This window comes from Enterobacter sp. MGH85 (genome assembly GCF_001037655.1).
Lineage (GTDB): Bacteria > Pseudomonadota > Gammaproteobacteria > Enterobacterales > Enterobacteriaceae > Enterobacter > Enterobacter intestinihominis.
Map to the genome: position 1 here is coordinate 230,685 of NZ_KQ089925.1, position 56,049 is coordinate 286,733.

Consider the following 56,049-nt stretch of genomic DNA (forward strand, 5'->3'; position numbering starts at 1 on the left):
GCATCGACATATCGTGGAAGAAAATGGTCATCGCCAGAGCCGCAATCTGCCCTTCAGAGATGGTGTTATCACGAATGCCGTTGATAAAGAAGCGGATCTCTTCGTCGCTTAATGCATGACCATCACGTTTTTTACGAATAATTTCTTGTGCGAGAAACACGGTAACCTCCATGCGGAATCGGGTGAATGGCGGCGGGTATGTTGACCCGCCCTACGATCCTGTAGGCCGGGTTAGCGTAGGCCACCCGGCAATTCAAACTTAGTAGCTGCTTGCGCTCTTACCGTCACCGTGACCCAGCGCTTTCAGCAGGCTGGCCAGCAGGCTGGACGCGCCGAAGCGGTAGTGGCGGGAGTCCGCCCAGTCGGCGCCGAACAGCTCGTCGGCAATCGCCAGGAACTGCTGCGCGTCTTCTGCGGTACGCACGCCGCCTGCCGGTTTGAAGCCAACGGTTTTGGACACGCCCATATCACGGATAACTTCCATCATGATGCGCGCGCTTTCCGGAGTCGCGTTGACCGGCACTTTACCGGTAGAGGTTTTAATGAAATCCGCGCCCGCTTTGATAGAGATTTCAGACGCTTTACGAATCAGCGCCTCTTCTTTCAGCTCGCCGGTTTCGATGATCACTTTAAGCAGCACGTTTGCCGCCGCACATGCGTCTTTACAGGCTTTCACCAGGTCAAAACCGACCTGCTCGTTGCCGGCGATCAGCGCGCGGTACGGGAAAACCACGTCAACTTCGTCTGCGCCGTACGCAATCGCCGCGCGGGTTTCCGCCAGCGCGATCTCGATGTCGTCATTACCGTGCGGGAAGTTAGTCACGGTCGCAATGCGCACGTCCGGCGTGCCCTGTTCTTTCAGCGTTTTGCGGGCAATCGGGATAAAGCGCGGATAGATACAGACGGCGGCGGTATTACCCACTGGCGTTTTTGCCTGATGGCACAGGGCGATGACTTTTTCATTGGTGTCGTCATCATTCAGGGTGGTCAGGTCCATCAGTTTCAACGCGCGCAGGCTGCTTGCAGTTAAATCGGTCATAACATTCTCCAACGGCAGTGCCGTATAAATTTTACCTTGCGGGTCTGTGAGTATTCTAACATTCACCCGCATCCACACTTCGACATTCATCACAGTTAATAAAAACTGTGTGCAAATTTGCATTACTGTAATGAGATCTTCTTCAAACTTTCATGCGTCAACCGCCGACAAAAACAGCGATACCCCCTGTCGGATCAAAAGCCCCGGCAGGCTGGCTTCTTACAATTCGTTCACCATCCGCAGAACCCTCAAGGAAGTTGAACATGCCCGACGCCCTGCAACAACGATGCCTGCACATTGTGACCAGCCCGGTGTTAACCCCGGAACAAAAACGTCATTTTCTGGCGCTGGAAGCGGAGAACAATCTGCTCTATCCCGCTCTGCCAGAGGCGGCCCGCGCCGCGCTGGACGAGGGATACATCTGCGACATGTTCGAAGGTCATGCGCCTTACAAACCGCGCTACGTGCTGCCGGACTACGCTAAATTTCTGGCTAACGGCTCAGAATGGCTGGAGCTGGAAGGGGCGAAAGATCTGGATGATGCCCTCTCACTGCTCACTATCCTTTATCACCATGTTCCGTCCGTCACATCAATGCCAGTCTATCTGGGTCAGCTCGATGAGATACTCAACCCATATGTTAAAATTCTAACACAGGATGAAATCGATAGCCGAATAAAACGTTTCTGGCGTTACCTGGACAGAACCCTGCCCGATGCCTTTATGCATGCCAATATCGGCCCGGCGGATACGCCCGTCACGCGTGCCATTTTGCGAGCGGACGCAGAGCTGAAGCAGGTCGCGCCGAACCTGACCTTTATTTACGACCCGGACGTCACCCCTGACGATCTGCTGCTGAGCGTGGCGAAAAACATTTGCGGGTGCAGTAAGCCGCATATTTCCAATGGCCCGGTGAATGATAAAATTTTCACAAAAGGTCGTTATGGCGTGGTGAGCTGTTACAACTCCCTGCCGCTGGCGGGCGGCGGCAGCACGCTGGTGCGCCTTAACCTGAAAGCGATTGCGGAGCACAGCCGCTCACCGGAAGACTTTTTCACCCGTACCCTTCCCCACTACTGCCAGCAACAAATCGCGATCATTAATGCGCGCTGCGATTTTTTATATGAACAATCCGGCTTCTTTGAGAATAGCTTCCTGGTGAAAGAGGGGCTGATTGATGCCGATCGTTTTGTACCGATGTTTGGCATGTACGGTCTGGCCGAAGCGGTAAACGTGCTGTGCGAGAAAGCAGGCATTACGGGACGGTACGGTAAAAACGAGCAGGCCAATGCGCTGGGTTACCGCATCAGTGAACAGCTGGCGGCGTTCGTTGAAAACACGCCGGTGAAACACGGCTGGCAGCACCGCGCGATGCTGCACGCGCAGTCAGGGATCAGTTCTGATTCAGGCACCACGCCGGGGGCGCGTCTGCCGTACGGTGACGAGCCAGATCCCATCAGCCACCTGCTGGCCATAGCCCCGCATCATAAACACTATCATTCGGGGATCAGCGATATTCTCACCCTGGATGAGACGGTTAAACGCAATCCTCAGGCGGTGGTGCAGCTGTGCCTGGGAGCGTTCAACGCCGGTATGCGTGAGTTCACCGCGAATGTGGCCGGAAACGACCTGGTGCGCGTCACCGGGTATATGGTGCGGCTCTCCGACCTGGAGAAATATCGGGAGGCCGGCTCGCGCACCAACACCACCTGGCTCGGCGAGGAGGCCGCGCGCAATACCGTATTCTGGAACGTCAGCCACGCGTGATAAGCCATGAACAGCAGATGCGCTTTAGTTAGTCAGGTTATTCCCTTCTCCTGCGTGGACGGGCCGGGCAGCCGCCTGGCGCTGTTCCTCCAGGGCTGTAACCTGCGCTGCAAAACCTGCCACAACCCGTGGACCATCGGGCGCTGCAACGACTGCGGCGACTGTGTTCCCCACTGTCCTCATGATGCGCTGACGATTCAGGCCGGGCGCGTCTGGTGGCAGGAGAGTCACTGTCAGCAGTGCGATACCTGCCTGCACCTGTGTCAGCAGCAGGCGACGCCGATGGCGCAGCGATACAGCGTCGAGGAGATCCTCTCACGGATCCGCACGTCCGCGCCGTTTATTGAGGGCGTGACCGTCAGCGGGGGTGAGGCCACCACGCAGCTGCCGTTTGTGGTTGCGCTGTTCACCGCGATCAAAGCCGATCCGTCCCTGCGCCATCTGACGTGCCTGGTGGACAGCAACGGCCTGTTAAGCGAAACCGGCTGGCAAAAGCTGTTACCGGTGTTTGACGGCGCGATGGTGGATCTGAAAGCCTGGGGCAATGAACATCACCGTTTTCTGACCGGGCGCGAAAACACGCTGATCAAGCAGAGCATCCGCTGGCTGGCCGATCGTCATCGCCTGACGGAGCTGCGCCTGCTGGTGATCCCCGATCGGTGTGATTATCTGCAACATCTGTCATCGCTGACCGCTTTTATCCACGCGTTGGGGAACGTTCCGGTGCGGATCAACGCGTTTCATGCCCATGGGGTTTACGGGGAGGCGGCGCGATGGCGGAGCGCCGCGCCGGAGGACATCGAGCCGCTGGCGCAGGCCCTGGAAAGGCAGCAGATCACGGTGATCCGCCCGGCCCTTTATCTATAGCGTGATGCCGAAGACCGCGCGGGTATTTTCCAGCAGCGCGCTGGCAATCACATCTTCAGGCTCCTGACGCAGCTCGCACAGCACATCAAAAACGCGCGCCGCCTGCTCCGGACGGTTGGGCTGGCCCTGAAAACCATTCAGCGGCATGTCAGGGGCATCCGTTTCCAGCAGGAGCGAAGACAGGGGGAGCTGCGCCATCACATCCCGGGTTTTGCTGGCACGCGGATAGGTGATAGTGCCACCGACACCAATTTTATAGCCCAGCTCGATAAAACGCTGCGCCTGCTGAAGGCTTCCAGCGAAACCATGGACCACACCCCTGCGCGGCACGTCGATGCGCTTCAGGTGCATCGCCAGTTTGTCATGGGTGCGCCTGGAGTGGAGGATCACCGGCAGATCGTGGCGCTTTGCCAGCCGGAGCTGCGCATCCAGGATCGTCTGCTGGCGTTCAAACTGCGGATCTTCACGATAGAGATCGAGGCCGATCTCACCGATGGCAACCAGCTTCGTATCCGCGTTTTGCAGCGTGGCATCCAGCCTGTCGAGATGGTCATCAAGATGGTGCTCAATCACGATCGGATGCAGACCCAGCGCGGCATACAGCGCATCGTGACCCTGGGCAAGCGCCAGGACTTTCTCGAATCTCGCCGCTTCAATAGCGGGCACAATAATGGCTCTCACACCGGCCTCAGCCGCACGCGCAATACTTGATGTTTCCTCCCCGCTAAACGGCGGGAAATCAAAGTGGCAATGGGTATCGATAAAAGAGTGCGTCACGCCAGGTCCTCGTTATCGAGTATGCCGTCGTTGGCCTGCGGCGCGTCCACCAGCGGCATCGCCACCGCGTCATTGGCCACACTAGCGGGTGGCAATATGATGCTTTTATGCCGATGAAGAGGCGGTTGCTCGGCCAGCATTTTCCCGACGGTCGCCAGGAAGTATCGCCCGCATAGCCGCCCCGTTTTGTAATCCATACGCAACGCAGGCAGCCGACTGCCCAGCGCCATGCTCAGCAGCGGCTTCGGCGGATAAATTTCAAAGATGCGCAGCTTGCCCGGTGGTTTTTCAATAAAACGCTGCATCGCGCCGTAGGTGGTTTCATGCTGCTTCGCGATATTCACCAGCGGTTGCAGGCTGCTGTCGCCCAGCCAGCGTTCCATCCGCTTAAACCACTGTGGGGTGTAATACATCTGCGAAGGCACCGTGCGGATCACCACAATGGTTTTCGCCCCGCGCCGCGCGGCCTCCTGTACCGGCACCGCGTCGCTGATACCGCCGTCAAGATAGTTTATCCCCTCCAGCAGCGCGCCGGTACGGTAGAAACCCGGGATCGCGCTGGAAGCGCGAATGATATCCAGCCAGTTCTCTTTCTGCGGCGAAAAGTAACCCGGCGAATAGTCATCGCCACGGCTGGCGCACATCCAGAACGCTTTGCCGGTATCGAACAGTCGTGACGCGGTATCCATGGCCAGCGGCATCTGGCTGGAGGTGGCATCCAGTAACCAGTCGAGATCGATCAGGTTCCCGCCGCGCACGAAGCGTACCGGATTGAAGAATTCTTTGGAGGTGGTGTAGCGCATAATCACTTTGCGCGCATAGCCGGGCTGGTTGCAGACATAGGCGGAGAGGTTCTGCGCCCCGGCAGAGGTACCGAAGTAGAGATCGAACGGGTTGAATTGCGCGCGCATAAATTCGTCGAGCACGCCGGCGGTAAAAATACCGCGCTGCCCGCCCCCTTCACAGACCAGCGCAAGCTGGCCTGCATGAAACGGTTTTAACGTCAGCGGCGCAATATTGCCGAGCGTCACGGGAATTCGTTGCCCCACCTCTGCCTTCCTGTTTTCATTATTTTGATGAGACACAGTAACGCACATTCCCGATGGTTCTCAAACGAGAAAAAGCCAGTCACGAGGACTGGCTTGAGTTTGTTTAATAACTATTGCGTTTGCTACGGGCGACGTCGACCCGTAAACAGGCTGACCAGGAACAGAATAATACCGACGACGAAAACAATTTTCGCTGCCCATGCCGCGGTACCCGCCAGTCCACCAAAGCCCAATGCGGCGGCAATTAACGCGATAACCAGAAATATAATGCCCCAACGAAACATAAGCCTCTCCTTTACCATAGTTAATGTCGGCCGCTAAACGTGAGCGCTCAGGTCACTCACCGGCTTTTCCAGAGTCGTTTTTATTTCGCCCGCGGTTTTCAGCCAGACGGGCGAGTGGTACTGCTTTACTTCGTTTTCAGATCGTTTTTGACGCTTTTCACACCATCAATAGCTTTCGCAATTGACTCGGCACGATCGCTTTGTGCCTGGTTCTCAACCGTACCGGACAGCTGGACCACACCATCGGTGGTTTCAACTTTCACCATACGGGATGGCACGATGTCGTCAGCTAACAGTTTAGCTTTGATTTCGCTGGTAGTTGCTGCATCTCCGGCATAGCCCTTCACCGACGATTCTTTGCTGTCACGTACGTGCAGTTTGTCGCTTACAGAGCTTACGCCCTCAACGCCTTTCGCTACTTTAACGGCCTCTTCAGCCTGGGTCTGGCTTTCAACGAAACCGCTCAGAGTGACAACCTTGTTGTCGGTTTTAACAGAAATATCGGTGCTCTTAATGGATTCATGATCCACCAGTGCGGCTTTCACTTTTGCTGTGATAGAGCTGTCATCCATGAAATTACCGACTTTATTCATAGAGCTATCGATTTTTTCCCCTGCGGTATTAGCGGTATTTTGCGCTTTATCCATGGTGCTGGATTCCGCCAGAGCAGAACCGCTTACCAGGACACTACCCAACGTTACAGCCAGCAGAGTTTTAGAAATCTTCAGTCTTGTCATATTCATCGATTTATTCCTGTGTTTTGCCCGTTATTTGGGCGACATACTTCCCTAAATCTTGGTTTTATATATTGCGAATTAACACACGGGCGAAATGGAGAACCAGTGGACATGCATTGAACAGTTAATTCATCCACGCCCGGTGCTAAACACTGAGTTAAATATAGATCACAATCAGAGGGGTGCATTCAGAATTGGGGAAAAAACGAACGAATAGCGAAAAATTACGTTGAATTAAGAACATTCCGCAAGGGTTTAATAACACTGGAATTAAAGAAGAGCACGGCGGCTGCCGTGCTCTGAGAGGGAATTAATGCTCGCGCGTTTTGCGGAATTGAACGTCGGGATAACGTTCCTGCGTCAGGTTCAGGTTAACCATAGTCGGGGCGATATAGGTCAGATTATCGCCACCGTCCAGCGCCAGCTGAACTTCGTTCTTACGCTTAAACTCTTCGAATTTCTTCACGTCTGAACATTCAACCCAGCGCGCGGTCGCCACGTTCACCGATTCGTAAATCGCTTCCACGTTGTACTCGCTCTTAAGACGGGCAACTACCACGTCAAACTGGAGCACACCCACCGCGCCCACGATCAGATCGTTGTTGGCGATAGGGCGGAACACCTGTACAGCCCCCTCTTCCGAAAGCTGGACCAGGCCTTTCAGCAGCTGCTTCTGCTTAAGCGGATCGCGCAGGCGAATGCGACGGAACAGTTCCGGCGCGAAGTTCGGGATACCGGTGAACTTCATCATCTCGCCCTGCGTGAAGGTATCGCCGATCTGAATGGTACCGTGGTTGTGTAAACCAATGATGTCACCCGGATAGGCTTCTTCCACGTGGGAACGGTCGCCCGCCATGAAGGTCAGCGCGTCGGAAATCACTACGTCTTTACCAATACGCACCTGACGCAGCTTCATGCCCTTTTCGTACTTACCGGAAACCACGCGCATAAAGGCGACGCGGTCGCGGTGTTTCGGGTCCATGTTGGCCTGAATTTTAAAGACGAAGCCGGAGAACTTCTCTTCCTTCGCTTCTACTTCGCGGGTGTCGGTTTTACGCGGCATCGGCTGCGGGGCCCACTCAACCAGACCGTCGAGCATATGGTCAACGCCGAAGTTGCCGAGTGCGGTACCGAAGAAGACCGGGGTAATGTCACCGCTCAGGAACAGTTCTCTGTCGAACTCGTGAGAAGCGCCTTTGACCAGCTCAAGCTCATCGCGCAGTTGCGCGGCCAGCTCTTCACCGACAGCGGCGTCCAGCTCCGGGTTGTCCAGCCCTTTCACGATGCGGACTTCCTGAATAGTGTGGCCCTTACCGGTCTGATACAGGTAGGTTTCGTCTTTATAGAGGTGGTAAACCCCTTTGAACAGCTTGCCGCAGCCAATCGGCCAGGTGATTGGCGCGCAGGCGATTTTCAGCTCGTTTTCCACTTCATCCATCAGCTCCATCGGATCACGGATGTCACGGTCGAGTTTGTTCATAAAGGTAAGGATCGGCGTATCGCGCAGACGAGTGACTTCCATCAGCTTGCGGGTACGATCTTCAACACCTTTCGCGGCGTCGATCACCATCAGGCAGCAGTCCACCGCCGTCAGGGTACGGTAGGTATCTTCGGAGAAGTCTTCGTGCCCCGGGGTGTCCAGCAGGTTCACCAGGCAGTCATGATACGGGAACTGCATCACGGAGGTGGTAATCGAAATACCACGCTGCTTTTCCATCTCCATCCAGTCGGATTTAGCATGCTGGCTGGAGCCACGGCCTTTAACGGTACCCGCGGTCTGGATCGCCTGTCCGAACAGCAACACCTTCTCGGTGATGGTCGTTTTACCGGCATCCGGGTGCGAGATAATGGCAAAAGTGCGGCGTTTGGCCACCTCTTGCAGATAAGGAGACAACGTCATAATCAATTCTTCTTAGGTAAGCGCGGCAGCAGGCCGCGCATCATGGAATACGAAAAATGCGGCTATTTTACCCATCAACAGGGGGCAGGCAATCATTGTTTACACAGGAGCTGCTCCAGTTCGTTCAATGACGTAACGGTCCAGGTCGGCTCGATGCCTTCCGGCAGCGTGCGGCCATGCGCATTCAGCCAGACGGTCGACAGGCCCGATCTCATACCTCCCAGAATATCAGATTCTGCTGTATCCCCCACCATCAGCACGCGATCGCGGTCAGGATTGCCCGCTTGCGCCAGCGCATAATCGAAAATACGCGGATCCGGCTTCGGCACGCCTACCTCTTCGGAGATCACCAGCGCGTTGAAATGATCGCGCAAGCCAGTGCGTTCAAGGCGGATCTGCTGAAGCGCGGTAAAGCCGTTGGTGATGATCCCAAGCTTCACCTTCCCTTTCAGCGAATCCAGCAGAGAAACGGCGCCGGGCAACGGCGCGCAGATATCTGCCATTGCATTCAGGAAGGCCTCGTTCAGCACCCCAGGACTGATGTTTAACCGTTCAGCCCAGACGTCAAAACGCTGATGCTGAAGCTGTAACGCGGTGATGGCTCCGTTCTGGTAATCCACCCACAGCGGCTTGTTCACCGCCTGATAGTCCTGAAAATCTTCCGCGGTGAACGTCACGCTATAGTCGAGAAACATCCGCTGTAGGCCGCCGAACGAGTCAAACGTAAACAGCGTTTCGTCGGCATCAAAGAAAATCCAGTCCCATTTCATCGTTACAACCTTATTTTCGTTATCCAATCGGCAGAGCCATGATAATGGCGTCTTCACGTCCCTCTGCGGTGGGGTAGTAGTTACGGCGGATAGTCGCCTCGTTGAAGCCTAAGCTTTCATAGAGCGCGATGGCGGCGACATTGGACGCGCGCACCTCCAGCCACAGGGTGAAAACGTCACGGGTTTCCAGCTCACGAATGAGGTGCTCAAGCAGATCCCTGCCCAGCCCGCGGCGCTGGTAAGCGGGATCGACCGCGATATTAAACAGCGTCGCCTCGTCCAGAACGACCTGCGTGATGGCGAACGCGGCCATCGCACCGTCAACGTCCAGGCGGAGATTTAAATAGCGTTCGCCCTGATTGCTGGCAAACGTCTTTTCGCTCCACGGAAAGGCATGGGCGCGTGTTTCAATCGCGAACGCGGTGGCCAGGTCAGCCGTCGTGAGGGAAGAAATCGTGTTCATATTCGCAAATTTGTTGCCATAGCGCGCTACGCGCTTTTGGGTTGGCTTTCAGTTCGTCCAGCGCTGGCGAGCTGATCTGGCTTCCTTCAAGAGGTAGCTCATCCACCGCCCCGATTCGCCAGCTGTTACAGCGGCTGTCAGGGGGAAGCATCGCGACGCTTTCGGGCGCCAGCTGTAATACCTGATCGTTTGTCACCTTCAGGGTGCGAAGGACATCCTCAATCAGGGGTTCGTTCAGGGCAGGCGGCGCTTCTGCCACCATCACCAGGCGGACATGCGCAGGGATGGAGATGGCTATTTCGCCCCGCAACGCCGTCGGGCGACGCAAAGCCCACTGGGTGATGCCCAGCTGCTGCAACTGCCAGTCTCGTCGGGATGTCATAGCGAAAACTCCTGTCTCTCAGGCGCGCAAATATAGCAAATGTGTCGAAACTGCGCCATCTACCTACTATAATCCCCGCCTGAGTTTATTGAGGAACAATTCATGTCTGCATTTACCCCGGCAAGTGAAGTCTTGCTGCGTCACAGTGATGATTTCGAAGAAAGCCGTATTCTGTTTGCCGGAGATATGCAGGATGACCTGCCCGCACGTTTCGACTGTGCTGAAAGCCGTGCCCACACCCAATACTACCACCACTGGCAGGTGCTGAGCCGCCAGATGGGCGAGCGCGCACGCTTTAGCCTGGTGGCGGAGCAGAGCGATATTGCTGACTGCGATACGCTCATTTACTACTGGCCGAAGAACAAACCGGAAGCCCAGTTCCAGCTGATGAACCTGCTTTCTCTGCTGCCGATCGGCTGCGATATTTTTGTCGTCGGTGAGAACCGCAGCGGGGTGCGAAGCGCAGAGCAGATGCTCGAAGGCTACGCGCCGTTGACGAAAATCGACAGCGCCCGACGCTGCGGCCTGTATCATGGCCGTCTGGAAAAACAGACCACTTTTGATGCCAACACCTTCTGGGACGAGTACCAGCTTGACGGACTGACCATTAAAACCCTGCCGGGTGTGTTTAGCCGTGACGCGCTTGATACGGGCAGCAAGCTGCTGCTGTCCACCCTGACGCCGCACACCAAGGGCAAGGTGCTGGATGTCGGCTGTGGCGCGGGCGTGCTGTCAACGGTTCTCGCCAGCCACTCACCAAAAGTGCGTTTAACCCTGTGTGACGTGAGCGCCCCGGCGGTAGAAGCCAGCCGCGCCACGCTTGCTGCGAATGGCATTGAAGGCGAAGTGATTGCCAGCAACGTCTTCTCCGACGTGACCGGTCGCTTTGACATGATCATCTCTAACCCGCCGTTCCACGACGGGATGGAAACCAGCCTTGAAGCGGCGCAAACGCTGATCCGTGGCGCAACCCGTCACCTTAACAGCGGCGGTGAGCTACGTATTGTGGCGAATGCCTTCCTGGCGTATCCGAAAGTGCTGGATGAAACCTTCGGCTTCCACGAAGTGATCGCCCAGACAGGCCGCTTTAAGGTGTATCGCACCGTGATGACGCGCCAGGCGAAAAAGTAATTCCCCTGCCCGGCGATGGCTGACGCTGCCATCGCCCATTTTTGCAGCAATCAAAACAACGTGCGCAATTTTCTGTTGACGTAAAGCTGAAAACATCTAGAATGCGCCTCCGTGGTTACGATACTTTTACAGTGTCGATGGTATGCGAAGGTGGCGGAATTGGTAGACGCGCTAGCTTCAGGTGTTAGTGTCCTTACGGACGTGGGGGTTCAAGTCCCCCCCCTCGCACCATAAATCACGTTGATATTGCTCGCACTGGGCGAAGGTGGCGGAATTGGTAGACGCGCTAGCTTCAGGTGTTAGTGTCCTTAGGATGTGGGGGTTCGAGTCCCCCCCCTCGCACCAACGAGGCGATATCAAACCAGTAAGATGACTGTGCGAAGGTGGCGGAATTGGTAGACGCGCTAGCTTCAGGTGTTAGTGTCCTTAGGATGTGGGGGTTCGAGTCCCCCCCCTCGCACCAACGAGGCGATATCAAACCAGTAAGATGACTGTGCGAAGGTGGCGGAATTGGTAGACGCGCTAGCTTCAGGTGTTAGTGTCCTTACGGACGTGGGGGTTCAAGTCCCCCCCCTCGCACCAATTATCTTACATCCCTTCAGCAGTACCTCTTGTTTTTCCCTTTTATTTCAAACTCATCAGAATCACCAGCAGTCCACTGATTAGCGCAACGCATGATGGCAACAGCACGTAATGCCGTAACTGTTTGTGCCAGATCATCGCGGATGTCACCAGCAAGCCCGAAACAATCATTGCTTTCCAGACATCAATGGGAAGATCGGCAAACATCAGCCCACCGATAATGGAACCAGGCAGCAATATTCCCCACCCACTTCCCAGCGCTTTGCTCAACATGGTTTCACCTCTCGCACTGATAATGATAACCAGTATCATATGATAGTAATTATCACTTGTCAGCATGCGACGTAAGAAATTGCGCCAGCAATTGCTTTCCCATAATGACAGAGAATGTGTAAGGTGATAAATTGCCCACCTGTTAACTTCCGATAACGTTTTTCTGATAATAAAAATTCAATTTTGTAGCGACCAATAATACATAACAACACCTTGCTCATTGTTTTAATTGAGTTTTAATAAAAACGCACGCATATGACATCACAATCCTGGCTGTCCTTAGTCAACAAGAAATATCAGCTTTCTTTACGTTTATTTTTATTTCTGAACGCTGCATCAGCATTGTTCTCGGTAACAAACCCTCTCTATTCCGTTCGTGTGTTATCAGTCCCCCTGTTTGCCGTATTGACTGCCAGCACTGGCTTACTTATCTGGCACTGGAAAAATAGCACGCGAAAAATAAATATCCCTGCTGTTTCAGCTATTTTTGGGTTTTTATGGGCATGGCAGATCGTCTCAAAATTCCTGTTAATAACGCACGATCACGCAACCTATTTAATGATGGCGCTATTAACAGTGCTTTTTATAGGGTCTCTGGCTTTCGCCAGTAATATTAAAGCCTTTACGTTACATTCATTTCCCGCTTTTATATCCTGCCTGTGGCTTAGCCCGTCCGAAAACTGGCTGAGAATGGCCTATTTTTTCGCACTGCCGGTGGTCGCCATTGGTATCCATCATGTTCTTCAGCGGCGTAATGACCGTTTCGCCCAGGAGCTGCTTTCCGAACTGCTCGAAGAGCGTGAAACCCTGACCGATCTCAGCATGATGGACCCGCTCACCGGCCTATATAACCGTCGCGGGCTGCAAAGCCGGCTTGAGAACCTCCCCAGGCCTGACGCTGGCGAGCACTTTGTGCTGCTGATGGATATCGACCATTTCAAAGCCTACAACGATCATTACGGCCATATGATGGGCGATCAGGCCTTGATCAGGGTCTCGGCTGCGATCCGCGACGCCGTGCGCTCACGCGATGTTGTCGCCCGGTTTGGCGGGGAAGAATTTATGGTGCTGTTAAGTAACATCCCACTGGAGCAAGCGCGCCAGACAGCTGAACGCATACGTCAGAAGGTTTACGATCTCAAAATCCCCCACATGTTTAACGAAAGCGTCGCCACTAACGTGACCATCAGCATTGGCATAGCCATGTTCGAAGGTGAAGACGTTGATGGCGCACTGGCGAAAGCCGATAAAGCCCTCTATGAAGCCAAGCATATGGGACGCAACAGCATTCTGCTGAGCGACGAGCTTCATATCGCCTGAAACCGCCTTCACAGCGCCAGGATAAAACGCTTGCGCTCGGTTTTATCTATAGTTAGGATTGGCAATCATTATCATTTAGATTTGTAATCCACACTATGGCGACTCGTACCGCACACATCGTTGAGCCACTGCTCTGGCGAGCTCCACTCTCCGCCGGAGAAACGACGCTTGCGGATGCCATTCGGGAAAAAATCGCCGTAACACGCGCCCATCTGCTGGATTTCATCAAACTGGATGAAGCACCGCCGCATCATGCTCTGACGCTGACTCAGTGGCAACGACCTGCCGAGCTGCGGTCACTGCTGGCAACCTATTCCGACCATATTTATCGTAACCAACCGACGCTGGCGCGGGAAAATAAACCGCTGCTTTCCCTCTGGGCACAATGGTATATCGGGCTGATGGTGCCGCCTGTCATGCTGGCCCTGTTGACCCAGGAAACGATGCTCGATCTCTCGTCGGAACATTTCCACGTCGAATTCCATGAGACCGGACGCGCCGCCTGTTTCTGGATTGATGTACACGAAGATCCGAGCACGAGTCACCTGTCAGCGCAGGCGCGTATGGAACGGTTGATTACAAGAGCGCTGGTTCCGGTCATTGATGCGCTGGAAGCGACGGGGGAGATCAACGGCAAACTGATCTGGAGTAATACCGGGTATCTTATCCACTGGTATTTAACGGAGATGAAGCCGCTGCTCGGCGACGAGAAAGTGGATGCGCTGCGTCAGAGCTGTTTCTTTGCCAGACAGCTGTCGGATGGGCGGGATAACCCTCTTTACCGCACCGTGGTTCCGCGTGAGGGACTTCTGGTGCGTCGTACCTGCTGTCAGCGCTACCGTCTGCCGGATGTCCAGCAGTGCGGCGATTGCACGCTTAAGTAGTCTGGCCCTGCCTGAAACTCGCAGAGAGAGGGAACAAACACTAAAAACGGCAACCTGCGTTGCCGTTTTGCTTTTACCTAAGCGACCTGCTGATTTTCCTCTTCCCCATTACGCTGTGCTTCTTCCGCTTCCTGCTGAAGCAACTGTTTCTCGTACACCTTGAAGAACGGGAAATAGATAATGGCGGAAACGCAGGCCAAAACCAGCACCAGAATGGCTGCACGGAAATCCCAGCCCAGCGCCCAGGCGGCACCAACCGGAGCCGGTGCCGTCCACGGCACAACGGAAATCACGCGGCCAATCAGATCAAACTTCATCGCTGCCCATGCCAGTACGGCATTGACCATCGGCGCCAGCAGGAAAGGAATAAAGAACACCGGGTTCATCACAATCGGCGTACCAAAAATCACCGGTTCATTGATATTGAAAATGCTTGGCACCACGCTCAGACGTCCAATGGAGCGCAGGTGCGCGGAGCGGCTACGCAGGTAACAGAACACCAGCCCCATCGTCGCTCCAGACCCACCGATCACAATAAAGAACGTCCAGAAGGCTTCCATAAAGATGTGTGGTAAAGGCAGGCTCGCCGCCAGCGCGGTCTGGTTCGCCCCCAGGTTCGTCAGCCAGAACATTTGCAGCATACCCGAGACAATCGCTGCGCCGTGGATCCCGGCAAACCACAGCAGGTGGCCAATCAGCACCGCCAGCAGGATCGCTGGCAGCGAGTCCGCCGCAGAGACCAGCGGTTTGAATATCGACATGATGGCCTGTGGGATCAGCATACCGAACTGCGACTGGATCAACAGACTCAGCGGATAAAGCGTCAGCACCACCACCAGCACCGGGATCAGCAGGTCAAACGAGTTTTTGATCATCGGCGGAACCTGGTCTGGCAGACGGATCCCGATATTGTGTGCTTTCAGGAAACGCATCATCTCAACGCAGTAAATCGCCACCAGGATCGCGGTGAAAATCCCGGTCCCTCCAAGGCTATCAACCGGTAAGGCGCCTTTGGTTTTAGGCGCGGCGACCAGCAGGAACGCCATCAGCGACAGCATCGCGCACATGAACGGATCCAACTGATGGGTTTTAACGTAATGTTTGCCCAGGTTGTAGGCGATAGCCGCACAGATATAGAGGGACATCACCCCCATCGTCATATCAAACGGCGTCAGAATTTGACCTTCAAACTGCTTCGCCATATCCAGCCAGGCGCGGGCAAAGCCCCAGGTGGTATCTGGCGAAAAAGGTGGGTAAGCGAACACTAATAAAAACGACCCGACAATCATAAACGGCATTGCCGAGATGAACCCGTCACGAATCGCCATAACGTGACGCTGGGAAGAGATGCGCCCGGCAATAGGGCTGACATAATTTTCAACGAAGCGGAAAATTAGATTAAATGCAGCATGGTTGGCAGACATAGCAGATCTCCTGTCAGACGTTCGTTTCGGACGTTCTCACGTCACACGTTGTTCCATACATCAGCGTCACAACCTTGCCGGATCGTGTACCTGCGGTACTGCTCAAACGGAATGGTTTCATAATTAGCTCTTATTATTAGATACAGGGGAAGTTACACACTCAGTATTAATCTCTGCATCACGCTCTGCAACCGGTTACTGTAACCGGTTTCTGTGAATGTGAAGGCGATCCAGAAATCGCCCCTGACGGATATTTGTTACTTAAGGGATATTTACAGCGACTAAATTCTTATGACAGATTACGGAAGATATTTGTCAGGAGGAATCAATGAGTTTGCAGTCTGTACAGCAGTTTTTCGCCGAACACGCTCCGGATATAGAAATCATCGAGCTTAACCAAAGCACAGCGACTGTTGCCCTTGCTGCTGCCGCGCACAACGTTGAACCCGGCCAAATTGCCAAAACGCTGTCACTGAAAATTAAAAATGATGTGATTCTGGTGGTTGCAAAAGGCGATGCGCGTCTGGATAACAAAAAGCTCAAAGAGACATTCGGCGCAAAAGCCCGCATGCTCAGCTGCGATGAGGTAGTAACCCTGACGGGTCATCCTGTTGGCGGCGTCTGCCCTTTTGGACTGGAAAATCCGCTCTCTGTTTACTGTGACATCACTTTAAAACAGTACGCCGAAGTGTTACCCGCAGCGGGCGCCATCCACAGTGCGGTGCGTATATCGCCCGACAGAATGGCGGAACTGACCGCAGCAAAATGGGTTGATGTCTGTATTTGAACGTTGCGCCAGAAAAATTCTGGCGCATCACTTATCACTACGAGAAAGAAGGAACGGTGAGAGCGGAACGGCGTATTTCCCTGACCGGGAGATGCGCCAGGATATCTGCCGCATCCAGTAATCCCACATCAGAATTGACGCCCAATTTTACCATTGCGTTAAACTTATGCGCCCGGATGGTTTTGATATTGCGTTCAAGCTGTGCCGCAATTTCAGGGATCGAAAAACCCGATGACATATATCGCAGAATCGCCCTTTCAGTTGGGCTTAGCATACGATGCTGGCTCACACACCAGTGATTGTACACGTTGTCGTTCACGTGATGCGTTTCGCTGAGTAATGTCTCCAGCCCCTCCATTAACTGCTTCAGCGGAACCGATTTACTGATAATTCCATGTAAGCGAGAAGGCGAAAGATGGCTGACCAGTCTCGCCTCCATTTCATCAGAGGCCAGCACGATACGCTTGACGTCGCTGTGGGTGAAGGTGAGATCCCGCAAACAGGCCAGACAGTTTCGTCGCTCCTCACGCTCATCGGACAATGAATAAATTACGGCAAAGAATGAGATTTCCGAGAGCGCCGCTTTGAAGTTGTCAAATCTGGCAAACAGGTGCACCTGGTAATGGCTCAGGGCGGGCATCGCAAAAAGATGCTTCAGCCTGATGAATCCCCTAATGATTTTGGTAAAAATCATTAAGTTAAGGTGGATACACATCTTGTCATATGATCAAATGGTTTCGCGAAAAATCAATAATCAGACAACAAGATGTGCGAACTCGATATTTTACACGACTCTCTTTACCAATTCTGCCCCGAATTACACTTAAAACGACTCAACAGCTTAACGTTGGCTTGCCACGCATTACTTGACTGTAAAACTCTCACTCTTACCGAACTTGGCCGTAACCTGCCAACCAAAGCGAGAACAAAACATAACATCAAACGAATCGACCGATTGTTAGGTAATCGTCACCTCCACAAAGAGCGACTCGCTGTATACCGTTGGCATGCTAGCTTTATCTGTTCGGGCAATACGATGCCCATTGTACTTGTTGACTGGTCTGATATTCGTGAGCAAAAACGACTTATGGTATTGCGAGCTTCAGTCGCACTACACGGTCGTTCTGTTACTCTTTATGAGAAAGCGTTCCCGCTTTCAGAGCAATGTTCAAAGAAAGCTCATGACCAATTTCTAGCCGACCTTGCGAGCATTCTACCGAGTAACACCACACCGCTCATTGTCAGTGATGCTGGCTTTAAAGTGCCATGGTATAAATCCGTTGAGAAGCTGGGTTGGTACTGGTTAAGTCGAGTAAGAGGAAAAGTACAATATGCAGACCTAGGAGCGGAAAACTGGAAACCTATCAGCAACTTACATGATATGTCATCTAGTCACTCAAAGACTTTAGGCTATAAGAGGCTGACTAAAAGCAATCCAATCTCATGCCAAATTCTATTGTATAAATCTCGCTCTAAAGGCCGAAAAAATCAGCGCTCGACACGGACTCATTGTCACCACCCGTCACCTAAAATCTACTCAGCGTCGGCAAAGGAGCCATGGGTTCTAGCAACTAACTTACCTGTTGAAATTCGAACACCCAAACAACTTGTTAATATCTATTCGAAGCGAATGCAGATTGAAGAAACCTTCCGAGACTTGAAAAGTCCTGCCTACGGACTAGGCCTACGCCATAGCCGAACGAGCAGCTCAGAGCGTTTTGATATCATGCTGCTAATCGCCCTGATGCTTCAACTAACATGTTGGCTTGCGGGCGTTCATGCTCAGAAACAAGGTTGGGACAAGCACTTCCAGGCTAACACAGTCAGAAATCGAAACGTACTCTCAACAGTTCGCTTAGGCATGGAAGTTTTGCGGCATTCTGGCTACACAATAACAAGGGAAGACTTACTCGTGGCTGCAACCCTACTAGCTCAAAATTTATTCACACATGGTTACGCTTTGGGGAAATTATGAGGGGATCTCTCAGTGCTTCAGCCCCATAGCGCTCATTGAGCAGCTTTCGATGACGGCGATATGTTTTGTTGCAGTGGTCTTTTCCATTCCTCAAACTCTCCATAAGCCGACATTAAACTGAGTTCTCGCATTCCCTGGGTACTGCTTATCCACGCGTACATATCGGCATTACTGCGAAGTGATAAGCGACGCATTGCACTGTTTTTCTGTGCACTGATCGTTTTATTACTTTTATTAAGTAGCGTGGCTATTTGGTTGATTCCCCAACCTTTACCTAACAAACGCAACACTTTGCGTTCAGAGTGGGTAAGCGCAATCATTTGCTCACTCTCCTCTTCAATATCAGGATTTTCCGGTATCAATAACGTCTGGCTTATTCGCTCGGCACGTTCACTCCCCGCGCGAATAGCGTTAATTACGCCTTCAATGGGTTCCATATCCGAAAGCAGCGTGCTTTCCGGACGCATAAGAAGCTCTACTGCAAGTGGATAAAGGGGGCGCGAAACGAGGAATATCCAGTGAATATCCCGGTACTGATTCATTAACCCATAATATTGCTCAAGCGTGCCGCGTGGATTACGATACTCACCCGAAATATCGGCAATAACGACCCCAGCGCGACGCAATTGTAATAACGTCAACTCCTGCATCGAACGGCAGTACGTTATCTCAAAATCGGGAAAATGACGCGACATGACGCCACCTAACCCATTTTGCATAACCGGTACTCTGCTGATCACCACTCCGTGTTTACCATTCAATGGCAACATAGACCCTCCCTGTCATGAATTCTTTATTTAAGAACGAACTAACCCTGCAAGGTTAAACACGTTTGCATTCCGAAGTACAAACGGGTTAATACTCGCAAAATAGAACAAATATCACATGGGTTAAGAAACGCCCAATACAGGCCTAATATCGCATAAAGACCATTTAAATTTAATTCAAATTGCGTGAAAAGATCGAAAATATGAAATTAGAAATACTTAATATATTGTTTTTATAAATCCTAATTTCATATTCATTAAATAAATAACAATGCTGTCTTTCCTCCGCCCCCATCGCGCCACTGATCGCACAAATGTTGATCTGGCCCAGCGCAAAGGGCCCTGCACTTTGTGTTAAAAGTAAGCAATCTCTCTTCTCTTCAGGGCGTTTCATGCAGGCAGATCGGTCTACGCAACGTGCCACCACGCGGCTATGTATTCAGTGCGGGCTTTTTCTCTTACAGCACGGCGCAGAAAGCGCCCTCGTCGAAGAGCTCTCCACACGCCTTGGGCTGGCGCTGGGGATGGACAGCGTTGAGAGTTCCATCTCGTCAAATGCCATTGTGCTGACCACCATTAAAGACGGACAGTGCCTGACCTCCACCCGTAAAAATCATGACCGCGGCATTAACATGCACGTCGTGACGGAAGTGCAGCACATCGTGATCCTTGCTGAACACAAGCTGCTCGATCTCCGGGAGATAGAAAAACGTTTCAATCAAATCAAACCCCTCCGGTATCCGCGCTGGCTGGTTGTGCTGATGGTGGGACTGTCCTGCGCCTGCTTCTGCAAGCTCAACGCGGGCGGCTGGGACGGCGCTGTCGTGACCTTCTTTGCCAGCAGCATCGCAATGTATGTCCGCCAGCTGTTGACGCACAGACAGCTACATCCGCAAATTAACTTCTGCATCACGGCATTTGTGGCGACAACCGTATCCGGCCTGCTTTTGCGCCAGCCCTACTTCGCCAGCACGCCTACTGTTGCGATGGCCGCCAGCGTATTGCTGCTGGTGCCGGGTTTTCCCTTAATTAATGCCGTCGCTGATATGTTCAAAGGCCATATCAACACCGGTCTGGCGCGCTGGGCGATAGCCAGCCTGCTGACGCTGGCGACCTGTATCGGGGTGGTTATGGCCATGACACTCTGGGGGTTACGCGGATGGGCGTGATGGATTTTATGCTCGCACTGGCACAGGACATGCTCTTGTCTGCCCTTCCCGCCGTTGGTTTTGCGATGGTGTTTAACGTCCCACAGCGTGCATTACCCTGGTGTGCGCTGCTGGGTGCCATTGGCCACGGCTCTCGTATGATCATGATGACAGCGGGCTTTAATATTGAATGGTCGACGTTTATCGCCTCCATGCTGGTTGGCAGCATCGGTATTCAGTGGTCCCGCTGGTATCTGGCGCACCCGAAGGTATTCACCGTGGCGGCAGTGATTCCTATGTTCCCGGGCATTTCAGCCTATACGGCGATGATCTCCGCCGTCAAAATCAGCCATTTTGGCTACAGCGAACCCCAGATGATCCTGCTCCTGAGCAACTTCCTTAAAGCCTCGTCGATCGTGGGTGCGCTCTCCATCGGCCTGTCGATCCCCGGCTTATGGCTTTACCGCAAACGTCCACGCGTATAATAAAATCGCTTGCAATTGTATCGCGCACTATCTATATTCATTTCATGGACGCAAAAACGAACGACACCACCAACGCGCTTCTGCTGGATAACCAGCTCTGTTTTGCCCTCTATTCGGCAAATCTGGCGCTTAACAAGCTGTACCGGCAACTGCTGGCGCCGCTTAATCTGACCTACCCGCAATACCTGGTGATGCTGGTGCTGTGGGAACAGGATGATATTACGGTGTCAGACATTGGCGAGCGGCTGTTCCTGGATTCCGCCACGCTGACTCCCCTGCTGAAACGCCTGGAAAGCGCAGGATTGATCCTCCGCCAGCGTTCCCGTCAGGATGAGCGTCAGGTCGCCGTCACCCTGAGCGACGCGGGTCGGGCGCTGCAACAGCAGGCCGTGACGATACCCCACGCCGTGGGCTGTGCAGCGCAGTGTGATACCGACACCATGCTGGCGCTCAAGCAACAGCTCGAAAGTTTGCGCCAACAGCTGCATCGCGCGTAAGGCTGTACTTTACGCGTCTAATTTTAACTTAAAACATCGTGCGCTATTTAATAGCGCATATAAACGTAAAATGAGGAACCTGCCATGTCTTTAGAAAAAGTTGTCTACACTGCCAAAGCCAAAGCAACCGGAGGCCGTGATGGCCGCGCCACGTCTTCCGATGGCGTTCTGGATGTCAAACTGGGTGTGCCAAAAGAGATGGGCGGCATGGGGGGTGAAGTAACCAACCCTGAACAGCTGTTCGCTGCGGGCTACTCCGCCTGCTTCCTGGGCGCAATGAAGTTCGTTGCGGCACGCGATAAATTCGCTCTACCAAAAGACGCCTTTATTGAAGGCGAAGTAGGGATTGGCCCGCTGCCAACCGGTTTTGGTATCGAAGCGAAGCTGAACATCCACGTTGAAGGGATGGACGCAGCGGAAGCCAAAAAACTGGTGGATGCGGCGCACATCGTCTGTCCGTACTCTAACGCGACGCGCGGCAATATCGACGTGACGCTGAACATCATCGCGTAACCAGCCCCTGTGATTTTAGCCCCGGTAAGCGTAACGCCACCGGGGAAATCCTCTCCTTTCCTCCCCTCTCTCTGTGCTACCATAACCCTCAATCACGCCCGTAGTAATCAGTTGAGAAAGTGTTATGTCCTCCAGAATTCTGACCACCAGCATTGCTGGCATTGATGCCTTTATGCGCGATCCTCGCGGTGTGTTGACGCACGCCGAAGGCGGCACGCTCGCGGTATTTGCCGACAACGCCCCGGCGTTTTATGCGGTCACGCCGGAACGTCTGGCGCAGCTTCTGGAAATTGAAGCGAAGCTGTCGCGCCCGGCGAGCGATGTCATGCTGGATAATCAGTTTTTTGACGAACCCGCCAGCGCCCCGGTGGCCGTTCCAATGGGGAAATTTCCCATGTACGCCGGTTGGCAGCCGGACGCCGATTTTCAGCGGCAGGCGGCCTTATGGGGAATAGCCCTCTCGCAGCCCGCAACACCGGAAGAGCTGGCAGCCTTTACCGCATACTGGCAAGCTGAAGGAAAAGTCTTCCACCATGTTCAGTGGCAGCAAAAATTCGCGCGCAGTCTGCAAATCAACCGCGCCAGCAACAACGGCCAGCCAAAACGTGATATCAATGCTTTTTCAGAACCGGACAAAAAAATCCCTGATGGATTCCGAGGTGCGAAATGAAAAACGTCGGCGACCTGATGAAACGTTTGCAGAAGATGATGCCTGCCAACGTGAAGCCCGCCTTCACCACCGGTGAAGAGCTGCTGGCATGGCAAAAAGAGCAGGGTAAAATTCGCGCGGCAGCCCTCGCCCGCGAAAACCGCGCGATGAAAATGCAGCGCACCTTTAACCGCTCGGGCATTCGCCCTCTGCACCAGAACTGCTCCTTCGAGAATTATAAGGTCGAGTCTCAGGGGCAGATGAACGCCCTTAACCAGGCGCGCCAGTACGTGGATGAATTTGACGGCAACATCGCCAGCTTCATCTTTAGCGGAAAACCCGGCACCGGGAAAAATCACCTCGCCGCCGCTATCTGCAACGAGCTGCTGCTGCGCGGGAAGTCAGTGCTGATTATCACCGTGGCCGATATTATGTCCGCCATGAAAGACACCTTCAGTAATCGCGAAACCAGCGAAGAACAGTTGCTGAATGATTTAAGTAACGTGGATTTGCTGGTCATCGACGAGATCGGTGTCCAGACGGAGTCCCGCTACGAAAAAGTGATCATCAACCAGATTGTCGATCGCCGTTCGTCGTCAAAACGCCCAACCGGTATGTTGACGAACCACAATATCGACGAGATGACCCGACTTCTTGGCGAGCGGGTGATGGATCGCATGAAGCTGGGTAACAGCCTGTACGTCATCTTCGACTGGGACAGCTACCGCAGCCGCGTCACCGGCAAAGAGTATTAAGATATTTCCAGGGAGCGCCGGAAGAGCAGAGGTATATACTGAACCCACTTCTGGCCCAAAACGGACCTTGTTGAGTAAATCATTATGAAAAAACAATTTCTTATCAGCATCCTTACTGGCGCCCTGCTGGTGACTGGCGCAGCGCAGGCCGCATCATGGCAGGAGTCGCTCTCCAGCGCAGCAAGTGAGTTAACCAAAGAGAGCGGCACGTCCCAGGGCGGGCTGTCAGCCTCGTCCCTCACCGGCCTGCTGGGCAACAGCTCCCAAAGCCTGAGTGCCGGAACGATGAACAACGCCGCGGGTATTCTGGAATACTGCGCGAAGCAGAAACTGGCTTCCGTCACCGATACCGAAAACATCAAAAACCAGGTGTTGGGTAAACTGGGACTGGACACCCAGGAGCAGAAAGCGGACACCAACTATATGGACGGTATACAGGGCCTGCTGAACGCGCAAAATGGTCAGCAGCTGAACCTCAACACCCTTGGAAATTCATCTCTGGCGAAACAGGTGAAAACGAAAGCCTGCGATCTGGTGCTGAAACAAGGCGTTAATTTCCTCTCCTGATTGTCCCCCTTTTTTCTGCCACAACACGCCGCGTTTATTACATTAGTCTTATACCGCGGCGTGAAGTGCGTTTTTTTACCCCCTGACACCACCTCAGCCTCCGTATGCCACGATGCGACTGTATTCAAAAATCCGATTTTATAAACCAAATCCTAACAACAGCACACTTTCGTGACACTAAAATTGCAGCTAAGCGACATCGCAATTACATTGTATTACCCAAAAAATAAGCAATTAGCCGGCTAAGCGTCCGGCATGATGAGGATCTGCTGTTGTCAGAGTTAATGTCCCTTGTCCTTTTCCTGGCTTCCATCGGCGTTTATGCCTGGAAAGCCGGTCGTCACACCTGGTGGTTTGTGGCCACCCTGGTGGTGCTCGGTATTTTTATTGTTTTAAACATTACGTTATATGCCAGCGATTACTTTACCGGCGACGGTATTAACGACGCGGTGCTCTACACATTGACCAACAGTCTGACCGGCGCAGGTGTGGGTAAGTACATCCTTCCGGGTCTGGGGCTGGTGGTCGCCCTGGTGGGCATCTTCGCCGCGCTGGCCTGGGTTCTGCGCCGTCGCCGTCACCGTCCGCATCATCATGGCTACAGCCTGCTGGCGCTGTGCCTGGCGCTGGCCTCCGTGGATGCCAGCCCGGCATTCCATCAAATTACCGAGCTGGTAAAATCCCAGTCGCGCGATGGCGATCCGGACTTTGCGGCCTATTACAAAGAACCCTCGAAGAAAATCGACAACCCTAAACTCAACCTGGTCTATATCTACGGCGAAAGTCTGGAACGCACCTGGTTTGATAACGATGCTTTCCCGAACCTGACGCCAGAGCTCGGCGCGCTGAAAAACCAGGGCCTCGACTTCAGCCACACCATGCAACTGCCTGGCACGGATTACACCATCGCCGGGATGGTGGCATCCCAGTGCGGCATTCCCCTGTTCGCCCCGTTTGAAGGTAACGCCTCCGCCTCGATGTCGAGCTTCTTCCCGCAGAACATTTGCCTCGGCGATATCCTGAAAAACTCGGGCTATGAAAACTACTTTATGCAGGGCGCTAACCTGCGTTTTGCCGGGAAAGATGTGTTCCTGAGATCCCACGGTTTCGATCACTTATATGGTTCCGAAGAGCTGAAAACCACGGTCGCCGATCCGGCCTACCGCAACGACTGGGGCTTTTACGACGATACCGTTCTGGATGAAACCTGGAAGAAATTCGAGGAGCTTTCCCGCGCCGGTAAACGCTTCTCGCTGTTTGCGTTGACCGTCGACACGCATCATCCGGATGGTTTCGTCTCACGCACCTGTAAACGTCAGGGCTACGACATTGACGGTAAAAACAACAAGTCGTTCAGCGCTGTGACCTGTAGCCAGGAACATATCGCGGCGTTAATCGAGAAAATCAAAGCGTCACCGTATTTCAAAAATACGGTCATCGTCGTTTCATCTGACCATCTGGCGATGAAAAACAGCGCCTGGGATGAGCTGAATAAGCTGGATCGCAGCAACCTGTTCTTTGTGCTGCGCGGCGATAAACCGCAGCAGGAGATCATTGCCGCTAAACGTAACTCGATGGATAACGGCGCTACCGTGCTGGATATTCTGGGTGGCGATAACTTCATTGGCCTGGGCCGCAGTACGTTGTCGGGCCAGTCCCTGTCGGAAATCTTCCTCAACATGAAGGAAAAAATCCTCGCCTGGAAGCCGGATATCATTCGCCTGTGGAACTTCCCGAAAGAGATAAACGACTTCACCATCGATCAGGATAAAAAAATGATCGCGTTCTCCGGCAGCCATTTCCGCCTGCCTCTGCTGCTGCGCGTGTCGGATAACCGCGTCGAGCCGCTGCCGGAAAGCGAATACTCCGCGCCACTGCGCTTCCAGCTGGCGGAATTCGCCCCGCGCGATAATTTCGTCTGGGTCGATAAATGCTACAAAATGGGCCAGCTCTGGTCACAAGAGCTGTCACTGTCCACCGACTGGTGCGTCTCACAGGGGCAACTCGGCGGCGAGCAGACCGTGCAACACGTTGATAAACCGCAGTGGCAGGGGAAAACCGCGTTTAAAGATACGGTCATTGATACCGCACGCTATCAGCGCAACGTTGACCTGCTGAAAATCGTCGACAACGACATCCGTTATAAAGCTGACAGCTTTATCTTTAACGTTGCCGGCGCGCCTGAAGAGGTGAAGCAGTTCAGCGGTATTTCACGTCCCGAATCCTGGGGGCGCTGGTCTAACGCGCAGTTAGGTGATGAGGTGAAAATTGAGTATACCCATCCGCTGCCGGAGAAATTCGATCTGGTGATCACCGCCAGGGCATTTGGTCCCAACGCAAACCGTCCTGTGCCGGTGCGCGTCGGCGATAAAGAACAGATGCTGACGCTGAGCAATGATGTCACCACCAGCACGCTGCATTTCGATAACCCCACACGCAGCAATACGCTGGTCATTGTGCCGCCCGAGCCGCAGTCCACTAACGAAGGGAATATTCTCGGTCACGCTCCGCGCAAGCTGGGGATCGGCATGGTGGAGATTAAAATTGTGAGCAGCGCTGGCTGATGACGGCGTTCACCCTCCGCCCGACGCGCATCGACGACGTCGCTGCCCTGCCCGCCATTGAACGCGCGGCGGGGCAGCGATTTCGCGACGTTCCTGAGCTGGCCTGGCTGGCAGACAGCGAGGTTATTTCCGTTGAAGATCACCTCGGTTACGCCGGACGCGGATTAAGCTGGCTGGCGCTGGCTGACGACAGGCCCGTGGGCTTTATTCTCGCCGAAGCCCAGCCATCTTCGCTGTTTATTGTGGAACTTTCGGTTCATCTGGACTGGCAGGGACGAGGTCTCGGACGCCGGTTGATTAACCGTGTCGCAGAGCATGCCCGCACGCTGGGGCTAACCTCGCTGACGTTAACGACGTTTCGTGATGTCCCGTGGAACGCGCCCTACTACAGGCGATTAGGGTTTGAAATGATGACGACGCTGACGCCGGAAATGCGCCAGAAACGTGAAGAAGAGACGGCGCACGGTTTAGCGTATGGTTCCCGCTGCGCCATGCGCCTGCCTCTGTAAAATCGCCCGGTGGCGCTGCGCTTACCGGGCCTACAAAACCCAATTCCGCAGCCGCCACCCGGCAAAACCCACAATCCGTAGGCCGGGTAAGGCGCAGCCGCCACCCGGCAAAACACACATCCCGTAGGCCGGGTAAGGCGCAGCCGCCACCCGGCAAAACGCACATCCCGTAGGCCGGGTAAGGCGTAGCCGCCACCCGGCAAAACCCACAATCCGTAGGCCGGGTAAGGCGTAGCCGCCACCCGGCGAAACGCACAACGTCAGAACGTTTCCCAGTTATCGCCCGCATCTGCGGTCGCCGGTTTACGCGCCACTACCGGTGCGGCAACGCTTTTCGCGGAGGCGAACTCGCGCGCCTTCATCTGTTCCTGCTGAATACGGAACACCGCAACGGCCTGCGTCAGACGGCTCGCCTGCTCTTCCAGTGCCGCCGCCGCCGCCGCAGACTCTTCCACCAGCGAGGCGTTCTGCTGGGTCACGCGATCCATCTCAGCCACCGCCAGCCCCACCTGGTCGATACCGCGGCTCTGCTCATCAGACGCAGACGCGATTTCGCCCATGATGTCCGTCACGCGCGTTACCGCATTCACGATCTCACCCATGGTTTCACCGGCGCTTTCTACCAGCGTTGAACCCAACTCCACGCGCCCCACGGAGTCTTCAATCAGGCTCTTGATCTCGCGAGCCGCCTGGGCGCTGCGCTGCGCCAGGTTTCGTACTTCACCTGCAACCACCGCAAAGCCGCGGCCCTGCTCGCCCGCACGTGCCGCTTCTACCGCCGCGTTCAGCGCCAGAATATTAGTCTGGAAAGCAATCCCGTCGATCACGCTGATAATATCGGCGATTTTCTGCGAACTGCCGGCGATGTCGCGCATGGTCTGCACCACGTTATCCACCACTTTCCCGCCTTTCTGCGCGGTTTCAGACGCGCTCAGGGCCAGGTTGCTCGCCTGACGGGCATTCTCGGCGTTCTGCTTCACGGTGGCGGTCAGCTGTTCCATACTGGCGGCGGTCTCTTCCAGAGAGGCAGCCTGCTGCTCGGTACGGGATGAGAGATCGTTATTGCCCATCGAGATTTCGCTCGCACCGCTGTAAATGGCGTTTGCGCCGTTACGCACGTCACCCACGGTACGCACCAGCTCGCCCTGCATATGGCGCAGGGAGTCAGCCAGTTCACCCATCTCGTTGGAGCCTTCCACGTCGATGCGCTTCACCAGGTCGCCGCTGGCGATATGACGAATGCTGTCAATCAGACGGTTCAGCGGCGAAATCAGTGCCTGACGAATACCCAGCCAGACGGCAACAATCACCACCAGCACCGCAGCCAGCACGCTAATCAGCACCCAGATAGCCTGGCGGTAAGAGCTGTTGCTGTCTTCAACCGCGGTCTGATAGAGCGCGTCGTTTTGTTGCAGATAGCTGACGTACTGCTTCTCAAAGCCATCCTGATAGCTCTGGGTCGGCTGGTCGAAGAACTCGTTGATCTTGCCCGCCCCCAGCAGCTGGATCAGCTCGGCCAGCGCGCCGTGGTAGATATCGTAATTACGTTTGATTTCCAGTGCCGCAGCGTCGCTCTGACGCGGGTCACGCGGAAGTGCTTCGTAATCCGCCCAGTTTTTTTCCGCCTGTTTCAGAGACGCAGAGGCAATCTGCATCAGCTCGGCGACGGTTGAGCCGCTGCCGATATTGTTCTGATCCATCATATAGCGGATACCCGCACGGTTCAGGGTGTTACGGGTTTGCAGCAGCGCCACCCAGCTACCGTTCAGGGTGGATTGTTGCTGGCGAATGGTTTGCAGAATGGTGAAATTCTCTTTGTCATGCTTCAGGGCATTGAAGAAAAGACCACCGGATGTGAGTTGTAAAAGGCCAAATATCGCTAAAACCAGCAGTAAGCTGGTGACAATCTTGATACGATTTAACATGTTTTCTCTTTCCTCAGACAGATACAGAATTTTCGGCCTGGAAAGGGAAAACTTTACGAAAATCATCCTGGATTTTAGGGTTTTTACTCTTCGTCCCGCGCGGCAATATGTCGGTTTCCGAGTTCAATAAACTCTTCCAGCAGCGCCGTGAGCTGCTTCATCTTCTCCGGGGTATATTCCGCCTCAATCTGCTGGTACGCCTCTTCCACCTGAGCCTGAGCACGCTGGTACAGCGCGTTGCCTTCTTTCGTCAGCGATACGTACAGCTTGCGCTGGTCATTCACCGGCTTTAAGCGCAGCACCAGACCGTCGCGCTCCATCCGCGTCAGAATGCCGGTCAGGCTTGGGCGCAAAATGCAGGTGCGGAACGCCAGATCGTGAAAATCCATGGAGGGATGCTCGGCCAGCACGCGGACGATACGCCACTGCTGTTCGGTCAGATTATGCCGTTTCACTATCGGGCGGAAGTAGCCCATCGCCGCTTCACGCGCCTGCAACAGCGCGATGGTTAATGAGTCATGCATCACCTTCCCCTTACATCATTAACAAGTAAACAATTTAAAACAGATGCTTTTATAGACAACACGTTGTAACCCAAAAAGTCTAACAGAAACAACGTCATTTTTTTAATGCATTGATTTAAATGATAATTAACCCATTGGTGTAAATTTATTGTTATTCATATCACAAATTATTCACTTCTGATTGCGAAACGAGCAGCAAAAGCATAAAACCAGATCATTAACATATTAATGAAATCAAAACCGGACAGCCGGTTTGAGGAGTATGGGAATGAAAGGTACTGTTTTTGCCGTAGCGCTAAACCACCAGAGCCAGCGTGCGGCCTGGGCTGAGGCGTTTGAAAAAGCCCCCTATAACGCGCCGCCAAAAACGGCGGTGTGGTTTATCAAGCCACATAACACTGTTATTCGCGCAGGCGAGCCGATTCCCTTCCCGCAGGGAGAAACCGTGTTAAGCGGCGCAACGGTGGCGCTGGTGGTGGGCAAAACCGCCAGCAAAGTACGCGTTGAAGAGGCGGCGGCGTACATCGCCGGCTACGCGCTGGCCAACGAAATCAGCCTGCCGGAAGAGAGCTTCTACCGCCCGGCTATTAAAGCCAAATGCCGGGATGGATTTTGCCCGCTCGGCGAACCTGTCGCCGTTGATAACGTGGACAACCTGACCATCATCACCGAGATCAACGGTCGCGAAGCGGACCACTGGAACACGGCCGATCTGCACCGCAACGCCGCCGAACTGCTGAGCGCCCTGAGCGTATTTGCCACCCTGAACCCCGGCGATGCGATATTGCTCGGTACCCCGCAAAGCCGCGTCGAAATTCGCCCGGGCGATCGGGTACGCATTCTGGCAGAGGGATTTCCGCCGCTGGAAAACCCGGTGGTGGAGGAACGCGACGTTGCCATCGCTTCGCGCACGCCGCCGCACGCCACGCTGTTCGCCCTCGGCCTGAACTACGCCGATCACGCCAGCGAGCTGGACTTCAAGCCCCCCACCGAGCCGCTGGTGTTTATCAAAGCGCCGAACACCTTTAATGGCGACAACCAGACCTCGGTGCGCCCAAACAACATTGAATACATGCATTACGAAGCCGAGCTGGTGGTGGTCATCGGTAAAACCGCGCGTAAGGTCAGCGAAGCCGAGGCGATGGACTATGTTGCGGGCTACACGGTGTGCAACGACTACGCCATCCGCGATTATCTCGAAAACTACTATCGCCCGAACCTGCGGGTGAAAAGCCGCGACGGGCTGACCCCCATCAGCCTGAACGTAGTGCCAAAAGAAGCCATCCCTGACCCGCACAACCTTCGTCTTCGCACCTACGTCAACGGTGAACTGCGTCAGGAAGGCACCACCGCCGATCTCATTTTCAGCATCCCATTCCTGATTGCGTATCTGAGCGATTTCATGACCCTGCAACCGGGCGACATGATTGCCACCGGCACGCCGAAGGGGCTGTCCGACGTGGTACCGGGCGATGAGGTGGTAGTGGAAGTGGAAGGCGTAGGCCGTCTGGTAAACCGAATTGTCAGTGAGGAGACTGCAAAATGAAAAAGATTAACCACTGGATCAACGGGAAAAACGTCGCCGGAAGTGAGTACTTCCAAACCACTAACCCGGCCTCCGGCGAGGTGCTGGCAGAAGTGGCCTCCGGCGGCGAAGCCGAAATCCATCAGGCCGTTGCCGCCGCCAAAGAGGCGTTCCCGAAATGGGCCAACCTGCCGATGAAGGAGCGTGCGCGCCTGATGCGTCGCCTGGGGGATCTGATTGACCAGAACGTGCCGGACATTGCCGCGATGGAGACCGCCGACACCGGCCTGCCGATCCACCAGACCAAAAACGTGCTCATTCCACGCGCCTCGCACAACTTTGAGTTCTTCGCCGAGGTGTGCCAGCAGATGAACGGCAAAACCTACCCGGTCGATGACAAGATGCTCAACTACACCCTCGTGCAACCGGTAGGCGTTTGTGCGCTGGTGTCGCCGTGGAACGTGCCGTTTATGACCGCCACCTGGAAGGTCGCGCCGTGCCTGGCGCTGGGTAACACCGCGGTGCTGAAGATGTCCGAGCTCTCCCCGCTGACCGCCGACCGTCTGGGCGAGCTGGCGCTGGAGGCGGGCATTCCGGCGGGCGTGCTGAACGTGGTGCAGGGCTATGGCGCCACGGCGGGCGACGCGCTGGTGCGTCATCATGACGTGCGCGCCGTCTCCTTCACCGGCGGCACCGCCACCGGGCGTAACATCATGAAAAACGCCGGGCTGAAGAAGTATTCCATGGAGCTGGGCGGCAAATCTCCGGTGCTGATATTTGAAGACGCGGACATTGAGCGCGCGCTGGACGCCGCCCTGTTCACCATCTTCTCCATCAACGGCGAACGCTGCACCGCCGGCTCGCGCATCTTCATCCAGCAGAGCATCTACCCGGAGTTCGTCAAACGCTTTGCCGAGCGCGCCAGCCGCCTGCGCGTGGGCGACCCGACCGATCCGAACACCCAGATTGGCGCGCTGATCAGCAAGCAGCACTGGGAGAAGGTCTCCGGCTACATCCGCCTCGGCATTGAAGAGGGGGCAACCCTGCTGGCGGGCGGCCCGGACAAACCGACCGATCTTCCTGCGCACCTGAAAGGCGGCAATTTCCTGCGCCCGACCGTGCTGGCGGATGTCGATAACCGCATGCGCGTGGCGCAGGAGGAGATCTTCGGGCCGGTGGCCTGCCTGCTGCCGTTTAAGGACGAAGCGGAAGGCCTGCGCCTGGCAAACGACGTGGAGTATGGCCTGGCGTCGTACATCTGGACGCAGGACGTCAGCAAAGTGCTGCGTCTGGCGCGCAACATCGAAGCGGGCATGGTGTTCGTTAACACCCAGAACGTGCGCGACCTGCGCCAGCCGTTTGGCGGCGTGAAGGCCTCCGGCACCGGGCGTGAGGGCGGCGAGTACAGCTTCGAGGTCTTCGCGGAGATGAAAAACGTCTGTATCTCCATGGGCGACCATCCGATTCCAAAGTGGGGGATCTGATCATGGGAAAATTAGCCTTAGCAGCAAAAATCACCCACGTGCCGTCAATGTATCTCTCTGAACTGCCGGGCAAAAACCACGGCTGCCGCCAGTCAGCCATCGACGGGCATAAAGAGATCAGCAAGCGCTGCCGCGAGCTGGGCGTCGATACCATTATCGTCTTCGACACCCACTGGCTGGTGAACAGCGCGTATCACATCAACTGTGCGGACCATTTTTCAGGCGTCTACACCAGCAACGAGCTGCCGCATTTTATTCGCGACATGACCTACGACTACGACGGCAACCCGGAACTCGGCCAGCTGATCGCCGACGAAGCGGTGAAGCTTGGCGTGCGCGCCAAGGCGCACAACATCCCGAGCCTCAAGCTGGAGTACGGCACGCTGGTGCCGATGCGCTACATGAACGCGGATAAGCACTTCAAAGTGGTCTCCATCTCGGCGTTCTGCACGGTTCACGACTTCGCCGACAGCCGCAGGCTGGGCGAGGCCATCGTCAGCGCCATCGAAAAATACGACGGCACCGTGGCGGTGCTCGCCAGCGGCTCGCTGTCGCACCGCTTTATCGACGACCAGCGCGCGGAGGAAGGGATGAACAGCTATACCCGCGAGTTTGACCGCCAGATGGATGAGCGGGTAGTGAAGCTGTGGCGCGAGGGGCAGTTCAAAGAGTTTTGCAGCATGCTGCCGGAGTACGCCGACTACTGCTACGGCGAGGGCAACATGCACGACACGGTGATGCTGCTGGGGATGCTCGGCTGGGACAACTACGACAGTAAGGTGGAGTTTCTCACCGAGCTGTTCGCCAGCTCCGGCACCGGCCAGGTCAACGCCGTTTTCCCGCTGCCCGCGTAAGGAGCCACCATGCCGCACTTTATTGCTGAATGTACCGACAACATCCGCGAGCAGGCCGACCTGCCGGGGCTGTTTGCCAAAGTGAACGAGGCGCTCGCCGCCACGGGTATTTTCCCGCTCGGCGGTATCCGCAGCCGCGCCCACTGGCTGGACACCTGGCAGATGGCCGACGGCAAGCACGATTACGCCTTTGTGCATATGACGCTCAAAATCGGCGCCGGGCGCAGTCTGGAGAGCCGGGAAGAGGTCGGTGAAATGCTGTTTGCGCTGATCAAAACGCATTTTGCAGAGCTGATGGCCGCCCGCTATCTGGCGCTGTCTTTCGAGCTCGACGAGCTGCACCCGACGCTCAATTACAAGCAGAACAACGTGCACGCGTTGTTTAAGTAGCCGTCTGCTCGCCCGGTGGCGCTTCGCTTACCGGGCCTACAACGGCTCGAACGTAGGCCGGGATCGCTACGCGCCACCCGGCAACAACAGGATATCGCCATGCTCGACAAACACACCCATACCCTGATCGCCCACCGCCTGCATCAGGCGGAACAATCCCGGGAGCAGATCCGCGCGATCTCGCTTGAGTATCCGGAGATCACCATTGAAGACGCCTACGCCGTCCAGCGCGAATGGGTGAGCCTGAAAATTGCCGAAGGCCGCGTGCTGAAAGGCCACAAGATCGGCCTCACCTCCAAAGCGATGCAGGCCAGCTCGCAGATCAGCGAGCCAGACTACGGCGCGCTGCTGGACGATATGTTCTTCCACGACGGCAGCGACATTCCCGTGGATCGCTTTATCGTCCCGCGCATCGAAGTGGAGCTGGCCTTCGTGCTGGCAAAACCGCTGCGCGGCCCGAACTGCACGATCTTCGACGTTTACAACGCCACGGATTACGTCATCCCTGCCCTGGAGCTGATCGACGCCCGCTGCCACAACGTTGACCCGGAAACCCAGCGCCCGCGCAAGGTATTCGACACTATCTCCGATAACGCCGCCAACGCGGGCGTGATCCTCGGCGGCCGCCCGATTAAACCCGACGAGCTGGATCTGCGCTGGATCTCCGCCCTGCTCTACCGCAACGGCGTGATCGAAGAGACCGGCGTGGCCGCAGGCGTCCTTAATCATCCGGCGAACGGCGTGGCGTGGCTGGCGAACAAACTCGCGCCATACGACGTGCAGCTTGAGCCAGGCCAGATCATCCTCGGCGGCTCGTTTACCCGCCCGGTGCCCGCCAGCAGAGGCGACACCTTCCACGTCGACTACGGCAACATGGGCTCCATCAGCTGCCGCTTTGTGTAAGGAGATGATCATGCAAAACGCATTCAAAGCGGCGCTGAAAGCGGGCCGACCGCAAATCGGGTTATGGCTGGGGCTAACCAGCAGCTACAGCGCTGAGCTATTGGCCGGGGCCGGTTTTGACTGGCTGCTGATCGACGGGGAGCACGCGCCAAACAGCGTGCAGACCGTTCTCACTCAGCTACAGGCCATCGCCCCTTATCCCAGCCAGCCGGTGGTGCGCCCGTCGTGGAACGATCCGGTGCAGATCAAGCAGCTGCTGGACGTGGGGGTGCAAACCCTGCTGGTGCCGATGGTGCAAAACGCCGACGAAGCGCGGCTGGCGGTCAGCGCCACCCGCTATCCGCCTGCCGGCATTCGCGGCGTCGGCAGCGCCCTGGCGCGCGCCTCGCGCTGGAACCGTATCCCGGACTATCTGCATCAGGCTAACGACGCCATGTGCGTGCTGGTGCAAATCGAAACCCTAAGAGCGTTAAAAAACCTGCCGCAGATCCTGGACGTGGACGGCGTCGACGGCGTGTTTATCGGCCCGGCGGATCTGAGTGCCGACATGGGCTTTGCCGGTAATCCGCAGCACCCGGAGGTGCAGGCCGCCATTGAGCAGGCGATCGCGCAGATACGCGCCGCCGGTAAAGCGCCCGGCATCCTGATGGCGAACGAGCAACTGGCGAAACGTTACCTTGCACTCGGCGCGCTGTTTGTCGCCGTCGGCGTCGACACCACCCTGCTCGCCCGCGGCGCGGAAGCGCTGGCGGCACGCTTTATCGAACAACCGGTTACGTCAGTTAATAACAATAAATCCGTCTACTAAACGTAAGATCTGGAGCGCAGCATGACGACCTCTACCCTGCAAGATAAGAAAGCTATAGAACATCGCGTTATCAACAAGCTGTTCCGTCGTTTGATCGTGTTTCTCTTTATCCTGTTTGTCTTTTCGTTTCTCGATCGCATCAACATCGGCTTTGCCGGGCTGACGATGGGTAAAGATCTGGGCCTCACGTCGACCATGTTTGGCCTGGCCGCGACCCTGTTTTACGTCACCTACGTGCTGTGCGGGATCCCCAGCAACATCATGCTGGCGAAAATCGGCGCGCGGCGCTGGATCGCCGGGATCATGGTGGTGTGGGGCATCGCCTCTACCTGCACCATGTTCGCCACCAGCCCGGAAACGCTCTACGTCCTGCGCATGCTGGTGGGCATTGCCGAAGCCGGTTTCCTGCCGGGGATCCTGGTCTATCTCACCTGGTGGTTCCCGGCGTATCACCGCGCCCGCGCCAACGCGTTGTTTATGATCGCCATGCCGGTGACCATGATGCTCGGCTCGATCCTCTCCGGGTACATTCTGGCGATGGACGGGCTGTGGAACCTGAAGGGCTGGCAGTGGCTGTTCCTGTTGGAGGGGCTGCCGTCGGTGGTGCTCGGCGTGGTGACCTGGTTCTACCTTAACGACACCCCGGATCAGGCCACCTGGCTGGATGATGATGAAAAGCAGGCACTCAAAACGATGATCGCCCGCGAGCAGGAACTGGCCATTGCGCACGTCGCCACGCCGCGATCGACGCTGCGCGAGGTGCTGACGCCCGCCGTACTGCTCTACACGCTGGCCTACTTCTGCCTGACGAATACGCTGAGCGCGATCAACATCTGGACGCCGCAGATCCTGCAAAGCTTCAACACCGGCAGCAGCAATATCGTGATTGGCCTGCTGGCGGCGATCCCGCAGTTTTGCACCATCCTCGGGATGATCTGGTGGAGCCGCCGCTCCGACAGGCTGAAAGAGCGAAAAAAGCACACCATCCTGCCGTATCTGTTTGCGGCGGCGGGATGGATGCTGGCCTCGGCGACCGATCACAGCCTGATCCAGCTGCTTGGCATCATCATGGCCTCAACCGGATCGTTTACCGCCATGGCGATATTCTGGACCACGCCGGACCAGGTGATTAGCCTGCAATCCCGCGCGGTGGCGCTGGCGGTGATCAACGCCATCGGCAACGTCGGGTCTGCCGTCAGCCCATTGCTGATTGGTATTCTGCGCGACGCGACCGGCAGCTTCAGCTCGGGGCTGTGGTTCGTGGCGGGTCTGCTGGTAGTGGGCGCGCTGGTGCTGACGCGCATTCCGATGACGCAGCGGGTTCAAAAGAGGAACGATCATGTGCCAGAGCCCTATCGCCAACATTGATATCAGCAAGGAGTACGACGAAAGTCTGGGCACCGACGATGTGCACTACCAGTCGTTCGCCCGCATGGCGGCCTTTTTTGGCCGCGACATGCAGGCGCACCGCCACGACCAGTATTTTCAGATGCATTTTCTCGACACCGGGCAGATTGAGCTGCAGCTCGACGACCACCGCTACTCGGTGCAGGCGCCGCTGTTCGTTCTGACGCCGCCGTCGGTGCCGCACGCGTTTATCACTGAATCCGACAGCGACGGCCACGTGCTGACGGTGCGCGAGGATCTTATCTGGCCGTTGTTAGAAGTGCTCTACCCCGGCACGCGGGAGGCGTTCGGCCTGCCGGGGATCTGCCTGTCGCTTGCCGACAGGCCTGACGAGCTGGCGGCGCTGAAGCATTACTGGCAGCTCATTGCCCGGGAATCCACGGAACAGCTGCCGGGCCGTGAGCATACGCTGGTCCTGCTGGCGCAGGCCGTATTTACCCTGCTGCTGCGCAACGCGAAGCTCGACGACCACGCTTCAGGCGGTATGCGCGGCGAGCTGAAGCTGTTTCAGCGCTTTAACCAGCTGACAGATGCGCATTACCACGAGCACTGGACGGTGCCGGAATACGCCAGCGAACTGCATCTTACCGAATCCCGCCTGACCGATATCTGCCGCCGCTTTGCCAACCGCTCGCCGAAACGGCTGATCTTCGACCGCCAGCTGCGGGAAGCCAGGCGCTTGCTGCTGTTTTCCGACAGCACAGTGAGCGAAATTGCCTGGCAACTGGGGTTTAAAGATCCGGCCTATTTCGCCCGTTTTTTCAACCGACTGACGGGGTGCTCACCCAGCGCATACCGGGCGCAGAAAGTACCGGTTTCCTGAACGCATCACGGTTCGTAGGGCGGGTACGCGCAGCGCCACCCGCCGAAAAGCCGCACAGATCACAAAACAACATCCCACCCGAAAAGTACCTGCCGTTGTCCCAATCGTCCCTTCACGTTCCGCCCCTCTCACGCTTCAATTAAACAACAAAAACAAAACATAAATTTAACAACCATCTTCCGATACGAGGTCCCTATGAAGCCTGAAGATTTCCGCGCTAATGCCAAACGTCCGTTAACCGGTGAAGAGTATTTAAAAAGCCTGCAAGATGGCCGTGAGATTTATATCTACGGCGAGCGCGTTAAGGACGTTACTACCCACCCGGCATTTCGCAATGCGGCGGCGTCCATCGCCCAGATGTACGATGCCCTGCACAAGCCAGACATGCAGGATACACTCTGCTGGGGCACCGACACCGGCAGCGGCGGCTACACCCATAAATTCTTCCGCGTGGCGAAAAGCGCCGACGATCTGCGCCAGCAGCGCGACGCCATCGCCGAGTGGTCGCGCCTGAGCTACGGCTGGATGGGCCGCACGCCAGACTACAAAGCCGCGTTCGGCTGCGCGCTGGGGGCTAACCCTGCCTTCTACGGTCAGTTCGAGCAGAACGCCCGCAACTGGTACACCCGTATTCAGGAAACCGGCCTGTACTTTAACCACGCCATCGTCAACCCGCCTATCGACCGCCATAAACCGGCGGACGAGGTGAAAGACGTTTACATCAAGCTGGAGAAAGAGACCGACGCCGGGATCATCGTCAGCGGCGCGAAAGTGGTGGCCACCAACTCTGCGCTGACCCACTACAACATGATTGGTTTTGGCTCTGCGCAGGTGATGGGCGAAAACCCGGACTTCGCGCTAATGTTCGTCGCGCCGATGGATGCCGAAGGGGTGAAGCTGATCTCCCGCGCCTCTTACGAGATGGTGGCAGGGGCGACAGGCTCTCCGTACGACTACCCGCTCTCCAGCCGCTTTGACGAGAACGACGCCATTCTGGTGATGGATCATGTGCTGATCCCGTGGGAAAACGTGCTGATCTACCGCGATTTCGACCGCTGTCGTCGCTGGACGATGGAAGGTGGCTTCGCCCGCATGTACCCGCTTCAGGCCTGCGTGCGTCTGGCAGTGAAGCTCGACTTCATCACCGCTCTGCTGAAGAAATCGCTGGAGTGCACTGGCACCCTCGAGTTCCGCGGCGTGCAGGCGGATCTCGGCGAAGTGGTGGCGTGGCGCAACATGTTCTGGGCGCTGAGCGACTCCATGTGCTCCGAAGCCACGCCGTGGATAAACGGCGCGTACCTGCCTGACCACGCGGCGTTACAGACCTACCGCGTGATGGCGCCGATGGCCTACGCGAAAATCAAGAACATCATCGAACGCAACGTGACCTCCGGGCTGATCTACCTGCCGTCCAGCGCGCGGGACCTGAACAACCCGCAGATCGACCAGTATCTGGCGAAGTACGTACGCGGCTCCAACGGGATGGATCACGTCGAACGCATCAAGATTCTGAAACTGATGTGGGATGCCATCGGCAGCGAGTTTGGCGGACGTCACGAGCTGTACGAAATCAACTACTCCGGTAGTCAGGATGAGATCCGCCTGCAATGCCTGCGTCAGGCGCAAAGCTCCGGCAACATGGACAAGATGATGGCGATGGTTGACCGCTGCATGTCCGAGTACGACCAGCACGGCTGGACTGTACCGCACCTGCACAACAACACTGATATCAACATGCTGGATAAGCTGCTGAAATAACGCAGCGGGAGGTTTCAATGCAATCTGAAGAACGCCTGCGTTTTCGCGACGCGATGGCCAGCCTGTCGGCGGCGGTGAATGTGGTCACCACCGAGGGCGATGCGGGCCGCTGCGGCATTACCGCCACCGCCGTCTGTTCGGTCACGGATACCCCGCCCTCGGTCATGGTCTGCATCAACGCCAACAGCGCCATGAACCCGGTCTTCCAGGGCAACGGCAAACTGTGCGTCAACGTGCTGAACCACGAGCAGGAGATCATGGCCCGCCACTTTGCCGGGATGACCGGCATGGCCATGGAGGAGCGCTTTGCTCTCTCCTGCTGGCAGAAAGGACCGCTGGCGCAGCCGGTGCTGAAAGGCGCCCTGGCAAGCCTGGAAGGCGAGATAACCCAGGTGCAAACCATCGGTACCCATCTGGTCTACCTGGTGGAGATTAAGAACATCATCCTCAGCAGCGAGGGGCACGGCCTGATCTACTTCAAACGCCGTTTCCACCCGGTGATGATGGAGATGGAAGCCGCGGTTTGATCCCGTTGCACAAAAAAACGCTAAGGTTTCCGCAAAGGTGCGCCGTTAACTATCCATAAGATAAATTTTCCGGGGCGGCTGACGACGTCGTCAGCCGCCCCCTTAACGCTGGAAAGTCTTATGGCCTCTTCACCCCGAAGCCGCTCGGCTGAACGTCTGGTTGACATCATTATTGCTCTGCACCGCAACGGAAGCGTTAATCGCCGCGATCTGATGCAAAAATTTGGCATTACCGAACGTACGGTGTACCGCGATCTACAGGCCCTTTCCCCGATTATCGAACACGACGGCAAAGGACGCTATCAGCTGCTGCCCGCATATCAGCCCTGCCGCTGCACGCAATGCCCTGATGCGAACGACGAAACCCCGCAGGGCTAGATTATTCTCAGTGATCTCAATCACATATTTTCTCCCGCCGGGGGTGAGCCTTAACCACTCACCCTCGCTTTTGACCGCTCACGCATCGCTTTCAACCACTCACCCATTTACCGTGCTTTACACGCGCGAGGATCTGGCACGATCGCTCCAGCATTAATCAATACCTCCTCACAACGAACCCTGACCCTTTTTTCTTTACATAAAAAACCAGGTCTTACTATGGATACTAAAAAACTACTTAAGCACGTGCCCTGGGCCATCCTCGGGATCATCGGCGCTTTCTGTCTGGCGGTTGTCGCATTACGCCGGGGCGAGCACGTCAGCGCCCTGTGGATCGTGGTCGCGTCGGTTTCCGTCTATCTTGTGGCTTATCGCTACTACAGCTTGTACATCGCGCAGAAGGTCATGAAGCTCGACCCGACGCGCGCCACCCCGGCGGTCATTAACAATGACGGCCTGAACTATGTGCCAACCAACCGTTACGTGCTGTTTGGTCACCACTTCGCCGCCATTGCAGGCGCGGGTCCGCTGGTCGGTCCGGTGCTGGCTGCACAGATGGGCTACCTGCCGGGTACGCTCTGGCTGCTGGCGGGCGTGGTGCTGGCGGGAGCGGTGCAGGACTTTATGGTGCTGTTTATCTCCTCGCGCCGTAATGGTTCGTCGCTGGGCGAGATGATCAAAGAGGAGATGGGCCGCGTGCCGGGCACGATCGCCCTCTTCGGCTGCTTCCTGATCATGATCATCATCCTGGCAGTGCTGGCCCTGATCGTGGTGAAAGCGCTGGCCGAAAGTCCGTGGGGCGTCTTCACCGTCTGCTCTACCGTGCCGATTGCGCTGTTCATGGGCATCTACATGCGCTTCCTGCGCCCTGGCCGCGTTGGCGAGGTGTCGGTCATCGGTATCGTGCTGCTGGTCGCCTCCATCTACTTCGGCGGCGTGATTGCCCACGACCCGTACTGGGGCCCGGCGCTGACCTTTAAAGACACCACCATCACCTTCGCGCTGATCGGTTACGCGTTCATCTCAGCGCTGCTGCCGGTGTGGCTGATTCTGGCTCCGCGTGACTACCTGGCGACCTTCCTGAAAATCGGCGTGATCGTCGGGCTGGCAATCGGGATTGTGATCATCAACCCGGAGCTGAAAATGCCGGCGGTGACGCAGTACATTGACGGTACCGGTCCGCTGTGGAAAGGTGCCCTGTTCCCGTTCCTGTTTATCACCATTGCCTGTGGTGCCGTGTCTGGCTTCCACGCACTGATCGCCTCCGGCACCACGCCGAAGCTGATGGCCAACGAAACCGACGCGCGCTTCATCGGTTACGGCGCGATGCTGATGGAATCCTTCGTGGCGATCATGGCGCTGGTTGCGGCGTCGATTATCGAGCCTGGGCTGTACTTCGCGATGAACACCCCACCAGCGGGTCTCGGCATCACCATGCCAAACCTGCATGAGATGGGCGGCGAAAATACCGCGCTGATTATGGCGCAGCTGAAAGACGCCAGCGCACACGCGGCGGCGACCGTCAGCTCCTGGGGCTTCGTGATTTCGCCTGAGCAGATTATGCAGACCGCGAAAGACATCGGCGAACCATCCGTGCTGAACCGCGCAGGTGGCGCACCGACGCTGGCGGTGGGTATCGCACACGTGTTCCACAAAGTGCTGCCGTGGGCGGACATGGGCTTCTGGTACCACTTCGGTATCCTGTTTGAAGCGCTGTTCATCCTCACCGCGCTGGATGCCGGTACGCGTGCAGGCCGCTTCATGTTGCAGGATCTGCTGGGTAACTTCGTGCCGTTCCTGAAGAAAACCGACTCTCTGGTAGCAGGTGTTCTGGGTACTGCGGGCTGCGTAGGTCTGTGGGGTTATCTGCTGTATCAGGGCGTTGTAGACCCGCTGGGCGGCGTGAAGAGCCTGTGGCCGCTGTTCGGCATCTCTAACCAGATGCTGGCGGCTGTGGCCCTGGTGCTGGGCACCGTTGTCCTGGTGAAGATGAAACGCACCAAATACATCTGGGTAACCGTGGTGCCTGCGCTGTGGCTGCTGCTCTGCACTACCTGGGCGCTGGGTCTGAAACTGTTCAGCACCAACCCGCAGCTGGAAGGCTTCTTCTTCATGGCTAACCAGTACAAAGAGAAGATTGCCGCAGGCGGCGCGGATCTGACCGCGCAGCAGATTGCCAACATGAACCATATCGTGGTGAACAACTACACCAACGCGGGTCTGAGCATTCTGTTCCTGGTGGTGGTGTACAGCATTATCTTCTACGGCATTAAAACCTGGATGAAAGTGCGTAATGCCGATGGCCGTACGGACAAAGAAACCCCGTACGTGCCGGTGCCGAAAGGCGGCGTGAAGACGTCTTCACACCATTAATAAAATGGCGGGTGGCGCTGCGCTGACCCGCCCTACAACGTTACTGTAGGCCCGGTAAGCGTAGCGCCACCGGGCTTTTTCTTATCAGGACACGTTATGTTTGGTAACTTAGGCGAAGCAAAAAAATACCTCGGTCAGGCGGCGAAAATGCTGATTGGCATTCCGGACTATGACAACTACGTTGAGCATATGAAGACCAACCATCCGGATAAGCCGTACATGACCTACACTGAATTCTTCCGCGAGCGTCAGGAAGCGCGCTACGGCGGAAGTGGAGAAGGCGGCGTCCGCTGCTGCTAAAGGAGAAACCATGACCCCGATTGCCGTTACCCTGCTGACCGGTTTTCTCGGCGCCGGTAAAACCACCCTGCTGCGCCACATCCTGAATGAACAGCACGGCTTCAAAATCGCCGTCATTGAAAACGAATTTGGCGAAGTCTCCGTTGACGATCAGCTGATTGGCGACCGCGCCACGCAGATCAAAACCCTGACCAACGGCTGCATCTGCTGCACCCGCTCCAGTGAATTAGAAGACGCCCTGCTGGACCTGCTCGACAGCCGCGATCGCGGTGACATCGTCTTCGACCGTCTGGTGATCGAGTGCACCGGCATGGCCGACCCCGGCCCGATTATTCAGACCTTTTTCTCCCACGATATTCTGTGCCAGCGCTACCTGCTGGACGGCGTCGTCGCGCTGGTGGATGCGGTACACGCCGACGAGCAGATGAACCAGTTCACCATCGCCCAGTCTCAGATTGGCTACGCCGACCGCATTCTGCTGACCAAAACCGACGTGGCGGGTGAAAGCGAAAAACTGCGTGAGCGCCTGACGCGCATCAACTCGCGCGCACCCATTTATACCGTGACGCACGGCGATATCGACCTGTCTCAGCTGTTCAACACCAACGGCTTTATGCTGGAGGAGAACGTCACCGCGAAACCGCGCTTCCACTTTATGGCAGACAAGCAAAACGACGTAGCGTCGATTGTGGTGGAGCTGGACTACCCGGTGGACATCAGCGAGGTCTCGCGCGTGATGGGGAACCTGCTGCTGTCGTTTGCCGACAATCTGCTGCGCTATAAAGGAATGCTGTGGATCGACGGCGAGCCGAACCGCCTGCTGTTCCAGGGCGTGCAGCGCCTGTACAGCGCCGACTGGGATCGTCCGTGGGGCGATGAACCGCCGCACAGCGTGATGGTGTTTATTGGAATACAGCTGCCGGAAGAGGAAATTCGGGCAGCGTTTACGGGACTGAAAAAGTAAATCGTCGCTCCCCTTTAAACAGTAAAGGGGGCGTATTTCATTAGGGCAAAATGCGGGTTTCGCCCTTTCTGTTTGCAATATTGTCTGTTAATGTTCTTATCATGAATGAAATCATGCTTTGATTAATATTGGTTACAATATTAATTAATTGGATTCATATAATTTTCATGAATTGGTAGGCGTAATATGGCAATCATTATTCCCACGGTTAGCAGCTGTAGCGAGAAAATTACGGCAGGAGAAAAAAGACTGGCAAGGCTTCTGGAGGGTGGGCTCAGCGAACAATGTACCTGCTGGTATGATACCCGAATGGGAGACAAAGACGATCATCCTGATTTTGTGATTCTGGCCCCCGATAAAGGGCTGCTGTTTATAGAAGTGAAAGACTGGTATATCACAAAAATAAAATCGGCTAATAAAACCCATATTAATTATGAAACCAAAAACGGCATAGAGCCGTTGAAGAACCCACTCGAACAAGTTCGGCAATATACCTTTCATATCATCAATAGCCTGAAAAAAGATCCCCTGCTTCGCCAGAAACAGGGAGAGCATGAGGGCGGTTTTATTATGCCGTATGGATACGGTGTTTATTTGAGCAACATCACTCGGGCACAGCTGGAAAAGAGTTTTACACCTGAGGAGTTGAATGAAATATTGCCCGCCAGCCAGGTGATATGCAAAGACGAACTCAACGAGTTTATGACTCGAGAACAAATCTCTGGCCGGCTCGAATCCCTTCTCAAACATCACTTTGTTCATAACACAACACCACAGCAGCTCGACCGCATCCGGTGGCATCTTTATCCCGATGTCCGCATTAACCCATCCGTTACGCGGGTTGACCTGGATAATTTTACTTTCCACACCCCTGATGTGGTATGCATGATGGACAGGAACCAGGAACAACTCGCCAGAAGTATGGGGGCGGGACACAGGGTAATTCATGGCGTGGCAGGTTCGGGCAAAACGCTCATTTTGCACCACCGATGTATTGAGCTTGCCAACAACATTGAAAACACCAAACCGATACTGGTGATTTGCTACAACATTACGCTGGCTAAAAAACTCAAAGCGCAGCTCGAACAGCATAGCCTCAGACTTCCCGTCGAAGTTATCCATTTCCACGCCTGGTGTTATCAGCAATTAAACGCGCATCGGCGTCTTCCCCCCAGGAGCAAAAACTTTATTGAGCTGATGGAAAATGCGCTGACGGTGGCATTTGAAGAGGGAGCAATCAAACCGGAGCAGTACAGCGCCGTTTTGATAGATGAAGGACACGATTTTAAACCGGAATGGCTAAGAATCCTCGCCAAAATGCCGGACAATAAAGATAGCTCCCTGCTGTTTCTGTACGATGACGCTCAGTCAATTTATCAGAAAAAGAAAGCTCTCGATTTTACCCTGTCCAGCGTCGATATAAAGGCTCAGGGCCGTACAACTATTTTGGATACCAATTATCGCAACACCCGGCAAATACTCCATTTTGCCAGCAGCGTAGCATTTAATTATCTCAATAATCACATAGAAGCTTCTCTCAAATACCAGCAGCCTGCCGCAGGTGGCCTGTCCGGGAAGTATCCCGCGCTGGCCAGCTTTGATAATCAGGACGAGGAGATTACGCGCGTCCTCGATTGGGTCACAGAGCAGCGACAGGAAGGTGTTGCGTGGTCAGAAATCGCCATACTGTGCCCCTCAACCTACAGCATTTCAGGCATGCTCGCGCCAAGGCTTGAAGCCCGCAAGATCCCATACCAGATGATTGTCTCCAGCGATGATAAAAAGCACTGGTCCCCGCAGAATGATTACCTCTGCGTCATGCCGCTGCCCAGCAGCAAGGGGCTTGAGTTTAATTCGGTCGCCATTATGGATGCGGCAAAGGAAAGGGACAGTGAAGATCTGAGTGACGATATCAAGCGCCTTTACGTCGGCATTACCCGCGCACGACAGAATCTTCTGGTGACAATGCACGGAACCGGAAGCCTGCGAGATCATCTGGTCGAGACCTGGGAAAAGAGCGTTAAGTCGATCTAACTATTCCGCGTTGAAAAGTATCTGCACCGAACAATCCCCTCTCCCCTGTGGGGAGAGGGCCAGGGTGAGGGGTAAAGTCCAATATTATTTCAACGCCTCCGGCAGCGTCACAATCCACAGCTCGCTGTCGGAATCCGGCTTCTTCAGTGGCTTGACGCTGAGGGTAGTTTCAACCGCTTTGTCATCCAGCGTCAGCTTGCCTTCCGCGTTCACCCGATAATCCTTGAGCTTCTTGCCCTCGGCCGGGTTGTGCATCGCCACCTTCACGCCAAAGTCATTATCGTTCGCCACCGCCAGCGTTTTGTCGTCAATCAGCGCCAGCCCTTCGGCCTTTTCCTGCTGCCAGCCCAGCGCACGCAGATCGACCACCTGCGTTTTTTCCGCAAGTGAAATGCCGCGCTGCGCCAGCGTTTTCTCATCGTCAAATTCCGGGTATTCGCCCGGCTTGTCGAAGGCGGCCAGATCGCTCGCCTTGCTCAGATCCACCCTGTAGATGAGGTTACGCATTACGTCGTTTTTATCTTCGCCCTGTTCAATCAGCAGGATAGTGTGGTTATCCAGCGCCACGATATCGCCGATTTTGGCGTCGCTGTTTTTGCTGTAGGCCGCGCTGTCGACAGGGTAGCCGTACATCGCGGTTTTTCCGGTCGCCGGATCGAAGCTGACCAGTCGCGTAAACAGCGCCTGCTTTTTGCTCTTCCCGTCGATATCCAACGTACTCTGGACAGCGGCGATAATACGTCCGTCCGGCATGCGGGTCAGGCCTTCAAATCCCCGGTTTGCCTGGCGCCATTTGATAACATTTGGCAGACCGCCGGCGATGGATTTCTCCCCTTCCGCCGCCTGTGGGCCGTGGATCGCGAGGATTTTCCCTTTACTGTCAATATTAATCAGGAACGGACCATACTCATCGCACAGCCAGTAGCCGCCCTTCCCGTCCGGCGTGATGCCTTCCGTATCCAGCCCGCGGTTATCGCCTTTCAGCACTTTTAAGGTGTCGCTTAGCGCGATTTCATTGGTGGAGCCAATCACGCCACTTTGCAGCGGCAGACCGTTGATTTCGCCTTTATCGTCATGCAAAGGACGCGCGTCCACGGCCTCCGCTTTACCGTTTTGCACGCGGATCGTCATTAGCAGCGGGGCGAAATCCGGGGTAACAAAGATTTTAGCGTCATTTTTCCCCATTTTTGGCGAATCCGCGTTAGGACCGCGATCGGTCACGGTCGTAAACGTCAAGGCATCGCCCTGCTTGCCCGTAAACAGCAGGCCAGAGCCAATCCCCACAGGCAGCCCGTTCGGAAACGCGCTGGCAAACGCACCGCTGTATTTGACATGCGCGCCTTCGGGAAAACTGACGACGTAACGCTCCGCGGTTGGCTGTGCCGCCAGGCCAGAGAAAGAGAGCGCACAACCAATTAGCACAGGAATGATTTTTCTTTTCATAGTGTTAGCACCCAGTAAGTGAAGCCAACAACGTAATGAAGAAACGTGTCAGAAAAATGACATGGTGAAAGCGGTTCGGCACGACGGGGCGTATAGCCACCTCCAGAAATGTAAACCTGTGTCTTTATCTGTGAAAACTGAAACACTTTTGAAAATTATTAGAAACTCAATTAATTCATCCTGAACTAATTTTTCCGACCCGTTCAGCGTACGTTTAATGAGAATCCTGAACCCTTTCTAAACGCGAATGCATTATGTATTGACTCCTTGCCGGGTCAACATTCGAACAACATTTAAAATTCAAAAACCAAACAAAAACAGCATAAAAACGTGACAAGCATCGCATTTGCAGAGATAAACAGCTCTTGTTAAGGTGCCCTCAGATTAATTTGATGACGAGGAAAAACTCATGAAAAAGCTCAACGTTCTCCTTCTTTCCGCTCTGACTGCCGTATCGGGCTCCGCACTGGCCATGGGCGGCAGCATTGAGCAGGGTAAAAACTTTACCAACCTGAATGTGGAAATGGGGAAATCAACCTCCGGTCTGTACACCGAAGGTAGCTGGCTGAAAAACACCGATGACGGCACCACAACCGGTGGCGTAGGAGCAGGCTACAACTTTGAAGTCGGCCCGGTGATGCTGAACGCAGGCGCTAAGGCCCTCTACGTTGGCCCGAAAAAAGGCGATAACGGCGTGGCGTTCCCGGTCGGCGGCGGTGTGAACGTTGCCCTGACCGACAGCATCAGGGTATTCGGTGAAGGCTACGTTGCGCCAGACGGCCTGAACAACAGCGTGAAAAACTACGTTGAAGCGAATGGTGGCGTAAGCTGGACGCCAGTGAAGCCGGTGACGCTGAAGGTGGGTTATCGTCACGTGAGCGTTGATGGTAAAGACGGTCGTCCTAACCACACGCTGATTGACGGCGCATATGTTGGCGGTGGCGTGTCCTTCTAAGCCTGTTTGCCCGTTTCGCCCGGCGGCGCTACGCTTGCACGGGCCTACAATGAAGGGTGCAATTTATGAATATTATTGCACCTTGTAGGCCGGGTAAGCGCAGCGCCACACAGCAAAAAAGGCGATGAGACTGTTAATAAAAAAACCTGCCGGATGGCAGGTTTTTTTATGTCCGACATTACTTGCGAACGACCACCAGCTTCTGGTTCACAAACTCTTTGATCCCCAGGTCCGACAGCTCGCGTCCGTAACCCGAACGTTTTACGCCGCCGAACGGCAGTTCTGCCGCCGTATCGGTGAGCCAGTTGATGTACACCATCCCGGTTTCAATACGCGATGCCATCTTCTTCGCGCGCTCAATATCCTGGCTGAACACCGCTCCGCCCAGGCCGTAGTGGGAGTCGTTCGCCAGCGCGACCGCCTCGTCGTCGTTTTTCACCACGTAAATCTGCGCTACCGGGCCAAAGAACTCTTCGAAGTACGCCGGGTTGTCGCGTGAGATGTTGGTCAGGATGGTCGGCTCAAAGAAGCTCCCGTCTCGCTGCACAGGTTTGCCGCCATAGTGCAGCGTAGCGCCGTTTTTCACCGCCTCGTTAACCTGTTTGGTCAACGTGTCGAGCGCGTCTTTAGAGGACAGCGGCCCCAGCGTGGTGCTTTCGTCCAGCGGATCGCCAATCTTCACCTGCTTAAATGCCTCGGTGAATTTGCTCAGGAAGGCATCGGCAATCTTTTCATGCAGGATAAAGCGCTTCGCCGCGGTACAGACCTGCCCGGCGTTGTTGAGCCGTGCGTTAACGCCGATCTTCACCGCTTTATCAAGGTCCGCATCGTCGAGCACCACGAATACGTCGTTACCGCCAAGCTCCAGCGTGGATTTCTTAATGTGCTTCGCCGCCTGGGCCGCTACCACGCTGCCCGCTTTTTCTGAACCGGTTAGCGCCGCGCCCTGTACGCGATCGTCAGCGATGATGTTCGCCACCTGATCGGACGAGATAAACAGGTTGGTCCACGCCCCTTCCGGCGCGCCCGCCTCACGCACCAGATGGGCGAAGGTTTCCGCACAATGTGGCACAATGCTGGCGTGTTTAGCGATGACAGGGTTACCCGCCGCCAGGTTTGGCGCCAGAACGCGCATCAGCTGATAGTATGGGAAGTTCCATGGTTCGACGGCCATCAGCACGCCGATGGGGTGATGTTCAACCCATGCTTCCCCGAGTTCAGAGTCATACTTCACCGGGGCCAGGAACTGCTTCGCGTTGTCCGCATAGTAGCGGGCGATTTGCGCGCACAGTTTCACCTCGCCGCGGCTCTGTTCGATGAGCTTACCCATCTCCTGGCTGGCGATTTTCGCCAGCTCCTCCACGCGTTCGTCGATCAGGTCCGCCAGCTTATGCAGTACCGGCAGGCGCTGGCTTATGTCGCCTTTCGCCCAGTCGGAGTGATAGAGCGCATCGGCTGCCTTCAGCGCCGCTTCAACATCTGCGTCAGTGTGGGAGGGATATTCTTTGATGAGCTGGTTAGTGGCAGGATTTACTGTCTGATAAGCCATATCGAATCTCCATGTTTTACCGCTTAGGGTATTAAGGGTAGTCAACATGACTGGCTATGGACGTAAAGTTGGGTATATCCGGAAGGTTCTGAGTAAAGCGATGCCATACCGTGGCTGGCGTGGTATAAAAAACTTTCAGAAGGAGTTGCTATGACCGATACCCGCCACATCCGTCAGACCTTTCACCGCGCCTCGGGCCTTGAACTACGCAGCACGTGGCAAAGCATGCAGGCGTACAAACGCCATTGCCACCCTCAGCTCTCCGTCGGCGCAATTGTGGAAGGCCAGACATGCTGCGTGTGTAATGGCAGAGAATACATCCTCCAGCCCGGGGACCTGATTGTGATCCCGGCTTATGTCCCACACAGCTGCAACCCTGTTGCCGGGCAGCCGCGTAGTTATCATATGCTTTATATCGATACGGACCTTCCCCTTGCGGTTCAGGTGATTCGCAACGCTACGCTGTTTATGTATTACCGGGAAGTTGTTGAGAGGATGTCCCCTGCGTCCGTGGACAGGCTGCTTACTGCCCTTCCCCATTGCATGGATGAGGCAGAAAAACCTGGATCAACCAGCCAGCAGGTTCAGCAGGCATTTCTTTCCAGTCTTTCCAGCCCGCCTTCCCTCGACGCACTTGCGCAACGATTCTCGCTGCGAAAGGAGACGCTGATCCGTACCTTCAAGAAGGACACGGGCCTGACGCCTGGCAGCTTCCTCAATATCTCCCGCGTTGAGTACGCCAAAGCGCGGCTGCGTGCCGGGGATGATATCGCCGATGTCGGCTACCAGAGCGGGTTTGCCGACCAGAGCCATTTTCATAAGACCTTTGTGCGCTACACCGCCGCCACACCGCGCCAGTACGCTACGGGCCGATCAATATCAGACAATAAATAGGTTCTGTGTTTTCATAGTCTGGTCCCAGTTTTGCATTCTGAGGTCGCTATGGAACTGTTCTTCCCTTCCGCTTTTCTCGCCCTGGCGCTGGCGCATTTTGTTGCCCTGTTAAGCCCGGGCCCGGATTTTTTCCTGCTGATGGGCTACGTCGCCCGCTACCGACTGCGCGGCAGCGCCGGATTGTGCATCGGGATAGCGGCAGGAAACGGGCTTTACATTTTGCTGGTCATTATGGGATGGAGCGCGCTGCGTCAGTTCGCGTGGCTGTCCACGTTGATTGAATTATCCGGCGCACTGTATTTGCTCTGGATCGGCTCGCATCTTGTACGCAGCCGACCGCAGACGCTGGCGCTAAATGAAACACATGAGCGCTGCCCCTCGCTGCGTAAGCAGATCCTGCTGGGGCTGGGTTCGGCGCTGTTGAATCCCAAAAACGCGTTGTTCTACCTGGCGCTGATGACGGCGTTACTCGGGCCGGACGTCACGCTGCTTCAGCAGGCGACCTGCGGCGTCTGGATGGTGATGGTAGTACTGGTATGGGATTTTGCGCTGGTGTCGCTGATGGGGTTACCGGCGGTTCAGCGAAAGCTCAGCCGTTCGCTCTGGCTGATAGAGCGCACGGCGGGGGTGGTATTGATGGGGTTTGGTGGGTGGGTGCTGTGGCGGTTTTTGCACTTTTCCCCCGTATCCCTCTATCCTTAACCCATGGAAAAACATACCGAACTCAAACGCGCCAAGCTTCTCGCGCTGTCGCTGCTGCTGATTGCCGCTGCGGCCTTTATCACTACCCTGTTCCTGCCGCAAACCTTCTGGGTACGCGGCGCAAAAGCTATTGCCGAGGCGGCGATGGTCGGCGCGCTGGCGGACTGGTTTGCCGTTGTCGCGCTATTCCGCCGGGTGCCAATTCCCGTTATCTCGCGCCATACGGCGATTATCCCGCGCAATAAGGACCGCATCGGCGACAATCTTGGCCAGTTCGTGCAGGAAAAGTTTCTGGATACCCAGTCGCTGGTCGCATTAATTCGCCGCTACGAGCCGGCCCAGATGATTGGTGCCTGGTTCAGCAAGCCCGACAACGCCCAGCGCGTCGGGCTGCATCTGATGCAGGTGATGAGCGGTTTTCTTGAGCTAACTGACGACGGGCGCATTCAGCGCCTGCTCAAACGCGCGGTGCATAAGGCTATCGACAAGGTCGATTTAACCGAGACCAGCGCCGTCATGCTGGAAAGCATGACCAAAAACAACCGTCACCAGGTGCTGCTGGACGCCATCATCAACCGTCTGATTACCCTGATTCAGCGCGAGAGCACGCGGGAATTTATCTCTGACCAGATCGTCCACTGGCTGAAGACCGAGCATCCGCGCAAGGCGATGGTGCTGCCCACCGAGTGGCTGGGCGATCAGAGCGCAGAGATGGTGTCGAACGCGGTGAACACGCTGCTGGATGATATCAGCCACGACCGCACGCACCAGATCCGTCGGGCATTTGACCGCGCCACGCTGAAGTTCATCGACAACCTGAAAAACGACCCGGAGATGACGGCCAAAGCCGACAACATCAAGCACTATCTGAAGAATGATGAAGCATTTAACCGCTACCTGGGTGAAATGTGGGCTGACCTGCGCCAGTGGCTGAAAAATGACATGCAGAGCGACGATTCCCGCGTGAAGCAACGTATCGCCAACGCCGGGCTGTGGTTTGGTGAGACGCTGTCGAATGATGCCAGCCTGCGTGCGTCGCTGAACGAGCATCTGGAGCAGGCCGCGCACCGCGTCGCGCCGGATTTTGCGGCATTCCTGACGCGCCATATCAGCGACACGGTGAAAAGCTGGGACGCCAAAGATATGTCACGCCAGATAGAACTCAATATCGGTAAAGATCTTCAGTTCATTCGCGTAAACGGTACCCTGGTAGGCGGAACGATTGGCCTGATCCTGTTTTTACTTTCTCAGTTGCCCGCCGTGCTGGGGCATTAATCCGCTTTTGGCGGCGCGATAACGTAGCGCGTCGCCTCGAAGCGGTTCAGGATCAGGTGCACCAGAAAGACCATCGTCAGCGTGACCACCAGCGCGAAGGTAACGGAGGTGATGCGGTACAGATCGCTGAACACCAGATCGCTGTCCGGATGCATGTTTTGCCCGAACATAATGCCGATGGTGGTAATGCTGGAAAATCCCACCCCGGCCCCGACCTTCTCCATCACGTGCAGGCGCGCGCCAAATGCCAGCCCGAGGCCGATCAGCGGCATCATCAGCAGCATATGGCTGCTGTGATCGTACAGGATAAGCTGAACGACGAGGATATAGAGACAGCCCAGCACCACGCCGACCACGCGCCAGATAGAGCTCATCACCGCGCCGCGGTAGTGCATCGGGAACAGGATCAGAATGCCCGCCATCAGCGCCGAGAGCGAATCGCTTAAGTCGCTCATCTGAAATACCACGAAAATCAGCGTCGCCACGGTGCCGGAGAGCAGCGACTCGTGGCGCACGCGGGCATCGTCTTTCTCTATCAGCGGCGGCGGCTTACGTGGCTCCACGTCCGGCAGCAGGTAATTCATCAGCGCGCTCAGACACACCGCCATCACGCTCGCTTCAATGTTGGAGAACAAAAGCGTGTGCCAGTTGGTGGTGGGGTAGCTCATAAAGTTGAGCATTACGCTCTGGCACACCACGCCCATCGAACCGAACAGAAACAGCGGCCCCTTGCTCATAAAGCGAAAGCGCATCACGTACAGGGCAAAGACCACCAGCGTCATAATGACCGGCCATTGCGACAGAAAGCCGATGATGATCACCATTTCGACGCAGTTGAGCGATGCGCTGAAGATAAACTGCTTCGCCACGTGGCGGTTAAACACCGGCACCAGCGACAGCAGCATGATCGGGTAGACCACAAAAAACACGCCGTAGCTGGTGTTATAGAAGCTCGAAATACTGAGCGCAATCATCCCGGCAAAGACAATGCGCAGGGTCTGGCGGAAGTCGTTTGCCGTGTAGACGATGTTGCCGTGCGGGGTAAATACCCGCGCCAGGGTGCTAATAGACATAGTGAAGCAGGCTCACCAGATGGATTTGCATCCCGGAGAAGAAGCGCGCAAAGGGCCCTTCGCTGTTGTAGAGCTGTACGGTGGCGCGCGCGCCGGTCGGCAGCGACTTCGGTAAGGCTTCGTCCAGCGCCACGTGAATGCGCATTCGCTGGGCATCGCGCACCCAGCGGTTAGAGGTTTCCGGTTCAGAAAGTTGACCGTTAACGGCTTCCTGACCGGCGAGGATCCCCGCGTCACTGCTGGTCACGTGGGCGCGGAAAACCCGTCCCGGAAAGGCGTCAAACACCACGGCGGCGTCGGTCCCCTGGTGGGTATGACGGAGGCTCTTCTCGCGGAAATCCGCCACAATATCCGTCTGCGTATTCACCAGCGCCAGCGCTGCCGAACCGGACGAGGCGTAAAAACCGGGGCTTAATTGCAGATTACTCACCGTGCCGTCCGCCTCGGCGTAGACCTTCGTCCAGCCAAGATTCAGCTCCGCTTCATCCAGCGCGTTACGGTATTTTTGCAGCGTCACGTTACGGTGTTCATTCCGCTCGCCGCGCTGAATGCGCAGGTTATGAATATTCGCCTGAATCGAGCTGACGGACTGCTCGCTGCTCTGCCAGGTAGTGCGGACCTTATCCAGATCCGCCTGCGACACGTTCTGCAGGGTGCTCAGTTTCTGGTAGCGGTCGAAAGTCACTTTGTCGTTACGCGCGGTCAGCACGGCGGTCTTCAGGCTGGCCTGCGCGGCGGCGATCTGCGCGTCCAGTTGTTCGTTGGAAAGGCGAGCTTGCTCAAGCGCGATCTGCGCCGCTTCCACTTTATTGCGAAACGGGGTGTCGTCGAGCTCAAACAGCAGATCGCCTTTCTTCACCTGGCTATTGTTGTGGACATGGACCGCCGCCACATAGCCGGAGACACGGGCAGACACCGGCGTCACCACGCGCATCACGGTGGAATCCGGCGTCAACGGGATCCAGATATCCGCGACGATAAAGTAGACAAACATCAGCAGGAAAGAGGCAATACTTACCCTTACCCAGCGGGCAAACTTTTGTTCAGGAGTCATTATTTTTCGGTCTTGTTATCTTCTTCGCGGATTGTCCGCAAATTGCAGGCGATTTGATTCAGGGTGGCGCTGAAAATGTCGAGATGTTCAGGCGCGATGTTTTGCGATACGCGCGTCTGAAGCGTCTCAATTACCTGGGTGAGCCTGTTAAGTACAGCTTTTCCCTCAGGCGTCAGCGTCAGAAGCCGGATGCGCTTGTCATACGGCGAGACGGTGCGCAGCAGGTAACCCTGTTTTTCCAGCTGTGTCAGGGTGCGCATTAGCGGCGGCAGTTCAATGCCCTGCACCTCCGCCAGCTCACTCACCGAGACGTTATCCCCGAGCTGATGCAGCTGCATCATCACCGTCCAGCTCGACTGGGTTAACCCGGTATCGAGAATGGCGTCGTCAATGACGGCACGCCACTGGCGCACGATCATCGCCATCCGCATGCCCATCGGCCTGCGGCTAAACAGTTCTTCTTCACTCATGGGGAAACCTCTCGTCACACGCGGTCACGATAATAGTTATCAGGGTAAGTATCAAGAAACGAGAAGTTAAAGCGCAGGAATTGCGAAATGAGATTCTCCCTCTCCCTGTGGGCTGAGGGTTCCCCACAAATTAATGCGAGCACTGAGCAATCCCCTCGCCCCTCCGGGGAGAGGGTTAGGGTGAGGGGAACATACGGCGGTGGTGGTCATTCCGTTCACTTTATGTTCCTTGCTACTCTGTAACGACATGACCGGTGAACGTGCCAGGGTGGCTCAGTCGCCACCACCCTGGCGACCCGGGCTCCCGGCGGTAAATCGCCGCTTCGCGGTGCCCTCGGCTTATTCCTTCCGGCTTATCGGGTACGGGCGGAGGCAACGTCCCTGTAAAGCCGCCCTCTCGGCGCATCCCTGCGCCTCGCCCCGGCCGGAAGGCAAACGCCTCAGCGATTTACAGCCGGACCAGGGCATCGCTGACAGCCCTCAGTCATTTAGAAAGCAACTTTATTGCTTCTGCATAAAAAAATTACTGGGGATCCCTCAGCCCTGTGGGAGAGGGGCAGAGTGAGGGCACAGCCCGCAGCGGAGTTTAGCGGCTAAAATGTCTGGTGATGGCGCCCTGTCCTGAAGCCGTCACAACCACCTCCCTGTACCCCGCCACCCGCTGGATCCACCCTTTGCTTTCCAGATAAAGAAGCAGCGCTGCGCCGGCTTCGCCTCCGAGATGAAACCGCCGCTCGCTCCAGTCCAGGCAGGCGCAGCACGCTTTTCGGCGCGAATGAGCGCTTAACGAAAC

At 55.6% G+C, this 56,049-nt stretch carries 56 protein-coding genes, 4 tRNA genes and 1 pseudogene (2 of these 61 running past the window's edge); 39 read left to right on the top strand and 22 right to left on the bottom strand.

The annotated features are described in order from the left end of the window. Together deoA and deoC are read right to left on the bottom strand one after the other, a co-directional pair. Positions 1-160, bottom strand: the beginning of a protein-coding gene (gene deoA, locus SK51_RS01000; RefSeq protein ID WP_023299277.1) for a thymidine phosphorylase. It extends 1,163 nt beyond the left edge of the window; 160 of the gene's 1,323 nt are visible here — the first part of the coding sequence; the start codon lies at positions 158-160; its stop codon lies off the left edge, out of view. Positions 161-259: 99 nt separating this feature from the next. Beyond that, the gene (gene deoC, locus SK51_RS01005; protein ID WP_003856543.1) at positions 260-1,039 is read right to left on the bottom strand and encodes a deoxyribose-phosphate aldolase; all 780 of its coding nucleotides are present in this window, start codon (positions 1,037-1,039) and stop codon (positions 260-262) included. Positions 1,040-1,302: 263 nt separating this feature from the next. On the opposite strand from deoC, the pseudogene SK51_RS01010 reads away from it, so the two are divergent. After that, positions 1,303-2,837, top strand: a pseudogene (locus SK51_RS01010) (YjjI family glycine radical enzyme). Next, positions 2,812-3,672 (top strand): YjjW family glycine radical enzyme activase, encoded by an 861-nt coding sequence (locus SK51_RS01015; protein WP_023299274.1) that lies wholly within the window; start codon positions 2,812-2,814, stop codon positions 3,670-3,672. The pseudogene SK51_RS01010 and the gene SK51_RS01015 overlap by 26 nt, the downstream one beginning before the upstream one ends. Here SK51_RS01015 and SK51_RS01020 read toward each other — a convergent pair. The 8 genes from SK51_RS01020 to SK51_RS01055 all read right to left on the bottom strand — a co-directional run bounded on the left by SK51_RS01020 (position 3,667) and on the right by SK51_RS01055 (position 10,034). Then, entirely contained in the window at positions 3,667-4,449 is a 783-nt protein-coding gene (locus SK51_RS01020) for a TatD family hydrolase (protein ID WP_022646984.1), read from the bottom strand. The two genes, SK51_RS01015 and SK51_RS01020, sit on opposite strands and share 6 nt — an antisense overlap. Next, positions 4,446-5,498, bottom strand: coding sequence for a patatin-like phospholipase family protein (locus tag SK51_RS01025; protein ID WP_023299272.1), 1,053 nt, complete (start codon positions 5,496-5,498; stop codon positions 4,446-4,448). The genes SK51_RS01020 and SK51_RS01025 overlap by 4 nt, the downstream gene beginning before the upstream one ends. 122 nt (positions 5,499-5,620) lie before the next feature. After that, positions 5,621-5,782: a DUF1328 domain-containing protein gene (locus tag SK51_RS01030; protein ID WP_003856556.1), complete on the bottom strand. Its 162-nt coding sequence runs from the start codon at positions 5,780-5,782 to the stop codon at positions 5,621-5,623. Between the two features lie 125 nt (positions 5,783-5,907). After that, a complete protein-coding gene (gene osmY, locus SK51_RS01035; protein ID WP_022646982.1) occupies positions 5,908-6,525 on the bottom strand; it encodes a molecular chaperone OsmY in 618 nt (205 codons plus the stop codon). 304 nt (positions 6,526-6,829) lie between these two features. Beyond that, complete coding sequence (prfC, locus tag SK51_RS01040; RefSeq protein ID WP_022646981.1) at positions 6,830-8,419, bottom strand: peptide chain release factor 3; 1,590 nt, start codon at positions 8,417-8,419, stop codon at positions 6,830-6,832. Between the two features lie 92 nt (positions 8,420-8,511). Further along, positions 8,512-9,189, bottom strand: coding sequence for a pyrimidine 5'-nucleotidase (yjjG, locus tag SK51_RS01045; RefSeq protein WP_023299270.1), 678 nt, complete (start codon positions 9,187-9,189; stop codon positions 8,512-8,514). A gap of 19 nt (positions 9,190-9,208) precedes the next feature. Further along, on the bottom strand, positions 9,209-9,652 hold the full coding sequence (gene rimI / locus SK51_RS01050; RefSeq protein ID WP_022646979.1) for a ribosomal protein S18-alanine N-acetyltransferase: 444 nt from the start codon (positions 9,650-9,652) through the stop codon (positions 9,209-9,211). Beyond that, positions 9,621-10,034 (bottom strand): DNA polymerase III subunit psi, encoded by a 414-nt coding sequence (locus SK51_RS01055; protein WP_022646978.1) that lies wholly within the window; start codon positions 10,032-10,034, stop codon positions 9,621-9,623. The genes rimI and SK51_RS01055 overlap by 32 nt, the downstream gene beginning before the upstream one ends. Positions 10,035-10,136: 102 nt before the next feature. On the opposite strand from SK51_RS01055, the gene rsmC reads away from it, so the two are divergent. From rsmC to SK51_RS01080, 5 genes are all read left to right on the top strand, one after another. Continuing rightward, positions 10,137-11,165: a 16S rRNA (guanine(1207)-N(2))-methyltransferase RsmC gene (gene rsmC, locus SK51_RS01060; RefSeq protein ID WP_023299269.1), complete on the top strand. Its 1,029-nt coding sequence runs from the start codon at positions 10,137-10,139 to the stop codon at positions 11,163-11,165. Positions 11,166-11,309: 144 nt separating this feature from the next. Further along, positions 11,310-11,396, top strand: a tRNA-Leu gene (locus SK51_RS01065). Between the two features lie 28 nt (positions 11,397-11,424). After that, a tRNA-Leu gene (locus tag SK51_RS01070) sits at positions 11,425-11,510 on the top strand. 32 nt (positions 11,511-11,542) lie between these two features. Further along, positions 11,543-11,628, top strand: a tRNA-Leu gene (locus tag SK51_RS01075). Between the two features lie 32 nt (positions 11,629-11,660). Continuing rightward, positions 11,661-11,747 (top strand) — tRNA-Leu (locus tag SK51_RS01080). Between the two features lie 42 nt (positions 11,748-11,789). Here SK51_RS01080 and SK51_RS01085 read toward each other — a convergent pair. Further along, positions 11,790-12,059: a DUF1435 domain-containing protein gene (locus tag SK51_RS01085; protein ID WP_026080652.1), complete on the bottom strand. Its 270-nt coding sequence runs from the start codon at positions 12,057-12,059 to the stop codon at positions 11,790-11,792. Positions 12,060-12,275: 216 nt separating this feature from the next. Here SK51_RS01085 and SK51_RS01090 point away from each other — a divergent pair, with 216 nt between their 5' ends. Continuing rightward, positions 12,276-13,340, top strand: a complete 1,065-nt coding sequence (locus SK51_RS01090; RefSeq protein ID WP_023305406.1) for a GGDEF domain-containing protein — start codon at positions 12,276-12,278, stop codon at positions 13,338-13,340. 95 nt (positions 13,341-13,435) lie between these two features. Then, entirely contained in the window at positions 13,436-14,224 is a 789-nt protein-coding gene (gene fhuF, locus SK51_RS01095) for a siderophore-iron reductase FhuF (RefSeq protein ID WP_023305405.1), read from the top strand. A 77-nt stretch (positions 14,225-14,301) separates the two neighbouring features. Here fhuF and SK51_RS01100 read toward each other — a convergent pair whose 3' ends face one another. Then, on the bottom strand, positions 14,302-15,648 hold the full coding sequence (locus SK51_RS01100) for a PTS cellobiose transporter subunit IIC (protein ID WP_006810218.1): 1,347 nt from the start codon (positions 15,646-15,648) through the stop codon (positions 14,302-14,304). 328 nt (positions 15,649-15,976) lie between these two features. Here SK51_RS01100 and SK51_RS01105 point away from each other — a divergent pair, with 328 nt between their 5' ends. Next, a complete protein-coding gene (locus SK51_RS01105; RefSeq protein ID WP_022646971.1) occupies positions 15,977-16,435 on the top strand; it encodes a YbaK/EbsC family protein in 459 nt (152 codons plus the stop codon). Positions 16,436-16,472: 37 nt separating this feature from the next. Here SK51_RS01105 and bglJ read toward each other — a convergent pair whose 3' ends face one another. Continuing rightward, a complete protein-coding gene (bglJ, locus tag SK51_RS01110) occupies positions 16,473-17,129 on the bottom strand; it encodes a DNA-binding transcriptional activator BglJ (protein WP_048206565.1) in 657 nt (218 codons plus the stop codon). A gap of 72 nt (positions 17,130-17,201) precedes the next feature. Between bglJ and SK51_RS23720 the strand changes: the two genes are divergently transcribed. Then, a complete protein-coding gene (locus tag SK51_RS23720) occupies positions 17,202-18,410 on the top strand; it encodes an IS4-like element ISVsa5 family transposase (RefSeq protein WP_001339197.1) in 1,209 nt (402 codons plus the stop codon). A gap of 32 nt (positions 18,411-18,442) precedes the next feature. Here SK51_RS23720 and SK51_RS01115 read toward each other — a convergent pair whose 3' ends face one another. Next, on the bottom strand, positions 18,443-19,180 hold the full coding sequence (locus tag SK51_RS01115; protein ID WP_022646969.1) for a helix-turn-helix transcriptional regulator: 738 nt from the start codon (positions 19,178-19,180) through the stop codon (positions 18,443-18,445). 389 nt (positions 19,181-19,569) lie between these two features. Here SK51_RS01115 and SK51_RS01120 point away from each other — a divergent pair, with 389 nt between their 5' ends. The 9 genes from SK51_RS01120 to SK51_RS01160 all read left to right on the top strand — a co-directional run bounded on the left by SK51_RS01120 (position 19,570) and on the right by SK51_RS01160 (position 26,864). Beyond that, positions 19,570-20,346, top strand: coding sequence for a threonine/serine exporter family protein (locus SK51_RS01120; protein WP_017383842.1), 777 nt, complete (start codon positions 19,570-19,572; stop codon positions 20,344-20,346). Further along, complete coding sequence (locus SK51_RS01125; protein WP_032621429.1) at positions 20,337-20,810, top strand: threonine/serine exporter; 474 nt, start codon at positions 20,337-20,339, stop codon at positions 20,808-20,810. Before SK51_RS01120 ends, SK51_RS01125 begins: the two co-directional genes overlap by 10 nt. Before the next feature lie 44 nt (positions 20,811-20,854). After that, positions 20,855-21,307 carry a MarR family winged helix-turn-helix transcriptional regulator gene (locus SK51_RS01130; protein ID WP_022646966.1) on the top strand — a complete coding sequence of 151 codons (453 nt, stop codon included), beginning with the start codon at positions 20,855-20,857 and terminating at the stop codon, positions 21,305-21,307. A gap of 84 nt (positions 21,308-21,391) precedes the next feature. After that, complete coding sequence (locus SK51_RS01135; protein WP_003856578.1) at positions 21,392-21,820, top strand: organic hydroperoxide resistance protein; 429 nt, start codon at positions 21,392-21,394, stop codon at positions 21,818-21,820. A 124-nt stretch (positions 21,821-21,944) separates the two neighbouring features. Then, complete coding sequence (gene dnaT, locus SK51_RS01140) at positions 21,945-22,490, top strand: primosomal protein DnaT (protein WP_022646965.1); 546 nt, start codon at positions 21,945-21,947, stop codon at positions 22,488-22,490. Beyond that, entirely contained in the window at positions 22,487-23,224 is a 738-nt protein-coding gene (dnaC, locus tag SK51_RS01145; protein ID WP_003856580.1) for a replicative helicase loader DnaC, read from the top strand. Before dnaT ends, dnaC begins: the two co-directional genes overlap by 4 nt. 84 nt (positions 23,225-23,308) lie before the next feature. Next, positions 23,309-23,791: a YjjA family protein gene (locus SK51_RS01150; protein ID WP_023305402.1), complete on the top strand. Its 483-nt coding sequence runs from the start codon at positions 23,309-23,311 to the stop codon at positions 23,789-23,791. Between the two features lie 272 nt (positions 23,792-24,063). Further along, positions 24,064-26,355 (top strand): phosphatidylglycerol--membrane-oligosaccharide glycerophosphotransferase, encoded by a 2,292-nt coding sequence (opgB, locus tag SK51_RS01155; protein ID WP_023305401.1) that lies wholly within the window; start codon positions 24,064-24,066, stop codon positions 26,353-26,355. Next, positions 26,355-26,864 carry a GNAT family N-acetyltransferase gene (locus SK51_RS01160; RefSeq protein WP_023305400.1) on the top strand — a complete coding sequence of 170 codons (510 nt, stop codon included), beginning with the start codon at positions 26,355-26,357 and terminating at the stop codon, positions 26,862-26,864. Before opgB ends, SK51_RS01160 begins: the two co-directional genes overlap by 1 nt. A gap of 260 nt (positions 26,865-27,124) precedes the next feature. On the opposite strand, the gene tsr is transcribed toward SK51_RS01160, so the two are convergent. After that, positions 27,125-28,789, bottom strand: coding sequence for a methyl-accepting chemotaxis protein (gene tsr / locus SK51_RS01165; protein WP_023305399.1), 1,665 nt, complete (start codon positions 28,787-28,789; stop codon positions 27,125-27,127). Between the two features lie 83 nt (positions 28,790-28,872). Further along, on the bottom strand, positions 28,873-29,313 hold the full coding sequence (gene hpaR / locus SK51_RS01170) for a homoprotocatechuate degradation operon regulator HpaR (protein WP_006810239.1): 441 nt from the start codon (positions 29,311-29,313) through the stop codon (positions 28,873-28,875). A 268-nt stretch (positions 29,314-29,581) separates the two neighbouring features. Here hpaR and hpaG point away from each other — a divergent pair, with 268 nt between their 5' ends. From hpaG to SK51_RS01245, 15 genes are all read left to right on the top strand, one after another. Further along, a complete protein-coding gene (hpaG, locus tag SK51_RS01175; protein WP_048206566.1) occupies positions 29,582-30,859 on the top strand; it encodes a 4-hydroxyphenylacetate degradation bifunctional isomerase/decarboxylase in 1,278 nt (425 codons plus the stop codon). After that, the gene (gene hpaE / locus SK51_RS01180) at positions 30,856-32,322 is read left to right on the top strand and encodes a 5-carboxymethyl-2-hydroxymuconate semialdehyde dehydrogenase (protein WP_022646959.1); all 1,467 of its coding nucleotides are present in this window, start codon (positions 30,856-30,858) and stop codon (positions 32,320-32,322) included. Before hpaG ends, hpaE begins: the two co-directional genes overlap by 4 nt. Before the next feature lie 2 nt (positions 32,323-32,324). After that, positions 32,325-33,176, top strand: coding sequence for a 3,4-dihydroxyphenylacetate 2,3-dioxygenase (gene hpaD, locus SK51_RS01185; RefSeq protein ID WP_032676680.1), 852 nt, complete (start codon positions 32,325-32,327; stop codon positions 33,174-33,176). A gap of 9 nt (positions 33,177-33,185) precedes the next feature. Beyond that, positions 33,186-33,566, top strand: a complete 381-nt coding sequence (locus SK51_RS01190) for a 5-carboxymethyl-2-hydroxymuconate Delta-isomerase (protein WP_023299258.1) — start codon at positions 33,186-33,188, stop codon at positions 33,564-33,566. A gap of 99 nt (positions 33,567-33,665) precedes the next feature. Continuing rightward, on the top strand, positions 33,666-34,469 hold the full coding sequence (gene hpaH / locus SK51_RS01195; RefSeq protein WP_023305397.1) for a 2-oxo-hept-4-ene-1,7-dioate hydratase: 804 nt from the start codon (positions 33,666-33,668) through the stop codon (positions 34,467-34,469). 10 nt (positions 34,470-34,479) lie between these two features. After that, positions 34,480-35,277: a 4-hydroxy-2-oxoheptanedioate aldolase gene (gene hpaI / locus SK51_RS01200; protein WP_022646955.1), complete on the top strand. Its 798-nt coding sequence runs from the start codon at positions 34,480-34,482 to the stop codon at positions 35,275-35,277. Between the two features lie 21 nt (positions 35,278-35,298). Further along, a complete protein-coding gene (gene hpaX, locus SK51_RS01205) occupies positions 35,299-36,645 on the top strand; it encodes a 4-hydroxyphenylacetate permease (RefSeq protein ID WP_032625355.1) in 1,347 nt (448 codons plus the stop codon). Next, complete coding sequence (gene hpaA, locus SK51_RS01210; RefSeq protein ID WP_022646953.1) at positions 36,617-37,507, top strand: 4-hydroxyphenylacetate catabolism regulatory protein HpaA; 891 nt, start codon at positions 36,617-36,619, stop codon at positions 37,505-37,507. The genes hpaX and hpaA overlap by 29 nt, the downstream gene beginning before the upstream one ends. A 195-nt stretch (positions 37,508-37,702) precedes the next feature. Then, on the top strand, positions 37,703-39,265 hold the full coding sequence (gene hpaB, locus SK51_RS01215; protein ID WP_023299255.1) for a 4-hydroxyphenylacetate 3-monooxygenase, oxygenase component: 1,563 nt from the start codon (positions 37,703-37,705) through the stop codon (positions 39,263-39,265). 17 nt (positions 39,266-39,282) lie between these two features. After that, the gene (locus tag SK51_RS01220) at positions 39,283-39,792 is read left to right on the top strand and encodes a 4-hydroxyphenylacetate 3-monooxygenase reductase subunit (RefSeq protein ID WP_003856606.1); all 510 of its coding nucleotides are present in this window, start codon (positions 39,283-39,285) and stop codon (positions 39,790-39,792) included. A 120-nt stretch (positions 39,793-39,912) separates the two neighbouring features. Next, the gene (locus SK51_RS01225; protein WP_023305395.1) at positions 39,913-40,170 is read left to right on the top strand and encodes an HTH domain-containing protein; all 258 of its coding nucleotides are present in this window, start codon (positions 39,913-39,915) and stop codon (positions 40,168-40,170) included. 219 nt (positions 40,171-40,389) lie between these two features. Further along, positions 40,390-42,543, top strand: coding sequence for a carbon starvation CstA family protein (locus SK51_RS01230; protein WP_023305394.1), 2,154 nt, complete (start codon positions 40,390-40,392; stop codon positions 42,541-42,543). Between the two features lie 96 nt (positions 42,544-42,639). Then, entirely contained in the window at positions 42,640-42,843 is a 204-nt protein-coding gene (locus SK51_RS01235) for a YbdD/YjiX family protein (RefSeq protein ID WP_003856610.1), read from the top strand. 10 nt (positions 42,844-42,853) lie between these two features. Beyond that, positions 42,854-43,807 carry a GTPase gene (yjiA, locus tag SK51_RS01240; RefSeq protein ID WP_048206567.1) on the top strand — a complete coding sequence of 318 codons (954 nt, stop codon included), beginning with the start codon at positions 42,854-42,856 and terminating at the stop codon, positions 43,805-43,807. Positions 43,808-43,993: 186 nt separating this feature from the next. Continuing rightward, the gene (locus SK51_RS01245; RefSeq protein ID WP_023299250.1) at positions 43,994-45,841 is read left to right on the top strand and encodes a 3'-5' exonuclease; all 1,848 of its coding nucleotides are present in this window, start codon (positions 43,994-43,996) and stop codon (positions 45,839-45,841) included. Between the two features lie 84 nt (positions 45,842-45,925). Here SK51_RS01245 and SK51_RS01250 read toward each other — a convergent pair whose 3' ends face one another. Next, the gene (locus SK51_RS01250) at positions 45,926-47,284 is read right to left on the bottom strand and encodes an esterase-like activity of phytase family protein (RefSeq protein ID WP_032676679.1); all 1,359 of its coding nucleotides are present in this window, start codon (positions 47,282-47,284) and stop codon (positions 45,926-45,928) included. A 409-nt stretch (positions 47,285-47,693) separates the two neighbouring features. Between SK51_RS01250 and SK51_RS01255 the strand changes: the two genes are divergently transcribed. Then, the gene (locus tag SK51_RS01255) at positions 47,694-48,239 is read left to right on the top strand and encodes a YfaZ family outer membrane protein (RefSeq protein ID WP_023299248.1); all 546 of its coding nucleotides are present in this window, start codon (positions 47,694-47,696) and stop codon (positions 48,237-48,239) included. A 178-nt stretch (positions 48,240-48,417) separates the two neighbouring features. Here SK51_RS01255 and SK51_RS01260 read toward each other — a convergent pair whose 3' ends face one another. After that, on the bottom strand, positions 48,418-49,788 hold the full coding sequence (locus tag SK51_RS01260) for an NAD-dependent succinate-semialdehyde dehydrogenase (RefSeq protein WP_023305391.1): 1,371 nt from the start codon (positions 49,786-49,788) through the stop codon (positions 48,418-48,420). 150 nt (positions 49,789-49,938) lie between these two features. On the opposite strand from SK51_RS01260, the gene SK51_RS01265 reads away from it, so the two are divergent. From SK51_RS01265 to SK51_RS01275, 3 genes are read left to right on the top strand one after another with little or no spacing between them, the layout of a single operon-like run. After that, entirely contained in the window at positions 49,939-50,682 is a 744-nt protein-coding gene (locus SK51_RS01265) for a helix-turn-helix domain-containing protein (RefSeq protein WP_048206568.1), read from the top strand. Positions 50,683-50,730: 48 nt separating this feature from the next. Continuing rightward, positions 50,731-51,384, top strand: a complete 654-nt coding sequence (locus tag SK51_RS01270) for a LysE family translocator (RefSeq protein WP_023305390.1) — start codon at positions 50,731-50,733, stop codon at positions 51,382-51,384. 3 nt (positions 51,385-51,387) lie between these two features. Continuing rightward, complete coding sequence (locus tag SK51_RS01275; protein WP_023299245.1) at positions 51,388-52,659, top strand: DUF445 domain-containing protein; 1,272 nt, start codon at positions 51,388-51,390, stop codon at positions 52,657-52,659. Here SK51_RS01275 and SK51_RS01280 read toward each other — a convergent pair. The 4 genes from SK51_RS01280 to SK51_RS01295 form a co-directional block, all read right to left on the bottom strand. Next, the gene (locus SK51_RS01280; protein ID WP_022646940.1) at positions 52,656-53,732 is read right to left on the bottom strand and encodes a DUF2955 domain-containing protein; all 1,077 of its coding nucleotides are present in this window, start codon (positions 53,730-53,732) and stop codon (positions 52,656-52,658) included. The genes SK51_RS01275 and SK51_RS01280 overlap by 4 nt on opposite strands. Next, the gene (locus SK51_RS01285; RefSeq protein WP_088581776.1) at positions 53,722-54,789 is read right to left on the bottom strand and encodes an HlyD family secretion protein; all 1,068 of its coding nucleotides are present in this window, start codon (positions 54,787-54,789) and stop codon (positions 53,722-53,724) included. Before SK51_RS01285 ends, SK51_RS01280 begins: the two co-directional genes overlap by 11 nt. After that, positions 54,786-55,256, bottom strand: a complete 471-nt coding sequence (locus tag SK51_RS01290) for a MarR family winged helix-turn-helix transcriptional regulator (RefSeq protein ID WP_022646938.1) — start codon at positions 55,254-55,256, stop codon at positions 54,786-54,788. The genes SK51_RS01285 and SK51_RS01290 overlap by 4 nt, the downstream gene beginning before the upstream one ends. 586 nt (positions 55,257-55,842) lie before the next feature. Beyond that, on the bottom strand, positions 55,843-56,049 hold the final stretch of the coding sequence (locus tag SK51_RS01295; RefSeq protein WP_032670910.1) for an ArsR/SmtB family transcription factor. Its footprint extends 489 nt past the window's final position; 207 of the gene's 696 nt are visible here — the last part of the coding sequence; the start codon falls outside the window, past its right edge; it ends in the stop codon at positions 55,843-55,845.

What these genes read in the sequence shown, in the direction of transcription:
- SK51_RS01115 (WP_022646969.1), bottom strand. Translation starts at nt 19,180, where the DNA reads ATGTTGCCATTGAATGGTAAACACGGAGTGGTGATCAGCAGAGTACCG.
- hpaI (WP_022646955.1), top strand. Translation starts at nt 34,480, where the DNA reads ATGCAAAACGCATTCAAAGCGGCGCTGAAAGCGGGCCGACCGCAAATC.
- SK51_RS01250 (WP_032676679.1), bottom strand. Translation starts at nt 47,284, where the DNA reads ATGAAAAGAAAAATCATTCCTGTGCTAATTGGTTGTGCGCTCTCTTTC.
- SK51_RS01125 (WP_032621429.1), top strand. Translation starts at nt 20,337, where the DNA reads ATGGGCGTGATGGATTTTATGCTCGCACTGGCACAGGACATGCTCTTG.
- rsmC (WP_023299269.1), top strand. Translation starts at nt 10,137, where the DNA reads ATGTCTGCATTTACCCCGGCAAGTGAAGTCTTGCTGCGTCACAGTGAT.
- dnaT (WP_022646965.1), top strand. Translation starts at nt 21,945, where the DNA reads ATGTCCTCCAGAATTCTGACCACCAGCATTGCTGGCATTGATGCCTTT.
- SK51_RS01235 (WP_003856610.1), top strand. Translation starts at nt 42,640, where the DNA reads ATGTTTGGTAACTTAGGCGAAGCAAAAAAATACCTCGGTCAGGCGGCG.
- SK51_RS01015 (WP_023299274.1), top strand. Translation starts at nt 2,812, where the DNA reads ATGAACAGCAGATGCGCTTTAGTTAGTCAGGTTATTCCCTTCTCCTGC.
- SK51_RS01105 (WP_022646971.1), top strand. Translation starts at nt 15,977, where the DNA reads ATGAGTTTGCAGTCTGTACAGCAGTTTTTCGCCGAACACGCTCCGGAT.
- SK51_RS01150 (WP_023305402.1), top strand. Translation starts at nt 23,309, where the DNA reads ATGAAAAAACAATTTCTTATCAGCATCCTTACTGGCGCCCTGCTGGTG.
- prfC (WP_022646981.1), bottom strand. Translation starts at nt 8,419, where the DNA reads ATGACGTTGTCTCCTTATCTGCAAGAGGTGGCCAAACGCCGCACTTTT.
- tsr (WP_023305399.1), bottom strand. Translation starts at nt 28,789, where the DNA reads ATGTTAAATCGTATCAAGATTGTCACCAGCTTACTGCTGGTTTTAGCG.
- SK51_RS23720 (WP_001339197.1), top strand. Translation starts at nt 17,202, where the DNA reads ATGTGCGAACTCGATATTTTACACGACTCTCTTTACCAATTCTGCCCC.
- SK51_RS01130 (WP_022646966.1), top strand. Translation starts at nt 20,855, where the DNA reads ATGGACGCAAAAACGAACGACACCACCAACGCGCTTCTGCTGGATAAC.
- SK51_RS01265 (WP_048206568.1), top strand. Translation starts at nt 49,939, where the DNA reads ATGACCGATACCCGCCACATCCGTCAGACCTTTCACCGCGCCTCGGGC.
- hpaD (WP_032676680.1), top strand. Translation starts at nt 32,325, where the DNA reads ATGGGAAAATTAGCCTTAGCAGCAAAAATCACCCACGTGCCGTCAATG.
- SK51_RS01030 (WP_003856556.1), bottom strand. Translation starts at nt 5,782, where the DNA reads ATGTTTCGTTGGGGCATTATATTTCTGGTTATCGCGTTAATTGCCGCC.
- SK51_RS01230 (WP_023305394.1), top strand. Translation starts at nt 40,390, where the DNA reads ATGGATACTAAAAAACTACTTAAGCACGTGCCCTGGGCCATCCTCGGG.
- SK51_RS01270 (WP_023305390.1), top strand. Translation starts at nt 50,731, where the DNA reads ATGGAACTGTTCTTCCCTTCCGCTTTTCTCGCCCTGGCGCTGGCGCAT.
- hpaA (WP_022646953.1), top strand. Translation starts at nt 36,617, where the DNA reads ATGTGCCAGAGCCCTATCGCCAACATTGATATCAGCAAGGAGTACGAC.
- hpaX (WP_032625355.1), top strand. Translation starts at nt 35,299, where the DNA reads ATGACGACCTCTACCCTGCAAGATAAGAAAGCTATAGAACATCGCGTT.
- SK51_RS01260 (WP_023305391.1), bottom strand. Translation starts at nt 49,788, where the DNA reads ATGGCTTATCAGACAGTAAATCCTGCCACTAACCAGCTCATCAAAGAA.
- hpaH (WP_023305397.1), top strand. Translation starts at nt 33,666, where the DNA reads ATGCTCGACAAACACACCCATACCCTGATCGCCCACCGCCTGCATCAG.
- yjjG (WP_023299270.1), bottom strand. Translation starts at nt 9,189, where the DNA reads ATGAAATGGGACTGGATTTTCTTTGATGCCGACGAAACGCTGTTTACG.
- SK51_RS01225 (WP_023305395.1), top strand. Translation starts at nt 39,913, where the DNA reads ATGGCCTCTTCACCCCGAAGCCGCTCGGCTGAACGTCTGGTTGACATC.
- SK51_RS01090 (WP_023305406.1), top strand. Translation starts at nt 12,276, where the DNA reads ATGACATCACAATCCTGGCTGTCCTTAGTCAACAAGAAATATCAGCTT.
- fhuF (WP_023305405.1), top strand. Translation starts at nt 13,436, where the DNA reads ATGGCGACTCGTACCGCACACATCGTTGAGCCACTGCTCTGGCGAGCT.
- SK51_RS01135 (WP_003856578.1), top strand. Translation starts at nt 21,392, where the DNA reads ATGTCTTTAGAAAAAGTTGTCTACACTGCCAAAGCCAAAGCAACCGGA.
- osmY (WP_022646982.1), bottom strand. Translation starts at nt 6,525, where the DNA reads ATGAATATGACAAGACTGAAGATTTCTAAAACTCTGCTGGCTGTAACG.
- deoC (WP_003856543.1), bottom strand. Translation starts at nt 1,039, where the DNA reads ATGACCGATTTAACTGCAAGCAGCCTGCGCGCGTTGAAACTGATGGAC.
- SK51_RS01275 (WP_023299245.1), top strand. Translation starts at nt 51,388, where the DNA reads ATGGAAAAACATACCGAACTCAAACGCGCCAAGCTTCTCGCGCTGTCG.
- SK51_RS01055 (WP_022646978.1), bottom strand. Translation starts at nt 10,034, where the DNA reads ATGACATCCCGACGAGACTGGCAGTTGCAGCAGCTGGGCATCACCCAG.
- SK51_RS01100 (WP_006810218.1), bottom strand. Translation starts at nt 15,648, where the DNA reads ATGTCTGCCAACCATGCTGCATTTAATCTAATTTTCCGCTTCGTTGAA.
- hpaB (WP_023299255.1), top strand. Translation starts at nt 37,703, where the DNA reads ATGAAGCCTGAAGATTTCCGCGCTAATGCCAAACGTCCGTTAACCGGT.
- SK51_RS01280 (WP_022646940.1), bottom strand. Translation starts at nt 53,732, where the DNA reads ATGTCTATTAGCACCCTGGCGCGGGTATTTACCCCGCACGGCAACATC.
- SK51_RS01245 (WP_023299250.1), top strand. Translation starts at nt 43,994, where the DNA reads ATGGCAATCATTATTCCCACGGTTAGCAGCTGTAGCGAGAAAATTACG.
- SK51_RS01120 (WP_017383842.1), top strand. Translation starts at nt 19,570, where the DNA reads ATGCAGGCAGATCGGTCTACGCAACGTGCCACCACGCGGCTATGTATT.
- SK51_RS01220 (WP_003856606.1), top strand. Translation starts at nt 39,283, where the DNA reads ATGCAATCTGAAGAACGCCTGCGTTTTCGCGACGCGATGGCCAGCCTG.
- bglJ (WP_048206565.1), bottom strand. Translation starts at nt 17,129, where the DNA reads ATGATTTTTACCAAAATCATTAGGGGATTCATCAGGCTGAAGCATCTT.
- dnaC (WP_003856580.1), top strand. Translation starts at nt 22,487, where the DNA reads ATGAAAAACGTCGGCGACCTGATGAAACGTTTGCAGAAGATGATGCCT.
- yjiA (WP_048206567.1), top strand. Translation starts at nt 42,854, where the DNA reads ATGACCCCGATTGCCGTTACCCTGCTGACCGGTTTTCTCGGCGCCGGT.
- hpaG (WP_048206566.1), top strand. Translation starts at nt 29,582, where the DNA reads ATGAAAGGTACTGTTTTTGCCGTAGCGCTAAACCACCAGAGCCAGCGT.
- SK51_RS01290 (WP_022646938.1), bottom strand. Translation starts at nt 55,256, where the DNA reads ATGAGTGAAGAAGAACTGTTTAGCCGCAGGCCGATGGGCATGCGGATG.
- SK51_RS01160 (WP_023305400.1), top strand. Translation starts at nt 26,355, where the DNA reads ATGACGGCGTTCACCCTCCGCCCGACGCGCATCGACGACGTCGCTGCC.
- SK51_RS01190 (WP_023299258.1), top strand. Translation starts at nt 33,186, where the DNA reads ATGCCGCACTTTATTGCTGAATGTACCGACAACATCCGCGAGCAGGCC.
- hpaE (WP_022646959.1), top strand. Translation starts at nt 30,856, where the DNA reads ATGAAAAAGATTAACCACTGGATCAACGGGAAAAACGTCGCCGGAAGT.
- hpaR (WP_006810239.1), bottom strand. Translation starts at nt 29,313, where the DNA reads ATGCATGACTCATTAACCATCGCGCTGTTGCAGGCGCGTGAAGCGGCG.
- SK51_RS01085 (WP_026080652.1), bottom strand. Translation starts at nt 12,059, where the DNA reads ATGATACTGGTTATCATTATCAGTGCGAGAGGTGAAACCATGTTGAGC.
- SK51_RS01255 (WP_023299248.1), top strand. Translation starts at nt 47,694, where the DNA reads ATGAAAAAGCTCAACGTTCTCCTTCTTTCCGCTCTGACTGCCGTATCG.
- rimI (WP_022646979.1), bottom strand. Translation starts at nt 9,652, where the DNA reads ATGAACACGATTTCTTCCCTCACGACGGCTGACCTGGCCACCGCGTTC.